Source organism: Streptomyces sp. NPDC052016, assembly GCF_044548445.1.
Taxonomy (GTDB): domain Bacteria; phylum Actinomycetota; class Actinomycetes; order Streptomycetales; family Streptomycetaceae; genus Streptomyces.
The window spans coordinates 1-56,217 of sequence record NZ_JBIUBX010000025.1; the positions used below are offsets into that span (position 1 = coordinate 1).

Genomic DNA, 56,217 nt, shown 5'->3' on the forward strand with positions numbered 1-56,217 from the left:
ACGCCCGGTTACATTCCGAACCCGGAAGCTAAGCCTTACAGCGCCGATGGTACTGCAGGGGGGACCCTGTGGGAGAGTAGGACGCCGCCGAACAAATATTGAGAAATCCCCCGTGCCATTCGGCACGGGGGATTTCTGCGTTTAGGGTCGTGGACATGGACTACGACCTGGTCATCTTCGACAACGACGGTGTGCTCGTCGACAGCGAGCCCATTTCCAATCGACTGCTCGCCGGCTATCTGACCGAGGTGGGTCATCCGACGACGTACGAGGACTCCATCCGGGATTACATGGGGTCTGCCATGCACCGGATCCACGAGCTGGTGCTGGAGCGGACCGGGCAGCGCTTGCCGGAGGACTTCGACGACGTTTTCCACGCGCGCGTGTTCGCCGCGTTCGAGGCGGAGTTGGTGGCGGTGGCCGGGGCGGCGGGGGTGCTGGAGAAGCTGGCCGCGGACGGGGTGCCGTACTGTGTGGCCTCCTCCGGGAGCCATGAGCGCATTCGGGTGGGGCATCGGACGACCGGACTCGACCGGTGGTTCGACGACGGGCGGATCTTCAGTTCCCAGGATGTCGGACGGGGAAAGCCGGCTCCGGACCTGTTCCTGTACGCGGCCGAGCGGATGGGGGTCGAGCCGGAGCGGTGTGTCGTGGTGGAGGACTCGCCGTTGGGGGTGCAGGCGGCTGTCGCGGCGGGCATGGACGTGTTCGGGTTCACCGCCATGACGCCGGCGGAGAAGCTGGCCGGGGCCACGCGGCTCTTCGCCGACATGGGGGAGCTGGCCGACTTGCTCGTGTGACACCGGAAGTTGACGCACATTCATCTTTGGCTGGATCTACCCAGCGGTAGCTCGGGGCCCTACGCTCGCGGCCATGACGCAAGCGCTGCGGCACGGTAGGGCCTCCTTGGCGTTCGGCTTCTTCGCGCAGGGTGTCGCCTTTGCTCTGCTCGTGACCCGGATCCCGGCCATCCAGGACCGGTACGGGGTTTCCGACGCGCTGCTGCCGGTCTTCCTCGCCGCCGTGCCCATTCTGGCCGGTGTCGGCAGTGTGGCCACCGAGCGGCTCGTGAAGCGGATACCCTCCGGCCGGCTGCTGCGCTGGTCCCAGCCGGTCGTGCTGCTGGCGCTGGTCGGGGTCGGGGCGGGCGGGCGGATGGTCGAGCTGGGGATCGCACTCGCGGTCTTCGGGCTGGCGGTGGGCGTGTTGGACGCCTCGATGAACATGCTCGGGGTGAGCCTGCAGCGGGCGTACGGGCGGAGCATCATGCTCGGTTTCCACGCCGCGTACAGCCTGGGTGGGATCGTCGGGGCCTCGCTGGCGTGGGCGGGGGCGCACTGGCATCTCGCGCTGTGGGTGTCGTACCTGCCGGTGGTGGCGGTGTTGTTGCCGGCCGTGCTGGTGGGGAGCCGGTGGTATGCCGACGGGGGCGGCGGGGAGGCCGCCGACCAGGGCGGGACGGCGGACGGTGGGGGTGTCGTCTTCAAGGCCCTGCTGCCGCTGTGTCTGGTGATGACCTTCGCGTACATCGGGGACTCGACCGTGTCCAACTGGAGCGCGAAGTATCTCCAGGACGTGTTGGGGAGTTCCGAGCAGCTGGCGACCGTGCCGTACAACGTGTACATGGTGACCACCTTGCTCGGGCGGGCCATCGGGGACTTCGGGGTTCGGCGGTTCGGGGCGGTGGGCGTCGTGCGGGCGGGGTCGCTGGTGGCGGCGCTGGGGTTCGGTGTGGTGGCCGTTGCTCCCGGTGCCTGGGTGGGGATGGGTGGGTTCACCTTGCTGGGGCTGGGGTTGTGCGTGGTGGTGCCGCAGACGTTCGCCGCGGCCGGGAGATTGTTCCCGGGGGCGTCCGATGCTGCGGTCGCACGGCTCAATGTCTTCAACTATGTGGGCTTTTTGATCGGTTCCCCGTTGGTGGGGGCGTTGGGCGACGCGTGGAGTTATCGGGGAGCGATGGTGGTGCCGATGGTGTTGGTGCTGGTGACGTTGGTGTACGCCAAGTCGTTCGCGCCTCAACCGGACCGATACGGTGGCGGGCATGAGCGGCCGCGCACAGCTGATGTGGGACGAGGCAGTAACGGGCTATGACTTCGGTCCGAGCCATCCGATGGATCCGGTCCGGCTGGATCTGACCCGGAGGCTCGTCCGTGCCCTGGAGCTGGACCGTGAGGTGGACGTGGTGTCCGCCAAGCCGGCCGGGGAGTCGACGCTGCGGCTCGTGCACCGGGAGGACTACATCGAGGCGGTGAAGGCGGCCTCCGCGGATCCCGGGGCGGCGGACCCGTCGTACGGGCTGGGAACGATGGACGATCCGGCCTTCGCCGGGATGCACGAGGTGTCCTCGCTCATCGCCGGGCTGTCCGTGGGGGCGGCGGAGGCGGTGTGGCGCGGGGAGGCCCTGCACGCGGTGAACTTCGCCGGCGGGTTGCATCACGCGATGCCCGGAGGCGCGTCGGGGTTCTGCATCTACAACGACGCGTCGCTGGCCATCGCCCGGTTGTTGGAGCTGGGGGCCGAGCGGGTCGCGTACGTGGACGTCGACGTGCATCACGGGGACGGGGTGCAGGCGGCGTTCTGGGAGGACCCCCGGGTGCTGACGATCTCGCTACATGAGCATCCTCGGACGTTGTTCCCGCAGACGGGGTGGCCGGAGGAGACGGGTGCGGGGGACGCCGAGGGGGCGGCGGTGAACGTCGCCCTGCCGGCGGGGACCGGGGATGCGGGGTGGTTGCGGGCGTTCCACTCCGTGGTGCCGGAACTCATCGCCGATTTCCGGCCGGACGTGTTGGTGACCCAGCACGGGGCGGACACGCACTTCGAGGATCCTCTCGCCCATCTCGCGGTGTCGCTCGACGCGCAGCGGGCCGTGCAGGTGGCTTGCCACGACCTGGCGCACGAGTACGCCGGTGGCCGGTGGGTCGCCCTGGGCGGGGGCGGGTACGCGGTCGTGGACGTCGTGCCCCGGTCGTGGGCGCATCTGGTGGGGGTGGCGGCGGGGAGGCCCGTCGCGCCGGAGACGGTGATTCCCGAGGGGTGGCGGCAGGAGGTGTTCGCCCGTACGCGGCAGTTGGGGCCGGGACGGATGACCGACGGGCGGTGGCCCGTGGAGTGGGCGGAGTGGGAAGCGGGGTACGACCCCGCCGATCGGTTGGACCAAGCGGTGCTGGCCACTCGGCGGGCCGTGTTCCCGCTGCGGGGGATGCTGGCGTAGGCGGCGGATCGGGGGCGGTCAGGGGCTCGTCCCCGCCGCCCCTCACACGCCGGACGGGCTCCTCGCGCGGGCCTTAGGCCAACCGGGCCCTCTTCCCCCGTTCGCCGGACGCCCCAGGCCCGCGTCCCTCACCATCACCCCGTGTGGAGTACCGCGGCCCTTCGGGCGCATCTGCTGGCTGCCGGGTTGGCCGGGGTGGTGGCGACCTCCAGGGAGGAGAGTCTCCGGAGTTATCGGCTCTTCGCCGCTCGGGATCCTCGGGTGTTGATCGGCGTCGATCCCCAAGGAGTCTGGGGGGTGCGGGAACTGGTCGGGCTGATGGCGGCCAAGTGTGGGGTTTCGGCCGACCCGGAGCACGTTTCCGGGCATGATGTGATCGATCCGGAGCGGACCCTGGCCGCGCTCGACGCCTTCGCGGAGCGGCTGGCCGCGGTCGCCCGGCGTGGTGCGACGGTGCTCCTGGGCACCGGGCATCCCCATCGGCTGCTCGGGTTCTACGCCGGGCTTGCGGACGCTTTGTCGGCGGCGGGATGTAGAGTCCTCACCCCCGCGCAGGGTCGCTGTGTCGACATAACGACCCGGTTCGGACTACGCACGCACAACCTTGACTACGTACGGGGTGTCGCGTTGGTGCGGGAAGCCGGGGTCGGGCGCCCCGGTTGTGCGACCGGCGTGCACACTCATTCGCCGCTCCCGGTTCGACTGGCGCTGGCGACCGCCGCGGAGGCCGGCGGACCGCTGCCGGAGCTGGTGATCGGGGATCACGGGTGGGTCTGCGGGGCAGGTCAGCTGGGGTTCGAGGCGATCGGGCTGGCGGACACCGACGACCCCGCGCTCTTCGTGGGGGAGGCCGAGGGGTCGGTGTCCCTCGTCGTTCCACTTGATGACGCTGTGCGGTCTGGTTACTACCGGCCGCTTACCCGCTACGTACTCAATCGGGCGTGTCTGTCACAGTAGGCCGCCGATGGGTGCACCTCTTCCCCACTCGCATCACCCGCCCCTACATTGGGGAGTGAGCACGCAGCGACGAAGAGTCACCGGAAGGGGAAGCCGGTGGCCGTCGAGTCGAGTGCGGAAGGTTCAGGTGTGTCATGGCTGCTGACCAGAGGCCTCTGAGCGAGGTTCAGTTCCTTACCGTGGCGGAAGTCGCCTCGGTGATGCGAGTGTCGAAGATGACCGTGTACCGGCTGGTGCACAGCGGTCATCTGCCCGCGATCCGGGTGGGGCGCTCCTTCCGTGTCCCGGAGAACGCGGTTCACGAATACCTCCGCGAGAGCTACGTGGGGGTGGAAACCGCCTGACGGCGAAGGCGTGTCTTCCGGATCGGCCCGACTCGGAGCCGTGGCTCCCGGGTGGTCCGGAAGGCCCGACCATGGGCCGGGGGGATCCGTTACAGGGCACTTCGGGGTCCCTCCGCCTCCTCGATTACGACCTCAGCGCTCGGGCGGGTAGGCTAGCCCCTCGTAGGTCGTATGGGCCCATGGCGCCCAGCACCGAGTGATGAGAAGTGAGCGAGGGTAGTCGTGGGCTCTGTTATCAAGAAGCGGCGCAAGCGGATGGCCAAGAAGAAGCACCGCAAGCTGCTGAAGCGCACGCGCGTCCAGCGTCGTAACAAGAAGTAAGCGAAGCAACTTCGCGCGACGCGAACCGCGAAAGCGTGGTGTGGCCCCCCATCGTGTGTCGATGGGGGGCCACACGTGTGTCCGGGGTGCGTGCGGAGGGCTGAACGCTGTGCGTAGGGCCGGACGGGTGAGGTGGCTGATCCGGTCGTACGACCGGCCCGTTTCGTCACTTGGCGCATCGGGTGGTCATCACAGCGCAACACCGACCCGCTAAGTTGGCCCGCAGACGGGGAACGCGGCAGGGTAACGAGCAGGTGCATCGGCCGAGCGGTACCAGGGCGGAAGGAAGGCGCTGATCTTGGGCAAGGTTGTGCTCGTGACCGGAGTGGCCCGTCAGTTGGGTGGCCGGTTCGTACGACGGATCCAGCGCGACCCGGACGTCGACCGGGTGATCGCGGTGGATGCCGTGCGGCCCGAGCATCATCTCGGCGGGGCGGACTTCATCCAGGCGGACATCCGGCAGCCCACCATCGCGCGAGTGCTCGCCGAGACCGGTGCCGACACCGTCGTCCACCTGGACGTGACGGCCACCGCGCTGGGCAGCGGCAGCCGGACCACGGTCAAGGAGACCAACGTCATCGGGACCATGCAGCTGCTCGGCGCCTGCCAGAAGTCGCCCCGTGTGAAGCGGCTGGTGGTCAAGTCCAGTACGAACGTCTACGGGTCCGCGCCGCGTGATCCCGCCGTCTTCACCGAGACCACCCCGGCCAAGTCGCTGCCCAGCGGTGGCTTCGCCAAGGACACGGTGGAAGTCGAGGGGTACGTGCGCGGGTTCGCCCGGCGGCGGCCCGATGTCGCCGTCTGCGTGCTGCGGTTCGCCAACATCCTCGGGCCCACCGCCGAGACCCCGCTCGCCTCGTACTTCTCGCTGCCGGTGCTGCCGACCGTCCTCGGCTACGACCCCCGGCTGCAGTTCGTGCACGAGGACGACGTGATCGAGGTGCTGCGCATCGGCTCGCACGAGCCGGCGCGGGGCACGCTCAACAGCGGCACCTTCAACATCGCGGGGGACGGTGTGCTGCTGCTGTCGCAGTGTTCGCGGCGGCTGGGGCGGCCCACCGTGCCGCTCCTGCTGCCGGCGGTCACGTGGGCGGGCTCCCTGGTGCGTACGCTGGGCATGACGGACTTCTCGCCCGAGCAGATCCGGCTGCTCACTCACGGCCGGGTGGTGGCGACGGACCAGATGCGCGAGACGCTGGGATTCACTCCGCGGTACACCACCGCGGAGACCTTCGCGGACTTCGCACGCAGCCAGGGGCCGGGTCTCCTGCCCCCCGAGGCCCTTGCCGGGGCCGTCGACCGGATCGCCGCGCTGCCCGTCGCGGGCGGCGGCCACCCCCCGACGCAGAGCGCCAACTGAGGAGCGCATCAACGATGGCGGACGCCAAGGTCATTCCGTTCGACGACGACCGGTCCCGTGGGAGCGCCGCGCAGCGGCCGCCGCGGCGGCGCAGTGCGGGGAGCCGGCGCAAGAACGGCGAGCCGGCGCCGGTCCGTGAGATCGGCGAGGTCGGCGAGGTCGGCGAGGTCGGTGAGGTTCAGCCCCTGCCCACCAGGGCGGTCCCGCAGGATGATGATCCCGTGACCGGTACGGGGGAGGAACAGCCACCGCGGCAGCCGCGGGAGGACGCCGGCGGCCCGGAGCGGCGCATCGCGGGCGGTCTGGCCTTCCTGCGCCGCCGTCTGACGGGCGACTACGAGGTCGACGACTTCGGCTACGACGAGGAGCTCACCGACCAGGTCCTGATGTCCCTGCTGCGGCCGGTGTACGAGAAGTACTTCCGCGTCGAGGTGAAGGGCGTCGAGAACATCCCGGCCGAGGGCGGCGCGCTGATCGTCGCCAACCACTCCGGGACGCTGCCGCTGGACGGCCTGATGATGCAGGTCGCCGTCCACGACCACCATCCGGCGGGCCGCCATCTGCGGCTGCTGGCCGCCGATCTCGTCTTCGTCCTGCCCGTCGTCAACGAGCTGGCCCGCAAGCTCGGGCACACCCTCGCCTGCGCCGAGGACGCCGAACGGCTCCTGGGCCAGGGGGAACTGGTCGGGGTGATGCCGGAGGGCTTCAAGGGCATCGGGAAGCCCTTCGGCGAGCGCTACAAGCTCCAGCGGTTCGGGCGGGGCGGTTTCGTCTCCACGGCCTTGCGCCAGGGCGCCCCGATCATCCCGTGCTCGATCGTCGGGGCGGAGGAGATCTACCCGATGATCGGCAACGCCAAGACGCTCGCCCGGGTCCTGGGCTTCCCGTACTTCCCGATCACGCCGACGTTCCCGTGGCTCGGTCCGCTCGGCGCGATTCCGCTTCCGACGAAGTGGACGATCCAGTTCGGCGAGCCGATCCCGACGGACGGCTATCCGCCGGAGGCGGCGGAAGACCCGATGCTGATGTTCAACCTGACGGACCAGGTCCGCGAGCAGATCCAGCACACGCTGTACAAACTGCTGGTGCAGCGGCGGTCGGTGTTCTTCTGACGGGGGCGTGGCTTTCCGGCCTGCGTATGGCAGTGGGGGCTCGCATGCGTAACGCAGTGGGGGCGCCCTTCGGTGAAGGGCGCCCCCACTGCCGTACAGGGACTCGCTAGTCCGCGTCCTCGCTGTCGATGTCCAGGCCGGGCAGGAGGCCGGGGAGGAGGGGCGGGAGGGTGACGTCCGGGTCGGCGGTGGCGGGCCCGCTCGCGGACGGGGAGGCGGTGTCCGCGCCCTGGCTCGGGTCGAGCAGACCGCCGGTGTTGCCGCCGAGCAGGCCGTCGTCGGTGCCGGTGGAGGACGAGTTGCTCGGGCTGCCGCTGTGGCCGCCGGGGCGGTCGGTGCCGACCGAGCCGCCGCCGGAGGCGGTGGAGCGGTCGGTGCCCGCGGTGCCGGTGGACGACGCCGGACCGGAGCTGCGCCCGCTGCCGCCGCTTCCGCCGCCCTGGGCCGGGGGCTGGGGGAGGAGGGACTGCAGCGGGGCGACTTCCTCGTCTATGGCGTCGAAGACCGACGAGACCTCTCGACTGACGTCGCCGAGCTGGACGGGGAGCTTGTCGCGCAGGGTGCCCCAGACCTCGCGTTGCGACCGCGAGAAGGCGGACAGGGTCTGGATGGGGCCCAGGGAGTCCGGGTCCCGCTCGTACGCCTCGTGCAGCAGCCGGTGGCCTTCGGTGGCGTCGTGGCGCACGCCGGACAGGGCGCGGCGGATGTCGCCCAGGGACTCGTGGTCGAGCTGGGCTCCACCGCGGCCGCGCTCCATGAGCCGGCGGGCCTCGCCGAGCCGGGTGGAGGCCTGGTCGAGGTACACCTCACCGCGCTCGTTGTCGCCCTCGGCGAGGTAGTTGAGCTTGAAGTCCTCGATGCCGCGCTTGAGTCCGTAGAGCGAGTCGCCGGGCAGGGCGTCGGAGCTCGCCGCGGCGACGCCGCCGAAGGCACCCGCCGCCACGCCGACGCTGAGGCCGCCCGCGGTGAGGCCCTTGGCGAGCCGTGAGCGCGGTCGGAACTTCCCCAGCGGTGTGGCCCGGTGGGCGCCCCGGGCGCGACTGGACCGTGCGCCTTCGCTCCCTCTCTGACCGGGGACCGAAGGGTCCGTCGCCCCGCCCGGGGTGCCCGCCTGCAGCATGGCCTCCATCGCGGCGACCAACTGGGCGCGCTGGACGACCTTGACCTCGGGATCGAGCTCCGGCTTGGGCAGCTCGGCGAGACTCGTCGCGAGGGCCAGGAGGCGGCCCCGCTCGGTCTGGTCCGCAGCGGCCGGGGCCGGTGCCGATCCTTCGGACTGCTCGGCCGCCGTGCCCTGGTCGGACTGCTCCTCCAGGGCCTGGGCGAAGGCGTTCGCCCGCCGGTGCGCCGATACGTTCGCGATCACTGGCGGCACCTCCTCTCGTCATGACGGTCGACTCCCCGGGGGTCCTGGGGGTTGCACGCCCTCGACCGGTTCCACACGATCGAGTGATCGGGGAGGGTGAGGACGTGACCACAGGGAGCCTGTATCCCGCACAACGACTGGCACGGCACTTGGGTTACGGACTGCCGGTGATCGGACCGGAAAGTCAACGGACTTTCACTGAACGTGAGTTGGCGTCGCCGACCGTAGGCGCGATCAGCGCGCGTCGTCCGGGAGGAGGCGGGCGAGGGTGCGGACGGCGCGGTACTGGAGGGTCTTGATGGCGCCCTCGTTCTTGCCCATCACGCGCGCGGTCTCGGCGACGGAGAGGCCCTGGAGGAAGCGGAGGGTGACGCACTCCTGCTGCTGGGGGTTGAGACGTCGTACGGCGTCCAGGAGCGCGGCGTTGGAGAGGGACTCGAGGACGGAGTCCTCGGGGGAGCGCTCGACCTCGTTGGCGTCGAGCATCTCGCCGGTGGTGACCTCGAGGCGGAAGCGGCTGGACTTGAAGTGGTCGGCGACGAGGTTGCGTGCGATGGTGACGAGCCAGGCGCCGAAGTCCCGGCCCTGCCAGGTGAAGGTGCCGATCCGGCGCAGGGCGCGCAGGAACGTCTCACTGGTGAGGTCCTCGGCGGTCGCCTTGCCGCCGACGCGGTAATAGATGTAGCGGTAGACCGTGTCGCTGTACTGGTCGTAGAGGCGTCCGAAGGCGTCGGCCTCGCCGGACTGGGCCCGTTCGACGAGGTCCATCATCCGGGCGCTGTCGCTGTCGGCGGCCGGCCGCCGGGCGGTGGCGGCACCGGCCGTACGTCCTCTTCTGCCGACCGCGGCGCTGCCGTCGGCCAGTGCATAGCACGGGCCCGCCGGAGCGGCGGCGAAGGCGGGGACGGCGTACGCGGTGGGGACGAAGCCGCGCAACAGGTCCTGGACCGTAGCGACCGTTGCGCGCAGCGTAGCCAGGCCCGAGGCGTCAACCCCGACGTGTGGGTACACGGGACTCCCAGAGGCAGAGCTTCCATCACGTGCAGTGCGGGACCATTCACCCGTCGTAGCGACGGAGGGGTACCGGTTTGCGTCTGAGGAGAATAACGCTTCGTGCAGGCGCTGCTACACCGAGTTGCTCAAATCGTCGATTACGTCGCTTCTCTGGCCGATTGACGCTCAAGCAAGTCGCTGGGAGTGACCGATTGGTGATCGAAACGGTCCGAGTTTCCGGTCGGTCCGGGGCGTGTTGTGGCGGTGCGCGGACAAGAGGAGTGGAGGGGGCGCTGCGGGGGTACGACGGTGGGTTGTCCGTTCGCCGCCGGGCCGCGCTACCGGCGGCGGCGGTGCAGGGCGATCGCCGCCGCCGTGCCGCCGGCCACCGCGCCCACCCCGGCCGCCGCCGGAATGCCGACCTTCGCCGCCTTGCGGCCCGTGCGGTAGTCGCGCAGCCGCCAGTCCATCTCGCGGGCGTGCCTGCGGAGCTTGGCGTCGGGGTTGATGGCGTAGGGATGGCCGACCAGGGAGAGCATCGGGATGTCGTTGTGGCTGTCGCTGTACGCGGCGCAGCGGGAGAGGTCCAGGCCCTCCGCCACCGCGAGGGCGCGCACCGCCTCCGCCTTCGCCGGACCGTGCAGCGGTTCGCCCACGAGCTTGCCCGTGTAGACGCCGTCCACCGACTCCGCGACCGTGCCGAGGGCGCCCGTCAGGCCGAGGCGGCGGGCGATCACCTGGGCGATCTCCACCGGCGCGGCGGTGACCAGCCACACCTTCTGGCCGGCGTCCAGGTGGGCCTGGGCCAGCGCCCGGGTGCCGGGCCAGATCCGCTCGGCCATGTACTCGTCGTAGATCTCCTCGCCGATCGACCGCAGCTCGGAGACCCGGTGCCCCTTGACGATCGACAGGGCCGAGTCGCGGGCCTCCTGCATGTGCTCCGGGTCCTCGACGCCGGCCAGCCGGAACCACGTCTGCTGCCAGGCGAACCGGACGAGGTCGCGGGTCTCGAAGAACTTCCGCTTGTACAGGCCCCGGCCGAAGTGGAACAGGGCGGCGCCCTGCATCACGGTGTTGTCGAGGTCGAAGAAGGCGGCGGCACGGTCGTCGCCGTGCACGGGGAACTGCGGTTCCTGTGCGGAGACGTCCTTGCGGGCGGCCTCCGCCGAGGCCTCGCCTGCCAACACGCTCCGCGCCGTGGCGGAGCGCCTACGGGGGGTGAGCCATCCAAGAGCGGCCATGGCGTGAGCATAGCCAGTCTGTTCGGTGGTTCCGGAGTCACGAGGTTCGAACGCCGTGAACTCTCCGCGACCGTGTCGTTAAAGAGGTGGTGCCGCCGGGCCGCCGCGCGCACGTCGACGCGCGCCCCGGCCGCTTCGCGCGAGCCGCGGGAGAATGGCTCACATGAGTCCCCTCTTTCGCCGTAAGGGCCCCTCCGCCCAGGAACGGGTCGTGACGTTGATCGGCAAGCCCGGCTGCCACCTGTGTGATGAGGCACAGATCGTCATCGAGAAGGTGTGCGGCGATCTCGGCGTCCCGTGGGAGAAGCGGGACATCACCGAGGACCCCCAACTCCACGACCAGTACTGGGAACAGATCCCCGTGGTGCTCGTCGACGGGAAGCAGCACACGTTCTGGCGCGTGAACGAGGAACGGCTGCGCAGGGAACTGTCGGGGAGCTGACAGGGAACTGACCGAGCAGTCCAAGTGTTCCGAAAAGTCGCTTAGGATCGACGGTGACCAGGTCTCGGGGGCGGGATTCGTGAGGAGAGTGTGCGGTTTTGCCCCCGATAAAGAAGGAGCGCAGGCGTGTATGCGCCGGTTCCCCGCGGACGCGCCGGGGGCGCGTGACCCCGGTCACGTTGGCCGGGCAAATCGGACACCATCTTTGTGCACGCGTTCACAAAGACATAGCCTGCTTTCGACGGGGCGGTCTGGGGACGTACGACCGCCTGCAGCCCCGCTCTACCCGCAGGAGCACCGTGGCAACTGGCCGAACTCACCGACCGGCGACCCGTAGCCGAGGGATTCCCGAGGCCACCGTCGCCCGGCTTCCGCTGTACCTCCGAGCCCTGACCGCACTGTCGGAGCGCTCGGTACCCACGGTCTCCTCCGAGGAGCTCGCGGCCGCGGCGGGAGTCAACTCCGCGAAGCTGCGCAAGGACTTCTCCTACCTGGGCTCCTACGGGACCCGGGGTGTGGGGTACGACGTCGAGTATCTCGTCTACCAGATCTCCCGCGAGCTGGGCCTGACCCAGGACTGGCCGGTAGTGATCGTCGGTATCGGTAACCTCGGCGCGGCGCTGGCCAACTACGGCGGGTTCGCCTCCCGCGGCTTCCGGGTCGCGGCCCTCATCGACGCCGACCCCGCGATGGCCGGGAAGCCGGTCGCCGGGATCCCCGTCCAGCACACCGACGACCTGGAGAAGATCATCCAGGACAACGGCGTGTCGATCGGCGTCATCGCGACGCCCGCCGGCGCGGCCCAGCAGGTCTGCGACCGGCTCGTCGCCGCCGGAGTCACCTCCATCCTGAACTTCGCGCCGACCGTGCTGTCCGTCCCGGATGGCGTCGACGTGCGCAAGGTCGACCTCTCCATCGAGCTGCAGATCCTCGCCTTCCACGAGCAGCGCAAGGCCGGTGAGGAGGCCGCGGGCGAGGCGGCGGCGACCGCCGTCCCGGCCGCCGCCGCGACCCGCGAGCGGGCCACCGACCAGGGACCTGACGGGGACGTTCCCGCCGTGATGCCGGCATGAGTCTGCTCGTCGTCGGGCTGAGCCACCGCAGCGCCCCGGTCAGCGTCCTGGAGCGGGCCTCGCTGTCCGCGGACGCCCAGTTCAAGCTGCTCCATGACACGGTCGCCGCCGAGCCGGCCACCGAGGCCGCCGTGCTCGCCACCTGCAACCGCATCGAGCTGTACGCCGACGTGGACAAGTTCCACGCCGGTGTCGCCGAGCTGTCCACCCTGCTCGCCCAGCACAGCGGGGTCGGGCTGGAGGAGCTCACCCCCTATCTCTACGTGCACTACGAGGACCGTGCCGTCCACCACCTGTTCTCGGTGGCCTGCGGCCTGGACTCGATGGTCGTCGGCGAGGGGCAGATCCTCGGGCAGATCAAGGACTCCCTGGCCCGCGCCCAGGAGCTGCACACCGCCGGACGGCTGCTGAACGACCTGTTCCAGCAGTCCCTCAGGGTCGGCAAGCGGGCCCACTCCGAGACCGGCATCGACCGTGCCGGCCAGTCCCTGGTGACCTTCGGCCTGGAGCAGCTTGCCGCCGGCGGGGACGTCACCGCGTGGGCCCGCGGCAAGCGCGCCCTCGTCATCGGCGCCGGCTCCATGTCCTCGCTGGCCGCGGCGACGCTCGCGCGCGCCGGTGTCGCCGAGGTGGTCGTCGCCAACCGCACCTTCGACCGCGCCGAGCGGCTCGCCCGGATCCTCGTCGAGGCCGAGGACACGGACGTGACGGCCCGCGCGGTACCGATGGAGTCGGTGCCCCAGGAGCTGGCCCGTGCCGACGTCGCCGTCTCCTGCACGGGGGCGACGGGACTCGTCCTCACCGCGGAGGCGGTCGCGACCGCGGTCGAGGGCCGTACCGGAGCACCGGCCGCCGTCACCGAGGACGCCCCGGACACCGAGCCGGCCCGGGCGGACGTACGGCCGCTGCCGCCGACCTCCGTCGGGACCGACGAAGGATGTCCGCTGGACCTGGCGGCCGTGCAGCAGCCCGGCTTCTCCGTGATGGGGGAGGCCGCCGTGGCCGGCATGGACGCGGCCACGCTGGAACAGCACGCCGCCTGGGTGGCCGGCGCCGGCGTCGACCGCCGCGAGGCCGCCCGCCGGCCCGAGGCCGACGCCGAGCTGATCACCGCGCTCGCCGCGACCGCCGCCACCGTCGGCCGCATCCCCGAACTGCGCAGGCCCGAACCGGTCGCCGTGCCCGCACGGCCCGAGCCGGTGCTCTTCCTGCTGGACCTGGCGATGCCCCGGGACGTCGACGCGGCCGCGCACCGGCTCGCCGGGGTGCGCCTGGTGGACATCGAGTCGCTGGCCGAGGCCTCCGCGGACGCGCCGATGGCGGCCGACGTCGACCAGGTGCGGCGGATCGTGTCCGACGAGGTCGCCGCGTTCGGCGCCGCCCAGCGCGCCGCGCACATCACGCCGACCGTGGTGGCCCTGCGCGCCATGGCCGCCGACGTCGTGGCGAGCGAGATCGCCCGGCTCGACGGACGGCTGCCCGGCCTGGACGACAAGCACCGCGCGGAGATCACGCAGACCGTGCGGCGCGTCGTCGACAAGCTGCTGCACGCGCCGACCGTCCGGGTCAAGCAGCTCGCGGCGGAGCCCGGCGGCGCCGGGTACGCGGACGCGCTGCGCACCCTGTTCGACCTCGACCAGGAGACGGTGGCCTCCGTCTCCCGCGCCGAGGACAGCACCGAGAAGAACCGAGGGCCACGATGACCAAGAAGGCACTGAGGCTGGGGACCAGGCGGAGCAAGCTCGCCATGGCCCAGTCCGGGCAGGTGGCGGAAGCCGTGAGCCAGGTGACCGGACGGCCCGTCGAGCTCGTCGAGATCACCACGTACGGCGACGTCTCCCGCGAGCACCTCGCGCAGATCGGCGGCACGGGCGTGTTCGTCACCGCGCTGCGGGACGCGCTGCTCAGGGGCGAGGTCGACTTCGCGGTTCACTCGTTGAAGGACCTGCCGACCACGCAGCCCGAGGACCTGGTCCTGGCCGCCATACCGGTGCGCGAGGACCCGCGCGACGTGATCGTCGCCCGGGACGCGCTGAAGTTCACCGACCTGCCCCGCGGGGCGCGCATCGGTACGGGCGCGCCGCGTCGCATGGCACAGCTGAACGCGTACGCGCGCAGCCACGGGCTGGACATCGAGACCGTCCCGATCCGCGGCAACGTGGACACGCGGATCGGGTTCGTGCGCGACGGTGAGCTGGATGCGGTGGTCCTGGCCGCGGCCGGACTGAACCGCATCGGTCGCAGTGAGGAAGTGACCGACTTCCTGTCGGTCGACACGGTTTTGCCCGCCCCCGGCCAGGGGGCCCTGGCGATCGAGTGCTCCGCGGGCGACGCGGACCTCATCGCGGCGCTCGGTGAGCTCGACGACCCGTTCACGCGGGCCGCCGTGACCGCCGAACGGTCACTGCTCGCCGCCCTGGAAGCCGGCTGCAGCGCCCCTGTGGGCGCGCTGGCCGACTTGCTGGCCGACGGGCAGATTGTCAAGGAAATGCGCCTGCGCGGCGTCGTCGGCACGGTCGACGGCACCCGCATGGTGCAGCTGTCCACCACCGGTCCCGTGCCCGAGACGCACGACGGGGCAACGGCGCTCGGTCGCGAACTCGCGGCCCAGATGCTCGCCCAGGGCGCGGCCGGTCTGATGGGGGAGCGAGCACATTGAGCCCCACCACCCTTCCCACCGGCCTTGAACACGGGCACGTCACCTTCCTGGGTGCCGGACCCGGGGATCCGGGACTGCTGACTCTGCGCGCCGTGGAGGCGCTGGCGAACGCGGACGTCCTCGTCGCCGAGCACGACGTGCTCGACGTCGTCCGGACGCACGCCAGGCCAGGCGTCGCCGTGGTGCACGCGGATCCCTCGTCGGACCCGCTTCCGGGCACGGTCACGCCTCACCCGACGCTCGTTGACGGCGCGTCAACAACCGCTGGGCTCCCCGCTGTGCGGGATGCCGCACATCTTGTCATGGAGGCCGCGCGGGGCGGCAGGCGGGTCGTCCGTGCGGTGTCCGGGGACCCGGGACTTGATACGTACGCGGCGGAGGAAATGCTCGCGTGCGCGGCGGCCGGTGTGCCGTTCGAGGTCGTTCCCGGGGTTGCGGCCGCCGTCGGCGTACCCGCGTACGCCGGTGTGCCGCTGCGGGACGCGCGCGGCGCGGACGTCCGGTTCGTGGACGCCCGGACCGCCTCGGACCGGTGCTGGACCGAGGTGGGCGCGTCCGACGGGACCGTCGTCGTCTCCACGACGCTGGACTCCGTCGCGGCCGCCGCCGGCGAGCTCGTGGCCGCCGGGCGCAAGCCCGACACTCCGATGACGGTCACCGTGGCCGGTACGACGACCCGGCAGCGGACCTGGAGCGCCACGCTCGGGACCATCGCGCAGACGCTGAAGCAGGCGAAGGTGCTGCCGTCGCCCGAGGGCGGCCGGCCGGTGATAGCCGTGGTCGGTGAGCGTTCCGCCCCCGCCCAGCGCGACCAGCTGGCGTGGTTCGAGTCCAAGCCGCTGTTCGGCTGGAAGGTGCTCGTGCCGCGTACGAAGGAGCAGGCGGCGTCGCTCTCCGACCAACTGCGGTCCTACGGCGCCGTACCGCACGAGGTGCCGACGATCGCCGTCGAGCCGCCGCGGACGCCCCAGCAGATGGAGCGGGCGGTCAAGGGGCTCGTGACGGGACGCTACGAGTGGATCGCCTTCACGTCGGTGAACGCCGTGAAGGCCGTGCGCGAGAAGTTCGAGGAGTACGGGCTCGACGCCCGGGCCTTCGCCGGGATCAAGGTCGCGGCGGTGGGCGAGCAGACCGCCAAGGCGCTGGTCGCGTTCGGTGTGAAGCCGGATCTGGTGCCCAGCGGGGAGCAGTCGGCCGCCGGGTTGCTGGAGGACTGGCCTCCGTACGACCCGGTGTTCGACCCGATCGACCGGGTGTTCCTGCCCAGGGCCGACATCGCCACGGAGACGCTGGTCGCCGGGCTCATCGAGCTCGGGTGGGAGGTCGACGACGTCACCGCCTACCGGACCGTGCGGGCCTCGCCGCCGCCGGCGGAGACGCGGGAGGCCATCAAGGGCGGCGGCTTCGACGCCGTGCTGTTCACGTCGTCGTCGACCGTGCGGAACCTGGTGGGTATCGCGGGGAAGCCGCACAACGTGACGGTCATCGCGTGTATCGGGCCCGCCACGGCCAAGACCGCGGAGGAGCACGGGCTGCGGGTCGACGTGATGGCTCCGGAGCCGTCCGTGCACAAGCTCGCGGAGGCGCTGGCCGACTTCGGTCTGCGGCGTCGGGCCGCCGCCCTGGAGGCGGGGGACCCGGTGACGCGGCCGAGCGAGCGGAGGCCGGGGGCTCGGCGGAGGCGGGCTACGTGATGGTGTGAGGTCTGGGCTGCGGGTCTGTGAGCCCTGGGCTCTGTGGTTCTGTGAGCTCGGGGCCCGGGGTTCGGGGCTCTGGGTCCGTGAGCTCCGGGCTGCGGGCAGGGGCGGGGCTGGGCAGGGGTTCGTGGCCCGGGGCTGACGGGGGTTTCGTGCCGGGCCGCGGCTTCGTGGTGCCGGCTTCTCAGAGCACCGTGTGGCCGTAGCGGAGCAGGTTCGCCGGGTCGTACTTCGCCTTGTCCTGGCGTAGGCGTGCGTAGACCTCCGGGGTCCAGGCGCGGGCTCGGTCCTCCTCGTCGCCCGGGGTGCCGTGGACGTTGACCAGGGTGTGGCCTGTGCCGTAGGGGGCCATCGCGGTGTAGAGGGCGGTGGTCGCCCGTTCGACCGCCTGGGCTGCCGGCGGGGCGGGCAGGACGCCGACCGAGGCCAGGAAGTACCGCGCGTCGCGTGAGCAGACGGCGTCCTCGACGGGGGCCGGGCGGGAGAGCGCGGCCCCCATGTGGCGTAGCTCGACCATGAGGAGCGGGTAGTCGGGCGCCGCTTCCGGGCCGGCCTGGTCGACGAAGGCGCTCAGGGCGTCCGGGGGAAGGTCGCGCAGCAGGAGGCAGGCTTCGCGGGCCGGGAGAGGGTCCTGGGGCTCCATGTGGATGCGGTCCAGGTCGGTGTGGTCCATGACCTCGACCGTGTCGACCGCGACCGGGGCCGCCCTGCGGAGCGGGGCGATCAGGGCCTGGCCCTCCGCCGGGTCGCCCGGCCAGGCGACGGCCACGCGGGCCCAGAAGCCGCCGCGCAGCGGTTCGGGGATCTGCGGGAGGGGCGGGAACCGGAGGACGGTGAACGCGCTGCACATCTCGTCCGGGACCGTGCGCGTCCACTCGGCCCAGGCGTGCAGCAGGGGCCCGGTGTGCTCGCCGGAGCAGAAGATGCCGCCGCCGAGGAGGCGGGGCAGGGGGAGAAGCTCGGTGACGAGGGACGTCACCACGCCCACGTTGCCCTTGCCGCCGCGCAGCGCCCAGAAGAGTTCGGGCTCGTGGTCGGGGGTGGGGTCCCGGGTTGTCTCGTGCAGGGTGCCGTCCGGGGTGACGACCTGGAGGGAACGGACGAGGTCGGCCGAGTAGCCGTAGGCGCGGCCCAGCACGGGCAGTCCGCCGCCCAGGACGTAGCCGACCACGCCCGTGTCCGTCGAGGTGCCGCTGAGGCCGGCGAGTCCGTGCGGGGCGCCCGCGGCCATGACGTGGCTCCACTTCGCGCCCGCGGCGACCGTCGCGGTGCGCTGCCCGGGGTCGACGTGTACGTCCGTCATGCGGGCGGTGCTGATGAGCAGGCCGTGGTCGATCGGGAAGTTGGCGCCGTGGCCGGTGGCCTGGACGGCGACCGGGGTGCGGGTGGCTGTCGCCCAGCGCAGTGCGGCCACGACGTCGTCGGTGCCGGTCGCTCCCACGACCACGTCGGGGGTGTGCAGGGCGGCCAGGTTGAAGCCGGTGACCTCCTCGGCGTAGCCGTCTTCGCCGGGGCGTAGGACGGGGCCGCAGATGTCCGAGAGGGCGAACAGGGCGGGGGTGGGGTGGGTGGCGGTCATGGCGTTCTCCCCGTGTCGGGGTCTTCTTCCAGGATGGCCCTGGGGGGCTGGGGGCGCCTGGGGGGTGCCGGCGGCGGGGGTGGGGCGCCCCGAGCAGGGCTCTGGGGTGTCTCGCTCGTCGCCGGTGGGCGGGTCGGGGTCGTGGCGGTGCGGCGAGCCCGTCGCCGGTTGGGCGTACGGCCGCCTGTTGGAATTGGTGGCCCTTGGCCGTGCAGCGCTACGCGACGGGCTGCGCCGCACCGCCACGACCCGCTCCCGCCCGCGGGCGGGCGCGGGAGCGTTCGGGCTGCGCGCCGGCGCCATGACCCGTTCCGGTGCGTTGGCGGGTGCGGGTGGGTTCGGCCACGATCCGCTCCCCGCCGCGGGCGGCTGCGGGAGCGTGCCGGGTGCGCTGCGGTCCCGTGGGTCGGTCCGGTGCGTCGCGGGCGGCTGCGGGAGCGTCTGGGGTGCGCGCCAGGGCCGATGCTGCTCCCGGTGGGAGGGATGGGGCGCCGACGGGGCGTCGGTAAAGGGGGTGTCGGGGCGGGCGTAGCTTAGGTGCATGACGAAGTACGGATCGTTTCCCGGTACGCGTCCGCGGCGGCTGCGCACCACCCCCGTGATGCGGCGCATGGTCGCCGAGACCCGGTTGCATCCGGCCGACTTCATCCTGCCCGCCTTCGTGCGGGAGGGCGTGAGCGAGCCGGTGCCGATCCAGGCGATGCCCGGGGTCGTGCAGCACACCCGGGACAGCCTGAAGAAGGCCGCGCTGGAGGCGGTGGAGGCCGGGGTGTCCGGGATCATGCTGTTCGGGGTGCCGGAGGAGGCCAAGAAGGACGCCGCCGGGACCGCGGGGACCGATCCGGACGGGATTCTGCAGGTTGCCCTGCGGGACGTGAGGGCGGAGGTGGGGGACGACCTGTTGGTCATGTCCGACCTGTGCCTGGACGAGTTCACCGATCACGGGCACTGCGGCGTACTGGACGCCGAAGGGCGCGTCGACAACGACGCCACCCTGGAGCGGTACGCCGAGATGGCGCAGGTGCAGGCCGACGCGGGTGCCCATGTGGTGGGGCCCAGCGGGATGATGGACGGGCAGATCGGGGTCGTCCGCGATGCCCTCGACCAGATCGGTCGGGAGGACGTCTCGATCCTCGCTTACACGGCCAAGTACTCCTCCGCCTTCTACGGGCCCTTCCGGGAGGCCGTGGGGTCCTCGCTGAAGGGCGACCGCAAGACCTACCAGCAGGACCCGGCCAACGTGCGGGAGTCGATGCGGGAGCTCGCTCTCGATCTCGAGGAGGGGGCCGACATGGTGATGGTGAAGCCGGCCGGCCCCTACCTCGACATCCTGGCGCGGGTCGCCGACGCCGTGGACGTGCCGGTCGCCGCCTACCAGATCTCCGGCGAGTACTCGATGATCGAGGCCGCCGCCGAGAAGGGCTGGGTCGACCGGGACCGGGCGATCCTGGAGACGCTGACCGGCATCAAGCGGGCCGGGGCGCGGAACATCCTGACCTACTGGGCCACCGAAGCGGCCCGGAAGATCCGGTAGTCACCAGGCGAGGGCGTCCTCCGAGGACCGCTGCCAGTACGTCACCGTCAGGGAACTGTCGTAGTACACGCCCTCGGCCGGCAGTGACGGGGTCGCGGAGGCGCCGCCGTCGCTGTTCGGCGTGCTGCCCTGGAAGGCGACCGTCAGCTTCTTCGCCGTCGTGCCGCCGTCGCCGCTGCCGTCGGCGGCCGCGAGCAGGACGCCCGCGTAGCCGGACTCACCGGGTGCGAGGGTCGTCACCGCCTGCGGCTGCGTCTCCTTCGCGGCCTGCGGCACCCACTGCATCTCGTCGAATCGCAGGACCGGGTAGTAGGTCAGGTCGCAGGTCTTGCTGCCGGTGTTGGTGACCGTGATCAGCATGTGGTTCAGGGGGCGCGGGACCGGCTGGGCGGTCACCTTCGTGTTCGAGCCGTTGCACAGGACGCGGGTCTCGGGGGCGGGGGCGGAGGTCTTCGGGGCGTTGTCCTCCTGTGCGCCGTCCTGGCGCGGGGTGGCGGTGGCCTGCCCGGCGGGCGTGTCGTCGGCGGGGGTCGTGGCGCCCGTGGTCGGCTTGTCGGGGGTCGTGGTCGCCGTCGACGACGCCGGGGCCGAGGCGCCCTCGTCCTTCGTGCCCGTTCCGTCCTCGCACGCCGTGAGCGAGAGGGCGGCGAGGGCGGCGATCGCGGGGGCGAACAGACGGCTGGTGCGACGCATGCGCATGATGCTGGTCCTCTTCCGAAAACAGGTGGTGGACGCACGCTGCTCGACCGGTCGGCGGGAGCGGCGTGCTTGGATGGCCACAGCTTGTGGGGAGATCCGTCCCGGCCGCCACGGTCAACGGGCGATCAGGGACGCTGGAATGGCCGCAACGCTCTGAACAGGGGAAACGTCCCGTCCCTGGAACGCCGGGTTGGGACACGGGGACTGGACACGGGGGTGTGGAACGGTGACTTCGACAGAGTTCGCGTCACTGCTGCGGGAGCTGAAGGAGCGGTCCGGGCTCAGCTACGGGACGCTCGCGAAACGGCTCCACATGAGTACGTCGACGCTGCACCGCTACTGCAACGGGGACGCCGTCCCCGCGGACTACGCGCCCGTGGAGCGGCTCGCCCGGCTCTGCAAGGCGACGCCCGGGGAACTCGTCGAGCTGCATCGGCGGTGGGTGCTGGCGGACGCGGTGCGGAGGAGGGGGACGGGAGGCGACGGCGATCGCCCCGGCGACGACCGGGGTGGGGCGGGGAGCGACGGCTCTCGAGCCGGCGACGGTCAGGGCGTGCGCGCCGGGGACGGTGACGGCGACACGCGGGAGGTGTCCGGGGCTGCGCCCGCGGCGGCGGATACGGGGAGTGTGTCTTCGGGGGCGGAGGTGGTGCGGGCCGGCGGTGTGTCCCGTCGGGTGCGGCGGCCGCTTCTTCTCGCGGGGGTCGCCGCGGCCACCGCCCTGGGGGCCGTCGCTCTCGCCCTGTCCGTGCCCGGTGGCGCCTCGGAGGGTGACGGCGGGCGTGCGGGTGGGGCGGCGTCCGTGCAGGGGAAGCCGGAGGTGGCGGCGAGCGCTTCGCCGTCCGCCTCGCCGTCGCGCTCCTCCGCGGCCCCCTCGGGCTCCGCCTCGCCGTCGACCGCCGCCGGGGGCCGTCCCGAGGCGGCCCCCGATCCGGCCGACGACGCCCCTCCCCTCACCGTCGCCACCCGGCCCTACGCCTGGGAGGGACCCTGCGGGCAGCGGTACCTGATCGACGACGAGCCGGGGCGGGTGGCGCCGCCGCCGCTCGAGCAGGACGCGCCCGCCTGGGTCGCCGCGCACGGCGCCGTGTCCTCGGGGCAGCAGTACCTGGAGCTGACCGTGCAGGGCACCGGGGACGAGACCGTGGTCGTGGAGAGTCTGAAGGTCCGTACGGTCGGGAAGCGGTCGCCGCTCGCCTGGAACGACTTCGCCATGGGCTACCCGGGCGTCGGCTGCGGGGGCGATGTGCCGAAGCACCGCTTCACCGTCGCGCTCGACGCGGCGCGGCCGGCCCTGGTGCCGGAGGCGGGGCAGGACCACTTCCCGTTCAAGGTGAGCGAGTCCGACCCGGAGGTCTACTACGTCAGCGCCGACGCCTCCGCGTACGACGTGCGCTGGGTGCTGGAGCTGTCGTGGTCCAGCGGGTCGCGGCGGGGCACGCTGACCATCGACGACGACGGCGAGCCCTTCCGTACCAGCGGCAACAACGGGCGGCCCGCCTACGAGTTCCCGCTCGGCGGCTCCGCGTGGGAGCGGGCCGGAGCCTCGCCGACGCCGTAGGGACCCGAGCTGTGGGCTCCTGTGGCCGGGCCCTCGTCGCGCAGGCCCTCGCCGTCCTGGCACGCCGTGAGGGCGAGGGCGGCCGCGCAGGTCAGGGCTGCGGCGAGCAGGCGGGTGCGGGGGCGGAGGCGTCGGGTGCGGTGGTGCGTGCGGTCGGTGGTGGGGGTGGCGTGCTGGGGCATGGGGGTCAGCCTGGGGCGTGCGGCCGACCGGGGCCAGACTCTGCGGGGAAGTCGGGACGCCGCGGCGGTCCCATCGTGTGTGACCTGCGGAAACGGCGTGCGCGTGGGACGGTGGCCGGGACGGTTCCTCGTCCCCGTGTCGCCGGGTGAGCGTATGGGGTCGCCGCGCGGGTCATCGGTCCGGAGGGCAAAGGACCGGCGCCGAAGGGTCGTGTGGACATCCACATGTCGGAAAACTTCTTGTAAATGGCACCTATCTCTCTAGGGTGCGGGGCATGACTCTTCGCAGTGCACCCGCTCCCGCATCCGCCTCCGTGCCGCCGCTCGCCCTGCGGGCCCGGGCCACCGGCGGCTCCCCGGTCCGGGACATCCTCGCCGTCACCGCCCGCCCCGAGGTGATCAACTTCGCGGGCGGGCTGCCCGCGCCCGAGCTGTTCGACCGGGAGGGCGTCGCCGCCGCCTTCCGGCACGTGCTGGAGAAGACGCCCGGCCGGGCCCTGCAGTACGCCACCACGGAAGGCGAACCCGCGCTGCGCGAGCTCCTGGCGCGTCGGACGGCCGCGCGGGGTCTGCCGACCGACGCCGACGACCTCCTCGTCACCACCGGGTCGCAGCAGGCGTTGTCCCTCCTCGCCACGGCTCTTCTCGACCCCGGTGACACCGTCCTCGTCGAGGACCCGTGCTACCTGGCCGCCCTCCAGGTCTTCGGCCTCGCGGGCGCCCGGGTCGTGGCCGTGCCGGGCGATGCGGACGGCCCGGACCCGGAGGCGCTGGCCGACCTGGTGGTGCGGGAGCGGCCGAAGCTGCTCTACACCGTCCCCACCTTCCAGAACCCGACCGGCCGCACCCTGCCCGCCGAGCGCCGCGCCGCCCTCGCCTCCGTCGCCGCCCGCCACGGCCTGTGGATCGTCGAGGACGACCCCTACGGCGAGCTGCGCTACGAGGGCGAGCGCGTCCCCTGGATCGCGGCCCACCCCGACGCCGGAGACCGCACCGTCCTCCTCGGCTCCTTCTCCAAGGTGATGGCTCCCGGTCTGCGGCTGGGCTGGCTGCGCGCCCCGGCCGAGCTGCGGCGGGCCTGCGCGGTCGCCAAGCAGGCGGCCGACCTGCACACCCCGACCGTCAACCAGCTCGCCGCGGCACGGTACCTGGCGGTGTCCGACCTCGACGCGCACGTGGCCCGCGTCGCCGCCGTCTACCGTGAACGGCGCGACGCCATGCTCGCCGGCCTGCCCCGGGCCCTCCCCGAGGGCTCGGTCTGGAACCGGCCCGAGGGCGGCATGTTCCTCTGGGCCCGGTTGCCGGAGACGCACGACACCGGCGCCCTGCTGCCCCGGGTGGTCCAGGAGGACGTGGCCTACGTCCCCGGAGCTCCCTTCCACGCCGGCCCGCCCGACCGGTCGACCCTGCGGCTGTGCTTCGTGACGCAGACGCCGGAGGAGATCGGGGAGGGGCTGCGGAGGCTGGGAAGAGGGCTCCGCGGGGCCGTCTAGCGGGGGCGGGTCAGTCCCACCAGAAGTACCAGGTGCGCTCGCCGACCAGCTCCTTCGCGTACGCGCGCAGGCTGCCCGCGCCCTGCGTGATGTTGTCCGGGCAGAACGCGAAGTGCTCGGCCGCCACGGCCTCCGCCTCCTCCGTGGTGGTGGGCGGGGCGGCCACGGAGACCGCGAGGAGGTCGAAGCCGAGCGCGACGACGCGTATGCCGAAGCGGTCCTCCCACGAGCGCAGGACCGCGCACAGACGGGCCACGTCGTTCTCGTGGTTGAGCGGGCCGGACCAGCCGATGGCGGCCGGGATGTCCGCCGAACGGCGCGCCGGGACGAGGGCCAGATGCGGCCTCTCGGGCCAGGAACGGGTGCCGTCGGTCAGCGAGTCGGCGACCTGCGCGGCACAGGCCGCCGGGTCGATGGTCAGGGACGGGGAGGGGGCAGGACCGGGCCAGTCGGGGCCGAAGGTCGCGAGCATCTCGGCGACCTCGTCGTCCCGGTCCCCTTCGTCCTCCTCCTCGTCGGCCTCCCAGAACTCCGCCAGGACGTCCTCGGCGTCGTGGTCGCCCGGGTAGGACGCCTCGCCGGGCATCAGGTCCCAGGTCTCCGGTCCGCCCCGGCCGCCCAGATCGACGAGCACCGGCAGCAGCCCGGCACGGCCGGCCGGTCCGCCGAGCGCGGTCCAGTTGCCGGGTGCCGCGCCCTTCTCGGCGTGCCACAGCACCGGTCCGTCCGAGGAGTCCTCCGGCACGGCCTCGATCAGCCGCCCCGGCGGCAGTTGGAGCCCGAGGGAACGCCCGCTGGGGTCGGACGCCAGCCTGGGCAGCGGGTTGGGAAGAGTCGCCATGCCCGTGACTGTAGGGCGCGGCACTGACAGTGGGGCCTACGCGCTCCACGACCTGGTCGGAAAGGGCGTCGCGCTCGGTGACGGCCCGTCAACGAACCGTCTGCGCCCCTCGGCCGCAGCGCTTCGCGCGTCGGCGCTTCCAGAAGTGCGTCAGCCAGATGCCCAGGCCGACCAGGGGGAGGACGACGAGGGCCGGCAGGACCACCCCGACCGCTCCGGCCAGCAGCATGCCGATCAGTGCCTCGCCGATCGTGGGATCGTCCGCGCCGCCCAACTGCCGCTCCTCGCACTCGTGTTCTCCTGCCCTCGTAGGGGTGGGACGCGTGAGTGCGAGGAGTCGGTTGCGGTCCGGTGGGGCGGGTCAGAGCTTCTCGGGCGTCCGGATGCCCAGCAGGGCCATGCCCTGGTGGAGCGTACGGGCCGTCAGGCCGACGAGGAACAGACGGTTCTCGACCTGCTCCGGGGTGTCCGCCTTCAGGACCGGGCACTGGTCGTAGAACGCGGTCAGGTGCGAGGCGAGCTGGTACAGGTACGCCGCGAGCTTGTGCGGCTCGTAGGACGCGGCGACCTCCAGGACCGTCTCGCCGAACTGGTCCAGGTGCAGGCCCAGCGCCCGCTCCGCCGGGGCGAGTTCCAGCTCCGGGTGCGCGGCCGGGCGGGCCTCGCCGGCCTTGCGCAGGATCGACTGGATACGGGCGTAGGCGTACTGGAGGTAGACGGACGTGTCGCCGTTCAGCGAGACCATCTGGTCCAGGTCGAACTTGTAGTCCCGAACGGCCGAGGTCGACAGGTCGGCGTACTTCACCGCGCCGATGCCGACGTACTGCCCGTTCTCGACGATCTCCTGCTCGCTCAGGCCCACCTTCTCGGCCTTCTCCCGGACGACGGCCGTGGCCCGCTCGACGGCCTCGTCGAGGAGGTCGACCAGCTTGACCGTCTCGCCCTCACGGGTCTTGAACGGCTTGCCGTCCTTGCCGAGGACCGTGCCGAAGGCGAGCTGGAAGGCCTTGACGTCGTCGTTGAGCCAGCCCGCCCTGCGCGCGGTCTCGAAGACCATCTTGAAGTGCAGGGACTGGCGGGCGTCCACCACGTAGAGGAGCGTGTTCGCCTTGAGGTTGAAGACGCGGTCGCGGATCGCGGAGAGGTCGGTGGCCGCGTAGCCGTAGCCGCCGTCCGACTTCTGGACGATCAGCGGGACCGGGTTGCCGTCCGGGCCCTTGATGTCCTCGAAGAAGACGCACAGGGCGCCCTCGGAACGGACCGCGACGCCCGACTCCTCCAGGAGGCGGCAGGTCTCCGCCAGCATGTCGTTGTAACCGGACTCGCCGACGATGTCGGGATCGCGGATCTCCATGTCCAGCTTCTCGAAGACGGAGAAGAAGTAGATCTTCGACTCGTCGACGAACTTCTGCCAGATGGCGAGCGTGTGCGGGTCGCCGGCCTGGAGGTCGACGACACGGAGCCGGGCCCGGGTCTTGAACTCCTCGTCCGCGTCGAACTTCTTCCGGGCCGCCTTGTAGAGCCGGTCCAGGTTCGACATCGCCGCCTGGCCGGACTGCTGGAGGTCCTCGCCCCCCTTGTGGTCCAGCTCGTGCGGGTGCTCGTCCAGGTACTGGATGAGCATGCCGAACTGGGTGCCCCAGTCGCCGATGTGGTGGCGGCGGACGACCGTCTCGCCGGTGAACTCCAGGAGCTGGACCACCGCGTCGCCGATGACGGCGGACCGCAGGTGGCCGACGTGCATCTCCTTCGCCACGTTCGGCTGGGCGTAGTCGATGACCGTCGTGCCCGGGGCGTCCGCGAACGGAACGCCCAGCCGGCCGGTGTCCGCGTACCGCGCCGCGAGGTTCTCGGTGATCGCCCTGTCGGTGATCGTCACGTTCAGGAAGCCGGGCCCGGAGACCTCGATGTCCTGGATCAGGTCACCGGTGACCACCTGGGAGACGACCTGCGTCGCCAGCTCCCGCGGGTTGGCCTTGGCCTTCTTCGCCAGCGCCAGGATCCCGTTGGCCTGGAAGTCCGCCCGGTCGCTGCGTCGCAGCAGCGGGTCCGCGTCGGCGGCCTCCGGCAGGGCTGCCGAGAGGGCGGACGCGAGGCGCTGGTGGACGGAAGCACTGAGGGACGTGACCGAGGCCATAGGAGTGGGTGCCGTTCTCCTCGTGGGGATGGATAGACACGGCCAGTATCCCATGGGGGGTAAAGCGGTTTTCCCGGGCGCGGGGCGGTCTGGGAGAATGGGGCGGTCGGAACCTTCCGGCGTCGCTTTCACTCAGACGTCTCAGACAAGCCTTCAGAACAAGAGGACGTGCCGAACGTGGCTCAGAGCACCGAGACCACCGACTGGGTCTCCCGTTTCGCGGATGAGGTCATCGAGGAGTCGGAGCGCCGGGCCCCGGGCAAACCGGTCGTCGTCGCGTCCGGCCTCTCCCCCTCCGGCCCCATCCACCTCGGCAACCTGCGCGAGGTCATGACGCCCCACCTGGTCGCCGACGAGATCCGCCGGCGCGGATACCAGGTCCGGCACCTGATCTCCTGGGACGACTACGACCGCTACCGCAAGGTGCCGGCGGGCATCGCGGGCGTGGACGAGTCCTGGGCCGAGCACATCGGCAAGCCGCTCACCTCCGTCCCGGCCCCCGAGGGCTCCGCCCACCCGAACTGGGCCGAGCACTTCAAGGCCGCGATGATCGAGTCGCTCGCCGAGCTCGGCGTCGAGTTCGACGGGATCAGCCAGACCGCCCAGTACACCTCCGGCGTCTACCGCGAGCAGATCCTGCACGCCATGAAGCACCGGGGCGACATCGACGCCATCCTCGACCAGTACCGGACCAAGAAGGCCCCGGCGAAGAAGCAGCAGCAGAAGCCCGTCGACGAGGCCGAGCTGGAGGCCGCCGAGGGGTCGGGCGCGGCGAGCGAGGACGACGGCTCCTCCGGCTCCGCCGGGTACTTCCCGTACAAGCCGTACTGCGGCAACTGCGAGAAGGACCTCACCACCGTCACCTCCTACGACGACGACAGCACGGAGCTGACGTACGCCTGCGACGCCTGCGGCTTCTCCGAGACCGTCCGGCTGAACGAGTTCAACCGCGGCAAGCTGGTCTGGAAGGTCGACTGGCCGATGCGGTGGGCGTACGAGGGCGTCGTGTTCGAGCCGAGCGGCGTCGACCACTCGTCGCCGGGCTCCAGCTTCCAGGTCGGCGGCCAGATCGTCGGGATCTTCGGCGGCAAGCAGCCGATCGGGCCGATGTACGCCTTCGTCGGCATCAGCGGCATGGCCAAGATGTCCTCGTCCCGGGGCGGAGTGCCCACTCCCGCCGATGCCCTGAAGATCATGGAGCCGCAGATCCTGCGGTGGCTCTACGCCCGCCGCAGGCCGAACCAGTCCTTCAAGATCGCCTTCGACCAGGAGATCCAGCGGCTCTACGACGAGTGGGACAAGCTCGACGGCAAGGTCGCCGACGGAACCGCCCTCCCGGCCGACGTGGCCGCCCACTCGCGCGCGGTGCGCACCGCCGCCGGTGAGCTGCCGCGCACGGCCCGGCCGCTGCCGTACCGGACGCTGGCCTCCGTCGCCGACATCACCGCCGGGCACCAGGACCAGGCCCTGCGGATCCTCTCCGACCTCGACCCCGACACCCCGCTCGGCTCGCTCGACGAGGCCCGGCCGCGCTACGACAAGGCCGAGGCGTGGATCAACACCCACGTGCCCGCCGACCAGCGGACCATCGTGCGCGACGAGCCCGACGTCGAACTGCTGAAGTCCCTCGACGAGGCCTCCCAGCAGTCGCTGCGCCTGCTGCTCGACGGCCTGGAGTCGCACTGGTCGCTGGACGGCCTGACGCACCTCGTCTACGGCGTGCCGAAGGTCCAGGCCGGCTTCTCGGCGGACGCCACCCCCAAGGAGCTGCCGGCGGAGATCAAGACCGCTCAGCGGACCTTCTTCGCGCTGCTGTACCACCTGCTGGTGGGACGGGACACCGGGCCGCGGCTGCCCACGCTGCTGCTGGCCGTGGGGCAGGAGCGGGTGCGGACCCTGCTCGGGGAGTAGAGCACCGGCACACGTGACGAGAAGAGGCCCCCTCGCAGGAGGGGGCCTCTTCCCGTCACGCGTCGCGTTTCTACGCGATGTGGTCTTCCTCCAACTCGGCCGTGTGCCGCGCCTGGAAGCGCTCCACCAGGGTCTTCAGCGTGCTCGGGCTCAGCGCCGTCCCGTAGGTCGCCTGGATGTTGTCACCGAGGACGCGCGGCGTGGGGTAGCTGCCGTCGATCGACTGACGGAACACCTGGTAGTACGCCTCCTCGTCCGGCTCGGGGGTGCCGCCGCCCTCGCCGAGCTCACGGGTGCGGTTCGGGCCCACCGGGATGGGGAACGTGCCGGTCTCCTCCGGAGCGGGCTCCTCGCCGGGAGCGGGAGGCTCCTCCTCGTACTGCTCCAGGTACTGGTCGGCCTGCTGCTGCTCCTCGTACCACTGCTGGTACTGGGACTCGGGGTCGTACTCGGGGTCGTAACCGCCGTGGTACTCGACCTGCTGCGGGTGCCGGGCGTGCAGCCACAGGTTCACATCCGGGTCGCCTTCATAGGCGGGCTGCCCGGCGTCGGGACCCGGGGGCGGGTTCAGGCGCTGCTCGCCGGGAGGTGCCGCCGCGCCCACCCGTGCCGCCCCGGCGGCACGACTTCCCGCGGCCGCGTCGGGCGCGGCCGTCAGCTGCTGCTGGGGTGCCGGCAGCTCCTGCGGCGGGGCCGGGGGAAGGAGGGCTGGTTCTATGCCCGCCGCGGCCAGGCCGGCCGGAGCCGTCTCGGCCAGTGGCACGCCGTACCTGGCCAGGCGCAGCGGCATCAGGGACTCCACCGGCGCCTTGCGGCGCCAGGCGCGGCCGAAGCGGGAGCGGAGGCGGGCCTGGTAGACGAGACGTTCCTGCTCCAGCTTGATGACCTGCTCGTAGGAGCGCAGCTCCCACAGCTTCATGCGCCGCCACAGCAGGAACGTGGGGACCGGGGAGAGGAGCCAGCGGGTGAGCCGGACGCCCTCCATGTGCTTGTCCGCCGTGATGTCGGCGATGCGGCCGATGGCGTGGCGGGCGGCTTCCACCGACACGACGAACAGGATCGGGATCACCGCGTGCATACCGACGCCCAGCGGGTCCGGCCAGGCAGCGGCGCCGTTGAACGCGATCGTCGCCGCCGTCAGCAGCCAGGCCGTCTGGCGCAGCAGCGGGAAGGGGATGCGGATCCACGTCAGGAGCAGATCCAGCGCCAGCAGGACGCAGATGCCCGCGTCGATGCCGATCGGGAAGACGTACGAGAAGTTCCCGAAGCCCTTCTTGACGGCCAGCTCGCGGACTGCCGCGTACGAACCGGCGAAGCCGATACCGGCGATGATCACGGCGCCGAACACGACCACACCGATGAGAACGCGGTGCATCCGGGTCAGCTGTATAGGCGCGGCCACCCGCACTCCCCTCCGCTTGCGTGTTGTTGCGCGCAACAGGGTGACACACGTGCGCGGCGCACGTGTTGCCGGTACGTCAGCTCTTCTTGGACGACGACGCGGACGGCGACACGGAAGGAGAGGCGGAGGAACGCGCGGCGGAGGACGCCGACGGGGAGCCCTTGGCCGGCTTGCTCGCGGACGGGGACGGCGAGTTCGCGGCCGAACCCCCAGCCGAACCCTCGCCGTTGGCGGAGCGGACCGACGCCACCGCCTCCTTGGCCGCCTTCTCCGCGGCCTTCGTCAGGGTGGCCGCGTCGGGCGCCTTCTCGCCGGCGAGACCGGCGCCGTTGTAGTCGAGCGTCACGACCACGTTCTCGACGCGCGCCACGACCGTCTGCTGCTTGAAGGCGCCTTCCTTCTTCTTCAGGTCGTAGCGCACGGTCGTCGCCTGGTCGCCCGTCCCGGCGAGCGCCTGCGTCTTCGCGTTCGTCGCGCCCGCCACCGACTGCGCACCCTTGACCTGCTTGGCGTAGTACTCCTGCGCCTGCTGGTCGCCGGAGCTCGCCGCGTCCGACTCGAAGCGCAGCAGCGAGACGTTCAGCCAGCGGAACTGCGAGCCCTTCACGCCGTTGTTGTCCAGGCTGGACCACGAGCAGGACGCCCGGGCGGCGGTGTCGCTCGACGCGCCCTCCTTGCCCGTCGTCCCCTTCGGCACCAGCTCGGTCAGCGTCTTCTTCGACAGCACCGCGCACGCCTCCGGCAGCGACGCGTAGGCCGCCGCCTGCACCGTCGGCTCGGCGCTCACCGTGGTGCCGGCCTGGGTGTCCGCGGTGGCCTTCTGCGCGTCGCCGTCGGAGTTCGAGTCCGAGGAGCAGCCTGCGGCGATCAGCATCACGGGGAGGGCGGCTGCTGCGGCGAGGAGACGGTTCAGGCCTCCGGCACGCTTCGTTCGCTGGTCGTCTCGCTGGGCTCGTCGCTGCATGGTTCCTTCACTCATGACGCTCGTGGTTCCTGCGGTCGGATCGGGTCCGAGGGGTCACGGTACGCGGTGAGGAACCCGTGCGACCGCGCTTCGAAGGCTTTGCGGACGGGCGGCCGACGGGCGTGAAGTCGCCTCAGCCCCCTAGGGAATCGGCGAGCTGAGCCGCCAGTTTCCGGGCCCTGTCCTGCATTTCCTTGCTGTCCGGGACGACGCCGACGGTCGTCGGCTGCTCCTCGTACTGGATGGTCACGATGACGTTGGACGTGCGGAACGCCACAGTCACCACGCGCTGTTTCACCGTCGAACCGGAGCTGGAGAGCGCGTCGTCGACGAACGCCTCGTCGCCCAGGTCGTCCAGGAGACGGGACTGGAGGTCGGCCGGGGTGGCGGAGGCGGAGGCCGACGGGGAGGTGGACGCGGACGCGGCCGGGGAGGTGGGCGCGGACGCCGAGGCGGACGCGCTCCCGGAGGCGGAGGGGGCGGCCTGGCTGGTCGTCCCGCCGCTCGACCCCGAGGCCGTGGGCTGCGGGATCGCCGCTGCCGTCACCTTCTTGACGAACAGCGCCTCCGCCTGGCTGTCGGCGCTGACCGCGTTGTCGTACGACACCACGCGCTCGAAGTCGACGAAGAGGCGGTCGGTGGCGTCCGCCGACGTCGCCTTCCAGCGGCAGCCCGCCTTGCGGTCGGTGTCGTACGTCAGGGTCGCCTCGCCCGCGTAGGCGGTCGTGCGCTGGGCCTCGTCCGCGATCTGGCGGATGCCGGGGAGGAGGGAGTCGAGGGTGGAGCGGCTGACGGCGCCGCAGGCCTGGGGGAGGGTGTCGTACCGGCCCGGCTCGGCGGCGGCGGTCGCCGTGCCGGCCTCACCGGGGTTGGAGTCGTCCGTCGGGCCGCCGTCGTCCGAGCTGCCGGTGCAGCCGGCCAGCAGCACCGCGAGGAGTGCGGCGACGCCGGTTACGTACGCCTTCCGCTGCACGGTCGGCTCCTCTCGACGGTCACGACGTGGGTGGGCTGGTGGTGCAGGGGCGGGTCTCCCCGCTGGATATTTCGCTTGCCGGGCGAAGGCGGCCCCTGCAGACAATGTGTATCGCACGCACCACCGTGGATGCCGGTCCGTCGTCCTGTTCGTCGGCCTTGGCGCCGGTTTTTGCGATTCCATACTTCTGTTGTGTTTCCGGGGGAATGAGGACGATATGTCGTACGTGGAGATGCCGGGCGCGAAGGTTCCCATCCGTATGTGGACCGACCCCGCGACGGTCGAGGAGGGCGCGCTGCAGCAGCTGCGCAACGTCGCCACCCTGCCGTGGATCAAGGGGCTGGCCGTGATGCCGGACGTGCACTACGGCAAGGGCGCGACGGTCGGCTCGGTCATCGCGATGCAGGGTGCGGTGTGCCCGGCGGCGGTGGGCGTCGACATCGGCTGCGGGATGTCGGCGGTCAGGACGTCGCTGACGGCGAACGACCTCCCGGGGGACCTGTCGCGACTGCGGTCGAAGATCGAGCAGGCGATTCCGGTGGGGCGGGGGATGCACGACGAGCCCGTGGATCCGGGCCGGCTGCACGGCTTCCCCTCGGCGGGGTGGGACGACTTCTGGGGGCGGTTCGGCGGCGTCGCCGAAGCGGTCCGATTCCGTCACGAGCGCGCCGAGAAGCAGATGGGGACGCTCGGAAGTGGCAACCATTTCGTCGAAGTCTGTCTCGACACGACCGGTGTCGTCTGGCTGATGCTGCACTCCGGTTCCCGGAACATCGGCAAGGAGCTCGCAGAATTCCACATCGGCGTGGCGCAGGGGCTGCCGCACAACCAGGGCCTCGTCGACCGCGACCTCGCCGTCTTCGTGGCGGACACCCCGCAGATGGCGGCGTACCGCAACGACCTGTTCTGGGCGCAGGAGTACGCGAAGTACAACCGCACGATCATGATGGCGCTCCTGAAGGACGTGGTCCGCAAGGAGTTCAAGAAGGCCAAGCCGACCTTCGAGCCGGAGATCAGCGCGCACCACAACTACGTGGCCGAGGAGCGCTACGACGGTATGGACCTGCTCGTCACCCGCAAGGGCGCGATCCGGGCCGGTTCCGGCGAGTACGGAATCATCCCCGGGTCCATGGGCACGGGCTCGTACATCGTGAAGGGCCTCGGCAACGAGAAGTCCTTCAACTCGGCCTCGCACGGCGCCGGCCGGCGCATGAGCCGCAACGCGGCCAAGCGCCGCTTCTCGACGAAGGACCTGGAGGAGCAGACGCGCGGCGTGGAGTGCCGCAAGGACTCCGGCGTCGTGGACGAGATCCCGGGCGCGTACAAGCCGATCGAGCAGGTCATCGACCAGCAGCGGGACCTGGTGGAGGTCGTGGCGAAGCTGAAGCAGGTCGTCTGCGTGAAGGGGTGACCTCAGCCGGACGGCTCCAGGAGGCTCGCGCGCAGGGCCGCCGCGAGTGACGCCGCGTCCATGCCGAGGGCCTGGTCGACGTAGCCCTCGGTCGAGCCGTAGCGGGAGCCGAGGGCTTTCAGGTAGAGGCGCATCACCGCTGCGGGGGCGCGGCCGAAGGCCGGCCAGGTGGGGGAGCGGCCCTCGTTGCGCTCCCGCCAGTCGGCCAGCAGGCGGGGGGTGGCCCGTTCGGTCAGGGTGAAGTCCTCGATGATCACCTCGTCGTCGACGTCGAGGAGGGCCAGCACCAGAGCGGTCAGCTGGCCCGTGCGGTCCTTGCCCGAAGCGCAGTGGTAGACCAGGGGTGCCTTGGCGTCCGCGATGATCTCCAGGGCCTGGCGGATCTCCTTCGTGCCGTCCTCGGCGACCTCCATGTAGCGCTCGGCGAGGTACGGGCCCGGGTCCACGTCGGCGGTCTGGGCGGCCTGGTCGTACGCGCGGTGCTCGATGCTCAGGTTGTGGTACGCGAAGGAGGGGTGGGCCGCGACACGGCCCCGGCTCCGCGCCTCCCAGGGATGGCGCAGGTCGATCACCGTGCGGATGCCCAGGGCGAGGAAGCGGTCCCAGTCGGGGGTGCCGGGGACCAGCTTGCCCAGGGAGTCCGCGCGGTACAGGAGCCCGGGACGGACGCGGTGACGGCCGTCCCGGGTCGGATATCCGCCCAGGTCGCGGAAGTTGTGCAGGCGCTCGAAAGGTATGTGTCGGTCCACACCCTTCAGGATCGCCCTGACACCGGATCAGTTCCCGTCGTGCCGGACGGAGTACGCGGGGTTCTCGCCCTTCACAGTTCCCGGTGGACCTTCGTGTTCGACGCCTGGGCGCGCGGGCGCAGGATCAGCAGGTCGACGTTGACGTGGCTGGGGCGGGTCACCGCCCAGGTGATCGTGTCCGCGACGTCGTCGGCGGTGAGGGGCTCGGCCACGCCCTCGTAGACCTTCGCGGCCTTTTCCCGGTCGCCGCCGAAGCGGGTCAGGGCGAACTCGTCGGTCCGGACCATGCCGGGGGCGATCTCGATCACGCGGACCGGCCGGCCGACGATCTCCAGGCGCAGCGTCTCGGCGAGGACGTGGGCGCCGTGCTTGGCGGCGACGTAGCCCGCGCCGCCCTCGTAGGTGCCGTGGCCGGCGGTGGAGGAGACGACCACGACCGTGCCGTCGCCGCTCGCGTCGAGCTTGGGGAGCAGGGCCTGGGTGAGGTTGAGGGTGCCGATGACGTTCGTCTCGTACATCGTGCGCCAGTCGTCCGGGTCGCCGGTGGCGACCGGGTCGGCGCCGAGCGCGCCGCCCGCGTTGTTGACGAGGACCCCGATCGTCCGGAACGCCGTCGCGAACTCGTCGACCGCCGCGCGGTCGGTGACGTCCAGCTGGTACGCCGTCGCGGAGCCGCCCGCCGCGGCGATCTCCTCCGCCAGCGCCTCGATGCGGTCCTTGCGGCGGGCGGTGAGGACCACGCGGTAGCCGGCTGCGGCGAGCTGCCGGGCGGTGGCGGCGCCGATGCCGCTGCTCGCACCGGTGACGACGGCGATGCGGGAGGCGGCGGACGGTGCGGCGGGGGCCATGGGGGCTGCTCCTCGGGTTCGGGTTCGGTTCCTCGGGCGGGGTCGGAAACCTGCTCGGTCAGGATAGGTCGGCCGGGGAGACGGGCGTCCGGTGATCTCGCTCCGCGGTCGGTCCGCGGTGGCCCGGTGGGAGAATGGGTGGGTGATCCCCTGTTCAGGAGGTGGACCGATGGGACAGGCGCGTGAGGTCATGGACCGGCTCACGGAGGCGCTCACCACCAAGCCCGACCTGAAGGTCATCGCGGAGCTGTTCGCCGAGGACGCGGTCGCCGTCACTCCCGAGGCCGGGGAGCTCCACGGGCGCGACGAGATCGTCGAGTACTGGCGTCAGATGACGGAGTCCGTGCCCGAGGCGACGTGGGAGCCGGTGCACTCGTTCGAGATCGGTACGACGGCCGTCGACGAGGGGTACTTCCGCGGCCGCAACACCGGGCCCCTGCGGATGCCGGACGGGCGCACGCTGCCCGCGACGCAGAAGGAGCTCAGGGTGCGCGGGGTGGACCTGGCGACGGTGGTGGACGGGCGGATCGTCAGCTACCGGCTCTACTTCGACCAGTTGGAGTTCCTGGAGCAGCTGGGTCTGCTGCCCGACCTGGCGACCGCCTGAACGGATCCGTCAGGCCCCGCCCCGCGGCGCCCACATGATCACCGCCATGCCCGCGAGGCTGATCAGCGCGCCCGCCACGTCCCACCGGTCGGGGCGGTAGCCGTCGGCGACCATGCCCCAGGCCAGGGAACCGGCGACGAAGACACCGCCGTAGGCCGCCAGGATGCGGCCGAAGTGCGCGTCCGGCTGGAGGGTGGCGACGAAGCCGTACGCGCCGAGCGCCATGACGCCCGCGCCGATCCACAGCCAGCCGCGGTGCTCGCGCACGCCCTGCCAGACCAGCCACGCGCCGCCGATCTCGAAGAGGGCGGCGACGGCGAAGAGGGCGGCGGAGCGGAGTACGAGCATGGCAGCAGCTTCGCACGCCTGTGCCGTCCGATGACCGGCGGCAGGTGCCGGTGCCGGACACGGGGGCACACGTACTTCTTCCGACCCGTCCCGACGCGTGCCTCCACCGGTCGGTCCGGTCGGGTCGTGGCGCGTCGTACGATCTGCGGACGGCGCAGACGAAGGGGTGGTGCGGGCGATGTCCGGGAACGTGCGGTCGCGGTTGCTGGGCGAGCTGTCCACCGTCTCCCGCCGGTACGTGGCCGCCTTCGCGCTGTTCAACCAGGCCGTCGCCGACCGTCTCGGGCTGCACCCCACCGACCTCCAGTGCCTGAACCTGCTCTCGCTGGAGCGGGCGCCGGTGACGACGGGCCGGGTCGCCGAGCTGACGGGGCTGACCACCGGGTCGGCGACGCGGCTGGTGGACCGGCTGGAGAAGGCGGGGTACGTCGTGCGGGAGCGGGACGCGGCCGACCGGCGGCGGGTGCTGGTGGCGACGGTGCCCGATCGGATCGCCGAGTTCGGGCGGACGTGGGAGCGGCTGGGCGGTGACTGGAGCCCGCTCTTCGAGGACCTGGACGACGCCGAACTCGCGGTGATCGTGCGGCACATGAGGCGGACGGTGGAGTTCGGCGGGGAGCAGGTCGCGCGGCTGCGGGGAGGCACGGTCTAGGGCATGGGCGCCATCCAGGACACCGGCACGGACACGATCACGGACACCGGCATACGGGCGGGCCGGTCGGACGCGGCTCCCGCGCCCCCGGGGCGTGGCCTGCCGCGCCACTGGCCCTTGTTGCTGGCCGGAGCGGCCGTGCTGCCCGGCGCGCTGCTGGTGCTGGTCGGGCGGTCGCTGGAGGAGCCGGCCGTCGAGGCGTGGCGGACGGTGTGTCTCGCGGTGACCGTGCAGGCGCTGCCGTTCCTGCTGCTCGGTACGGCCCTGTCCGGGGCGATCAACGCGTTCGTGCCGGCGCGGGTGTTCAACCGGCTGCTGCCGAAGCGGCCCGCGCTCGCGGTGCCCGTCGCCGGTGCGGCGGGGGTCGTGCTGCCGGGCTGTGAGTGCGCGTCGGTGCCCGTGGCGAACAGTCTGATCGGCAGGGGGGTGACGCCGGCCGCCGCGTTCGCGTTCCTGCTGTCGGCGCCCGCGGTGAACCCGATCGTGCTGACCGCCACCGCGATCGCGTTCCCGGGCAGTCCGGAGATGGTGCTGGCGCGGCTGCTCGCCTCGCTGGTCACCGCGGCCGTGATGGGCTGGCTGTGGCTCTGGCTGGGGCGGGCGGAGTGGCTGAAGCCGGCCGTGCGGCACTCCGGGCACCGGCCGGGGCACAGCCGGTGGACGGAGTTCCGGCAGGGCTTCCAGCACGACTTCCTGCACGCGGGGGGTTTCCTGGTGGTCGGGGCGATGGCCGCGGCGACATTCAACGTGGCGGTTCCGCGCTCCGTCGTGGAGACGTTCTCCGACTCGCCGTGGCTGTCGGTGCTGTTCCTGGCGGTTCTGGCGATCGTGCTCGCGGTGTGCTCGGAGGCCGACGCGTTCGTGGCGGCCTCGCTGAGCGGCTTCTCGCCGGTCGCGCGGCTGACGTTCATGGTGGTGGGGCCGATGGTCGACCTGAAGCTGATCGCCTTGCAGGCGGGCACGTTCGGCCGGGCCTTCGCGGTCCGTTTCTCCGCCGCCACGGCCGTGGTCGCGGTCGTGTGCAGCGTGGTGGTGGGAGGGGTGCTGCTGTGAGGGGAGCCGCGGTGAGGCGGTTCGCGCAGGCCGTGCTGCTGGCGCTGATCGGGCTCGGCCTGTTGCAGACCTCGCTCTTCACGGAGCTGTACCTGAGGTACGTCAAGGAGGGCATGCGGCCGCTGCTGATCGCGTCGGGGGCGTTGCTGCTCCTGCTGGGGACGGCGGAGGCGTGGTCCGCGTGGCGGGGGGTGCGGCGGGGACGCGCCGGCCACGGCGACGGCCACGGTCAGGAGAACGTTCCAGGTCACGGCCATGGTCAGGAGACCGTCCCAGGTCACGGCCATGGTCAGGACACCGTCCCAGGCCATGGCCATGGTCAGGAGACCGTCCCAGGTCACGGCCATGGCCGGGAGGACGGCTGGGACCTCTCCGAGGACCGGGAGCACGGCCAGGGCCACGGTCACGACCACTCGGGTGTGCCACGCGTCGCCTGGCTGCTGTTCCTGCCCGCGCTGAGCCTGCTCTTCTACGCCCCGCCCGCGCTGGGCTCGTTCACCGCCGCCCGGGAGGCGCCCAAGGTGGTCGCCGTCGTCGAGGAGGACGGCTTTGAACCGCTGCCCGCGACCTCGCCGCTGCCGATCACGCTCACCGACTTCACCCAGCGCGTGCAGCAGGACCCCGGCCGGGCCATCAAGGGGCGCACCGTCCGCATGACCGGCTTCGTCACGCCCGCCGACGGGGGCGACGGCTGGTACCTGACGCGCATTCTGCTGTCGTGCTGCGCGGCGGACGCGCAGTCGGTGAAGGTGCGGGTGTACGGGGTGGAGGCTCCGGCCGCCGACACCTGGGTGACGGTGACGGGCACCTGGCACCCGGGCGGCACCCTGGGGACGGAGTCCGCGCCGGTCGCGCTGGACGCCCGAGGCGTCGAGAAGGTGGAGCGGCCGACGAACGGGTACACGGACGCCCTGCCGATCGGCTCGTGAACCGCAGGCCCCGGCCCGGGGCCGGTCAGGCCCCGGTGCTCCCCGTGCTCTGCGCGGTCTCCGTGCTCTACGCGGTCTCCGTGCTCTACGCGTTCCCCGCGCTCTACGCGTTCCCCGTGCTCTACGCGTTCCCCGCGCTCTGCGCGGTCTCCGTGTCGTAGCGCTCGCGGGCCGCGTGGACCTCGTCGAAGTGGATCTCCGCCCAGTCCTTCACCGCGACCAGGAGCAGGGCGAGGCTGCTGCCGAGCGGGGTGAGGGCGTAGTCGACGCGGACGGGGACGGAGGGGGTCACCGTGCGGGTGAGGATGCCGTCGCGCTCCAGGGTGCGCAGGGTCTGGGTGAGCATCTTGGGGCTGACGCCGGCGATCTTGCGGGACAGGTCGCTGTACCGCAGGGGGCCGGGTGCGAGCGCGGCCACGACCAGGCTGACCCACTTGTCGCTGATGCGGTCCAGGAGCTGGTTGGTCGGGCAGGCCTTCAGGAAGGCGTCGTAGTCGGCGCGGGCCTTCTCGCGCCGCTGGGCCGCGGTCATGGTCGCCATGGCTCTCCTCCGGGTGAGGTAGGCACCTTCAGGTAACTACTTCCTGCTGGATAGTAGCTCTTCCTAGGGTTGCTGCATCAAGTCGGAAAGCCTTCAGAAACCCGGATCACAGGGGGAGTTGTCATGCGTGCAGCAGTCGTGCGGTCGTTCGGCGGGCCCGAGGTCGTGGAGGTCGTGGAGACGGAGGTGCCGGAGCCGGGAGCCCGGCAGGTGCGGATCAAGGTCGCGGCGGCCGGGCTGAACCCGGTGGACGCCGGAGTGCGTTCCGGTGTCTTCGGGGGTGCGGGCAAGCGGATCGGGCTCGGCTGGGACGTCGCCGGGACCGTGGACGCGACCGGCGTGGCCACCGCGTGGAACGTCGGGGACGAGGTCGTGGCGCTCGACCACGGCATGGTCAAGCCGCTCGGGACGCACGCGGAGTACGTCGTCGTGGACACGGACGCGGTGGCGAAGGCGCCGGCCTCGGTGGACGCGGTGCATGCGGCGACGCTGCCGCTGAACGCCCTGACCGCCGTGCAGGCGCTGGACCTGCTCGACCTGCGGCCGGGCGCCTCGCTGCTGGTCACCGGCGCGGCGGGAGCGGTCGGGGCGTACGCCGTGCGGCTCGCCGCACTGCGGGGGTTCGCGGTGACGGGGCTGGCCCGGGAGGGGGACGAGGAGTTCGTACGGTCCTCGGGCGCCGTCGGCTTCGTCGCGGGGGAGGCCGGGCCGGGCGCGTTCGACGCCGTGCTGGACGCGGCGGTGCTGGGGGAGCGGGCGCTGGCGTGGGTGAGGGACGGGGGTGCCTACGCAGGGGTGATTCCGCAGGCCCAGCCCTCCTCCGTGCGGGGTGTGCGGACGGAGGCGGTCGAGGTGCGGGCGGACGGGGCGCAGTTGGGGAAGCTGGTGAGGCTGGTGGACGACGGGGAGCTGACCCTGCGGGTGGCCGAGACGTTCCCGCTGGAGGAGGCGGCGAAGGCGCATGCCCGGCTGGCGGAGGGCGGGGTCCGGGGGCGGCTGGTGATCGTGCCCTAGGGCGGGCGGTCGAGGGGTTGCCCGCGTGGTGCCCCGCGCCCCTCAGGGGGCGCGGTGGCGGGCGTACGTCGCGGGGGGCACGCCCACGGTGGTGGTGAAGTCCCTCACCAGGTGGGCCTGGTCCGCGTATCCCAGGTCCGCCGCGAGGGCCGCCCAGTCGACGTCCGCCGAGGTCTCCGCCCGTTCCAGTGCCTCGTGGATGCGGTAGCGCAGGATCACCCACTTCGGGCCGACCCCGACGTACGCGGCGAACAGGCGTTGCAGCAGGCGTACCGAGACGCCCTCCGCTCGCGCGAAGTCCGCGACCCGGCGGATCGTGCGGTCGGTGCGGATGCGGTCGACCAGGGTCATGGCCCGGTCGGCCTGGGGGTCGGGGTGGGGGCCGAGGCCGAGGAGACAGGTGTCCAGGGCGGCCACGCGGGCGTCCTCGTCGTCGGGGGAGAGGACGGGCGTCGGGTCGGTGCCGGCGAGGCGGATCCGGCGGCCCGTCCACCGCGTCACCGGGTGCCCCGGGAAGAAGGGGCGGAAGCCGCCGGGGCGGAACTGGATGCCGCAGACCCGGCCCCTGCCCTCCAGTTTCTGTGTGAAGAGGCCGAGGCCGATCCCGGCCAGCTCGGCGAAGGGATCCTGGCCCTCGTACCGCTGGAAGACGATGTTGACCGAGGGGTGCGGGACCACGTGGGAGGCGTAGGGCTCGTCCAGGTCCCAGTCGATCAGCCAGTAGTGCTCCAGGTAGGGGCGCAGGGGCGGGGCCGGTTCGCGGCGCCGGAAGCGGACGCGCGTGAAGAGCCCGGCGGCGTCGACGATGCCTCGGGTGTCCCGGCGTGGGGCGGCCATGGGGGGATCGTAGGGCGGGGCACTGACAGGCGGGGGTGCTCGGGAATAGGGGGCACGGGGTGGCCGTTCAGGGGTATGGTTGAACGGTCAACAACTTTGGAGGTTGAGCGACCATGCAGTTCGGGATCTTCACGGTGGGCGATGTCACGCCGGACCCGACGACGGGCCGTACGCCGACCGAGCGCGAGCGGATCAAGGCCATGGTCGCCATCGCGCTGAAGGCCGAGGAGGTCGGCCTGGACGTCTTCGCGACCGGTGAGCACCACAACCCGCCGTTCGTGCCGTCGTCCCCGACCACGATGCTCGGCTACATAGCCGCGCGGACGGAGAAACTGATCCTCTCCACCTCGACCACCCTCATCACCACCAACGACCCGGTGAAGATCGCTGAGGACTACGCGATGCTCCAGCACCTGGCCGACGGGCGCGTCGACCTGATGATGGGACGCGGCAACACCGGGCCGGTCTACCCGTGGTTCGGGCAGGACATCCGGCAGGGCATCAACCTCGCCATCGAGAACTACGCCCTGCTGCACCGGCTGTGGCGTGAGGACGTCGTCGACTGGGAGGGCACGTTCCGCACGCCGCTGCAGGGCTTCACCTCGACCCCGCGTCCGCTGGACGACGTGCCGCCGTTCGTCTGGCACGGCTCCATCCGGTCGCCCGAGATCGCCGAGCAGGCCGCGTTCTACGGCGACGGCTTCTTCCACAACAACATCTTCTGGCCGGCCGACCACACCAAGCGCATGGTCGAGCTGTACCGGGCCCGGTACGCCCACTACGGGCACGGCACGCCCGAGCAGGCGATCGTCGGCCTGGGCGGCCAGGTCTTCATGCGGAAGAACTCGCAGGACGCCGTCCGTGAGTTCCGGCCGTACTTCGACAACGCGCCCGTCTACGGGCACGGGCCGTCGCTGGAGGACTTCACCGACCAGACCCCGCTCACCGTGGGTTCGCCGCAGCAGGTGATCGAGAAGACGCTGTCCTTCCGCGAGTACGCGGGCGACTACCAGCGCCAGCTCTTCCTGATGGACCACGCCGGGCTGCCGCTGAAGACCGTGCTGGAGCAGCTCGACATGCTCGGCGAGGAGGTCGTGCCCGTGCTGCGCGAGGAGTTCGCCAAGGGGCGCCCGGCCGACGTGCCGGACGCGCCGACCCACCAGTCCCTGCTCACCGCCGCGAAGACCGCGAAGGAGGAGACCGCCGCATGAAGCTCGTCGTCGTCTCGGCGGGACTGAGCGTCCCGTCGTCCACCCGCCTGCTGGCCGACCGGCTGGCCACCGCCGTCGGCCGGCAGACCCCGGTGGACGTCGAGGTCGTCGAACTGCGCGACCTCGCCGTCGAGATCGCCCACCACTTCACCAACGGCTTCCCCGGCAAGGCGCTGGCGGCCGCGCTGGACTCGGTGACGGCGGCGGACGGGCTGGTCGTCGTCACGCCGGTGTTCTCGGCGTCGTACAGCGGACTGTTCAAGTCCTTCTTCGACGTGCTGGAGAAGGACGCGCTGGCGGGCAAGCCCGTGCTGATCGCCGCCACCGGCGGCTCCGCCCGGCACTCGCTCGTCCTGGACCACGCCCTGCGGCCGCTCTTCGCCTACCTGCGGGCCGTCGTCGTCCCGACCGCGGTCTACGCCGCCTCCGAGGACTGGGGCGCGGAGGGGCTGCCGGAGCGCATCGAGCGGGCGGCGGGGGAGCTGGCCGCGCTGATGAAGGGGCTCTCCGTGACCAAGCCGGTGAAGGACGAGCTCCAGGTGGTCCCCTTCGCGGAGCAGCTGGCGGCGCTCTCCCGCCGGTGACCTCCCCGGTGTCCTCCTGAACGCCGGGCGGGGAGACTCCCCGCCCGGCGCTTCTGGCGGGCGAGGGGCGCGGCAGCACACGCCTGTCCGGCACCCGGGCCGCAGAGCCGGCCCGTCCGACGCCTTCGCGGGCGAGGGGCCGGCGGCACCGGCCGGTCCGGCTGCGGCGCCTTCTGGCGAGGGCCGGTGAAAACAGCCCGTCCGGCGTTCGAGAACGAGGCCCGTTCAGGGCCGGAGCGGTGGATCCGGGCGCGGCAGCCCCCGGGGACGCCCGGGGGGACGCCCACCACAACGGTGAGAGCCCAGTAAGAAGCCCGACCGCAGGTCGATCCGACCCGCCCGACCGCCGGAGGCCTTGGCAGACTGGACCGCGTGCCGCAGACCGTGCTCCTCGCCGAAGACGACCGCGCCATCCGTCACGCCCTGGAACGGGCCCTGACCCTGGAGGGCTACCGGGTCACGGCGGTCGCCGACGGCGTCGAGGCGCTGGCGCACGCTCACAAGGCGCCGCCGGACGTGCTCGTCCTCGACGTGATGATGCCCGGCATCGACGGCCTCCAGGTCTGCCGCGTGCTGCGCGCCGAGGGCGACCGCACGCCGATCCTGATGCTGACGGCGCTCGTGGAGACCGCCGACCGGATCGCCGGCCTGGACGCGGGCGCCGACGACTACGTCGTGAAGCCCTTCGACGTGGAGGAGGTCTTCGCCCGGCTGCGGGCGCTGCTGCGCCGCACCAGCCCGGCGGCCCCCGTCGACGTACCGAAGCCGGCGCCGGCCCCCGCCCGGTACGTGGAGGCCGCGGGACTGCGGATGGACCCGCAGGCGCGGCGGGCCTGGCGCGGGGAGCGGGAGCTGGAGCTGACCCGCACCGAGTTCGAACTGCTGGAGCTGCTCGTGCGCAACGCGGGCATCGTCCTCGACCACGCCACGATCTACGACCGCATCTGGGGCTACGACTTCGGCCCGGGCTCCAAGAACCTCGCCGTCTACGTCGGCTATCTGCGCCGCAAGCTCGACGCTCCCGGCGCCCCGCAGCTGATCCACACCGTGCGGGGCGTGGGTTACGTGCTGCGGGAAGACTGAGGGGCGGGCTCCGGTGGGCGGCCGTCCCGGGCGGGCGGGACCGGCGGGCGGCCGGGTGAGGCGCTGGGCGTCGTGGCGGCGCCCGAAGCTGGCCTCGCTGCGCACGACCTTCGCGGTGTCCTTCGCCGCCGTGACCGCCGCCGTCACCGTCCTCGTCGGCGTCCTGTCGTACTCGGCCGCGGCCCGGCTGGTGCGGGTGGACCAGGAGTCGGTGTTCGACGAGGTCGTCCAGGACCTGCGCGACGAGGTGCGCGACAAGGCGATGGACCCCGAGGACTTCTCCTCCGCCGCGCCGGGCCACGACATCGTGCGGCCCGCCCGCACGGACGTGCAGGTGCTCGGGCCGGACGGGGCGGTCGTCGACCCCGGCAACCCGGGGCTGCCGGTCGTGACCGCGGACCGGGAGATCGCGGCCGCGGCGACGGCCGGGGCGCTCACCGTGCACAAGGACGTCGACGTCGGCGACGACGTCTACCGCGTCGCGACGGTCGCGCTGGGCGGCGGGCGGGGCGCGGTGCAGGTCGCGCAGGAGTTCAGCGACACGGAGGACCTGCTGCGGGCGCTGCAGCAACGGACGCTGGTGCTGATGCTCGCGGTCGTGACGGCCGCGGGTCTGTTCGGCTGGTGGCTGGCCCGGCGCATCACCCACCGCCTGGTCATCCTCACCACCGCCGCGGAGGACGTCGCCCGCACCCGCCGCCTCGGCGTCCAGGTCCCCGTCACCGGGTACGACGAGGTCGGCCGGCTCGGCCGCGCCTTCGACCGCATGCTGGGCCGCCTCGCCCAGTCCGAGGAGGACCAGCGCCGCCTGGTCCAGGACGCGGGCCACGAACTGCGCACCCCGCTGACCTCGCTCCGTACGAACATCTCGCTGCTGCGCCGGATCGACGAGCTGCCCCCCGAGACGCGGGACGAGCTCGTCGCCGACCTCGGCCAGGAGGCCCGCGAACTCACCGACCTGGTCAACGAGTTGGTCGACCTCGCGGCCGGCCAGTCCGACACCGAGCCCCCGCGGCGCGTCGACCTCGCCGACCTCGCCGAGGACGTCGCCGGCCTCGCCCGCCGCCGCACCGGCCGGCGGGTCCTGGTCCGCGCGAGCGGCGACACCACCAGCGACGGCCGGCCGGGCATGCTCCAGCGGGCGCTGTCCAACCTCGTCGAGAACGCCGCCAAGTTCGACCGCGGGGGCAGGGAGCCCATCGAGATCAACGTCTCCGGCCCCGTCCCCCACGCCCGACCGCGCCCGAGCGGCGAGACCCCCGTCGGCACGGTCCGCGTCGAGGTCCTCGACCGCGGCCCCGGCATCACCGAGTCCGACCTCACCCGCGTCTTCGACCGCTTCTACCGCGCAGCGGACGCCCGGTCCCTGCCGGGCTCGGGCCTGGGCCTGTCGATCGTGCGGGAGGTGGCCCTGGCGCACGGGGGCGCGCCGTTCGCCTTCCACCGCGAGGGCGGGGGATCGGTGATCGGGTTCACGGTGGGCGGGGGACTGGAGGACTGAGCGGCCGGGGAGCCAGAGGTGAGCGGATCGGGTCCGTCGGCCGGGAGCGGGGTGAGGCCTCCGGGCGGCGCGGTGATCCGCCGACCGGAAGGGCGGCCCGTGCGGGCCGTCGACGAGGGAGGGAGTCGACGCGTGCTGAACGACCAGGAGGCCGCCGCGCTGGCGGCGATCGACGAGGAGGCCGTCGGGCGGACGCTGCTGGAGCTGATCGCGATACCCAGCGTCACGGGAAGCCCCGCCGAGTCGGAGATACAGCACCACCTCGCCGGACGGCTGGAGCGGCTCGGCCTGGACGTCGATCTGTGGGGCATGGACCTGCCCGCCCTGTTCGCGCACCCCGCCTTCCCGGGCACGGAGGCCCCGCGCGAGGAGGCCTGGGGGCTCGTGGGGCACACGCCGGACGGCGGAGACGGACCGACGCTGATCCTCCAGGGGCACGTGGACGTCGTACCGCCCGGGGACCTCGCGGCCTGGGACGGCGACCCGTTCGTGCCCCGGGTGCGCGGCGACGTCGTCCACGGGCGCGGGGCCTGCGACATGAAGGCCGGGCTCGCCGCGCACCTGGCCGCGCTGGCGGCGATCCGGGCGGCCGGGGTACGGCTGCGCGGCAGGGTCGCCGTGCACTTCGTGGTCGGGGAGGAGGACGGCGGGCTCGGCGCCTTCGGCACGCTCCAGCGCGGCCACGGCGGTGACGCGTGCCTGATCGCCGAGCCGACGGCCGGGACGGTGATCACCGCGAACGCGGGCGCGCTCACCTTCCGGATCGCCGTTCCCGGCAAGGCCGCGCACGCCAGTTCGCGGGAGGCCGGGGTCAGCGCGATCGACGCCTACCTGCCGGTGCACCGGGCGCTGGCCCGGCTCGAGGGCGAGCGCAACCGGGCGCCCGATCCGCTGCTCGCCGAGTACCCGATCCCGTACTCCCTGTCCGTGGGCACCCTGCGCTCCGGGGACTGGGCGAGCAGCGTGCCGGACCTGCTCGTCGCGGAGGGGCGGCTCGGCGTGCGGCTCGGGGAGGATCCGGCCGAGGCGCGGGCGCAACTGGAGCGGTGCGTGGCGCAGGCGTGCGTGGCCGATCCCTGGCTGCGGGAGCATCCCGCGGCCGTGACCTGGCCGGGCGGCCAGTTCGCCAGCGGGCGGCTGCCGGCGGGGCATCCGCTGCGGGACGCCGTGGCGGACGCGTACGCCGACGCGACCGGTGCCCCGCGCCCGAGGGAGCGCGGGGCGACGTACGGCAGCGACCTGCGGCTGTACGCCGCCGCCGGGATCCCGGCCCTGCAGTTCGGGCCGGGCGACATCGCGGTGGCGCACAGCGCGCGAGAGCACGTGTCGGTCCGGGAGGTGGTGGACGCGGCGCGTGCGGTGGTGCTGACGGTGCTGCGGACGGTCGGCACGAAGTGAGCGACGATCTGCGGCCGGGCCCGGTCTCCACGGCGGACCCCGCGATCGAGGCGAGGGAAGCCGAGGAGACGGGGGCCAGAGAGGCGAGGGAGGCGAATGGGGTGAGCCCCATGACCACCACGATCGCGGTGACCGGACACACCGACCTCACCGAGGAGAGCGTCCCGCTCGTGCGCGCCGCCCTCGACGCCCTGCTCGGCCGGTACGCCCGCGACGGCGGCGGTGACCTGGTCGGCGTCTCCTGTCTCGCCGCGGGCGCCGACTCCCTCTTCGCCGAGGCCGTCCTGGCCGCCGGCGGCCGCCTGGTCGCCGTCATCCCCTCCCGCGACTACCGCCGCACCAAGGTCGAACCCGCCCGGGTCCCGCTCTTCGACCGGCTCGTCGCGTCCGCGGCCGAGGTTCTGGTCCTCCCCCGCGACCGGGCCGACCGCGACGCCTACGACGCCGCCAACGCCGTCCTCGTCGAACGCGCCGACCGCCTCGTCGCCGTCTGGAACGGCGAACCCCCGAGCGGCCGGGGCGGCGGCACGGCGGACGCGGTGCGGGACGCGCGGGCGGCGGGGGTGCCGGTCGAGGTGGTGTGGCCGGAGGGGGCGGGGAGGGGCAGCGGAAGCTGACGTTCTCGCGCGAGGTTCTCCCGACACCCCGGGCCTTCCCGGATCCGGCGACCAGCGGTGGCGCACGCGATGCCGGACCCACTCATCGCTCGCACATATATGGGAATACTGCGGAATGTACGGCCATATGGGGTACCGGTCCTACGGGCCCTGCGGGCCGTAGGAGTCATCAGCCGTAGGAGTCATCAGCCGAACGAGTCACACGAGTCATGAGCCATACGGAGCCATGCGGGCTGTACGGAGAGAGCGAGATGGGCGGCGGATCGGACACCGTCGTCGGTGAGGCGCTCACCGCGCGTGTCACCGTCGACGAACAAGGCACCGTGACCGGCTGGAACGACGGAGCGCAGCGGCTCCTCGGATACGCGGCGGAGCAGACCGTCGGCCGACCGGCGGCGACCCTGCTGGCCGAGCCGCCGGTGGCGGGCGACCTCCCACCCCTGGCCCGGCTGCCGAGATGGCACGGCACGCTGGCCGTCCGGCACCGTGACGGCCGCCGCCTGGAGACCAGGGTCCTGGCGCACCACAGGACGCCGGACCACGGGGCGCGCGACTGGCTCCTGGTCTCCGCCGTCGGGGGACAGCGACCCCGCCCCGACGACGAGGCGCTCGCGAGGCGGGGTTTCCTCGACTCCCCGTGCTGCGCGACCTCGGTGTACGACACGGACCTGCGCTTCCGCCGGTCCAACCGGCGCGGGCAGGGCGTACTGGGCCTGAGCGACGACGACCTGCGCGGGCTGCGGCTGTCGGACGTCCTCGCCCCGCCGGTCGCGGAGAAGGTCGAGCGGGGGATGCGGCGGGCGCTGGAGACGGGCGAGCCGCAGTACCTGGAGAACCACGCCCGTGGTCCCGGTGAGGCCCGTGAGCACGCCTGGTCGGTCCAGGTCTACCGCTTGCAGGACCCGGAGGGCCGTGTCCTGGGCGTGGCCTCCACCGGGCACGACAGGACGGAGGAGTACTGCGCCCGCAAGCGGCTCCAGCTGATCGCCGAGGCCGGCGGGCGCATCGGCAGCACCCTCGACGTGACCCGGACGGCGCAGGAACTGGCGGACGTGCTGGTGCCGGAGCTCGCCGACTTCATCAGCGTCGATCTGCTGACGTCGTTCTTCGAGGAGGGGGACGGGCCGGTCGCGGAGCAGGCGGGCGGCCCGCTGGTGCTGCGGCGCGTCGCGCACCAGTCCGTGCTCCCGGACATCCCCGAGGCGGCGGTGGAGCCCGGTGGGGAGGGCGAGTACCCGGCGGGCTCCCCGCCGGCCGAGAGCATCCGCTCGGGACGGGCCCAGCGTTACCTGGTGACGGATCCGGCGGTCGCCGACTGGGTCGCCCGGGATCCGCTGCGGGCCTCCCGTGTCCGTGACTTCGGCTTCCACTCGGTGATGACCGTGCCCCTGTCGGCGCGCGGCGTCACCCTGGGCGTCGCCGTCTTCGTCCGCCACCGGCACCCCGACGCCTTCCAGCGGGACGACCTCGTCCTGGCCGAGGAGCTGGCGGCGCGGGCGGCGGTCTGCATCGACAACGCCCGGCGCTACACCCGCGAACGCGGTACGGCGGTCACCCTGCAGCGCAGCCTGCTGCCGCGGCGGATGCCCGAGCAGTCCGCGGTCGAGGCCGCCTTCCGCTACCTTCCGGCCGGCGCCCGGGCGGGGGTGGGCGGGGACTGGTTCGACGTGATCCCGCTGTCCGGGGCCAGGGTGGCACTGGTCGTCGGGGACGTGGTCGGCCACGGTGTCCACGCCTCCGCGACGATGGGCCGGCTGCGCACGGCCGTACGCACCCTCGCCGACATCGACCTGCCGCCCGACGAACTGCTCACCCACCTCGACGACCTGGTGGGCCGGCTCGCCACCGAGGCGGAGGGCACGGAGGACGAGCCCGGGAACGACGGGTCCGGAGCCGGGGCCACGTGCCTGTACGCGGTCTACGACCCGGTCTCCCGCCGCTGCACGTCGGCCAGGGCCGGGCACCCGCTCCCGGCCGTGGTCAGCCCCGACGGCACCGTGGAACTGCTCGACCTGCCGGCCGGACCCCCGCTGGGCCTGGGCGGACTCCCCTTCGAGTCGGTCGAGACCGAGCTGCCCGAGGGCAGTCTCCTCGTCCTCTACACCGACGGCCTGGTCGCGTCCCGGGACAACGACCTCGACGACGGCGTGGCCCGTCTGTGCCGGGCGCTGACCACCCCGGCGGCCTCCGTCGACGCCCTGTGCGACACCGTCCTCGCCAGGGTGCTCCCGCACCGGCCCGTCGACGACGTGGCCCTGCTCGTCGCCCGCACCCGCGCGCTCGACGCCTCCCAGGTCGCCGTCTGGGACGTGGTCCCCGCTCCCGCCGCCGTCGCCGAGACCCGGAAGAACGTGGCGGCCCGGCTGGAGGCCTGGGGCCTGACGGAGGCCGCCTTCGTCACCGAGCTGATCGTCAGCGAACTCGTCACCAACGCCATCCGCCACGCCGAGCCGCCCATCCAGCTGCGCCTCATCCGCGACCGCACCCTCATCTGCGAGGTCTCCGACGCCAGCGGCACGGCCCCCCACATGCGCCGCGCCCGCACCTACGACGAGGGCGGCCGAGGCCTCCTCCTGGTCGCCCAGCTCACCCAGCGCTGGGGGACCCGCCCCTGCGCCAGGGGCAAGACGATCTGGGCGGAACAGAGCGTGGAGGGCGCGGCGGAGGGGCTGTGGCTCACCTGAGGACGGACGGGCCGACGGGGCGGCGGGTGCCTGGGCGGGCCCTGGGCCGCACCTCGGTCCGTGCCCGCCACCTGGTCAGTCCCGTCGCAGCGTCGCCTCACCGCGTTCCAGGGAGTCGAAGGCGTACCGAAGTGTGCCGTCCGTCGACGGTGTGAGGGTGATGGCCACTTCGTCGGCACAGTTCAGGGTGCCTTTCGTGATCCGCTCCTCCACCTCGGTGCCCTGGTCGGTCTGCGAGACGAGCACCCAGGTGCCGCCGCAGTCCAGCGTCGGGTAGTCGACCGTGGCCACGGTCTCCCCGACCTTGCCGCCCTTGTAGACCGCCTTGACGGGATAGGTGTTGCTCGCGCCCTGCGTCACCGTGCCCCGCCAGGTGCCCTCGTAGCGGAACGAGGACGGCGCGGACCCGGAACCGTCGGCGATGCCCGAGGCCGTCGGCGAATCCTTGCCTCCCGACGAGGAGGATCCGTCGTTCACCAGGTTCACGGCCACCAGGCCCCCGACGACGAGAGCCGCGACCAGCAGGACCGCATTGCGGCCGGACCTGCCCGTTCTGCCCGGTCTGACCGGAGGGCCGCCGGGCGTGGTGGCCGCGTTGCCCCACGGATGGGCGGGGTGCGGGTGGTGCGGGTGGTGCGGTGGTCCGGCCGCCGGACGCAGGGGCCCGGGCTGCGGCGTTCCGGCCGGGGGAAAGGCGAGGTGGGGCTGGGGCGTGCCGGCGGGAGGAGACGTGAGGGGCCGCGGTGGGCCGGGTGCCGGGTGGCCGGGGCGGGGGGTGGCGGTCTGGGTGGCCCAGTACGCCTCCGGTTGCCCGGCGGCCCCGTCCACCGTGGTGGGAGGCGGGGTCTCCAGCTGCAGCAGCCGTGCGGCGTGCCGCCCGAGGTGGTCCAGCAGTTCCGGCGGAAGCCAGGGGCGGGAGCGGCCGTACCCGGCGGCCTCGGCCGCCTCGGCGATGCGCGCGGGAGTGGGGCGCAGCGCCGGGTCCTTGGCGAGACAGTTCTCCACCAGGTCGCGGAGCGAGCCGGTGATGCCGTCGAGGACGGGCGGCTCACTCACGACGGCCACCATGCCCGCCGCGGGTCCCTGGCCGGTGCCGGCGAACGGCGATCGTCCGGTCGCGGCGAACGTGAGCACGGCCCCCAGGCAGAAGACGTCGCTCGCCCCGGTGACGGGCACGCCGTTCACCTGCTCGGGGGAGAGGAATCCGGGGGTGCCCACCACCATGCCCGTACGGGTGAGCCCCTCGCCGTCGGCCGCGCGCGCGATCCCGAAGTCGATCACCCGTGGCCCGTCCAGGCCGACCAGCACGTTGGACGGTTTCAGGTCCCGGTGCACCAGTCCGCAGCCGTGAATGGTCTCCAGCGCCCGCGCCAGTCCGAAGGCGAGCGCCCACACCGATTCCTCCGGCAGGGACCCGTGCCGCTCCACCGCCTCGTGCAGCGTCAGCGCGGGAACATAGGCCGTCGCCACCCAGGGCACGGCGGCCTCCGTGTCCGCCGCCACCACGGCGGCGGTCCATTCGCCCACCACTCTGCGGGCGGCCTCGACCTCCCGCCGGAACCTCTGCCGGAACTCGGGGTCCACCGCGAGTTCGCCGTGCACCAGCTTGACCGCCACGGTGCGGCCCTGCGCCGAACGCCCCAGGTAGACCCGGCCCATGCCGCCGGACCCCAGACGACCCAGCAGCCGGTACTGCCCCACGGTCTGCGGATCGCCGGGCCTGAGCTCGTCCATGCCAACCCCCCGTCACTGGAGCCGCCCCTCCCGCACCGGTGTGGGCGACCGCCCGTCCACGCGGCACGGGGGCACGTCGCTCCCGCCAGTTCAGACGACGATTGTGTCAATTCTCCGGCAGCGGGGGGACCGTTACGGACGCGCCGATGTGAAGGTGCAGTGCCTGCCGGTGCGCGGCGGACGGGTACGGCTTGACCGACCCGAAGAACGGGCGCGCGTGCTCGGCGCGGGGGAGCGTCAGGGCGCGAGCCTTCCGCCGTGTGCCCCGGCCGCCTGGCGGCCCCACCCGGCACATGACGAGGGCGGAGCCCGAAAGCCCCGCCCGAATCCGTGAATTCCCCCGAAGTGCCAGGTCAGGGCCACACCAGGCAATACGGCTGATGCCCCGCCTCGTGCAGCCGGTGCGAGAAGTCCTGCCACTCGTGCAGCGAGTGGGACGGGCGGGGTGCTGACCGGGCGTTTCTCGGTGGAATGGCCGTTGACCTGCCGAAACTCCTCCCGGTGGTTCTCACCGGTCAACGCCGTTTCCCGGGCTCATGTGCCCTGGATGTGCCCTCGGGGCACGTGCCGGGGCAGGCATTCATGCCCAGATTTCGCGCCTAGGGGGCCTTGATGAGCCGGCAGAAGGCTGTGATGTCCCTGCCGATCGGTGGGAGCTGCCCCGCCGTGTGGCTGGAGCCGGCGTCTGTCTGGCCGCCGGGCCTGTGCAGGGGTTTTAGGGTCGAGTCGGCATGGGCCGGACGGCATGGACGAAGGTGAGGCGGAGCGCGTGATCCGGGTAGTGGTGGTGGACGACGAGGCACTGGTCCGTTCCGGCTTCGAACTCATTCTGGGTGCGGCCGAGGACATCGAGGTCGTTGCGACCGCCGGCGGGGGCGGTGCCGTGGAGACCGTGCGCCGGGAGCGGCCCGACGTGGTCCTGCTGGACATCCGGATGCCGGACGTCGACGGGCTCACCGTCCTGCGCGAGCTGCGCGCGATGCCGGATCCGCCGGTGGTGGCGATGCTGACGACGTTCGACGCCGACGAGTACATCCTGACCGCGCTGCACTCCGGCGCTGCCGGTTTCCTCCTCAAGGACACCGAGCCTGAGCAGCTCGCCCACCTGGTGCGCACCCTTGCCGCGGGCGGCATCGTGCTGTCCCCCAAGGCGTCGCGGACACTGCTGCGCAACCACCCCGGCAGCGGGGCGGCCGTCGACGAGGAGGCGGCCCGCGTCCGGCTGCTCACCGCACGGGAACGCGATGTCCTTGTCCTGGTGGCGGAGGGCCTGTCGAACGCGGACATCGGGGCGCGCATCCACTTGAGCGCCGGTACGGTCAAGGACCACGTCAGCGCGATCCTCACGAAACTGCGGGTGACGAGCCGGGTGCAGGCCGCGCTGCTGGCGCAGCGGGCCGGGCTGCTCGACGAGCGCCCGCAGTGGCAGGCCGGACGATGAGCCGCGCCGCAGCTGCTTGGAAGCGGGTTCCCACTCCAGTCGTCGACGTCCTTCTGGTGGCGGTGGCGGCCGTGGACGTATGGCTGAACATGTGGGAGCACACGGGCCTCGGGGTCTCGCTGGCCGCGGTCGGTTGCGCCGCGTTGGCGTTCCGGCGCCGGTTCCCGCTCGCCGTGTTCCTGCTTACCCTGCCCATCGCGCTGATGCAGGATGTCGCCGTCGCTGTGCTCGTGGCGCTGTTCACCCTGGCCGAGTGCTCCCGCAACCGCCGTCTCCTCGCGGTGTGCGTCGCCCTGGCCGCCGTCGCGGGCAGTACCCCGTGGCCCTTGGCCGAGGCCGACCGGACCATGACGCTGGTCTTCTTCGTGTACGGCCTGGCGACCTCTGCCGCCCCGGTCCTCTTCGGCCAGCTTCTCCAGGCACAACGGGACCTGGCGCGGCGGCTGGACGAGATCGAGGAGGCCAGGGAACACGAGCGGGCCCTGCACGCCCAGGCCGTGCTCGCCCGTGAACGCGCCCAGCTGGCCCGAGAGATGCACGACGTGGTCTCCCACCAGGTCAGCCTGATCGCCGTACGGGCCGGAGCCCTCCAGGTTGCCACCAAGGACGCGGACGCCAAGGAGGCCGCCCGCACGATCCGTTCGCTGAGCGTCACCACACTCGACGAACTGCGCACCATGGTCACGCTGTTGCGCGCCTCCGGCGGTCGCGCCACCGAGCTGACGCCTCAGCCCACTCTCGCCGACCTGCACCAACTGGTGGAATCAAGCGGCACTCACGCGGAGCTGACCGGTGAACTCCCGCCCGCCGTGGGCACCCCCGCCCAACGAGCCATCTACCGCACGGTCCAGGAGGCGCTGACCAACGTACGCAAGCACGCCCCGGGCGCCGCGGCCCGCGTCGAACTGTGGCAGGACGGCGACGACGTCGGAGTGACTGTCACCAACACCGCGCCCACCCGTCCCTCCCTGGCCCTGCCCGGTTCGCAGCAGGGCCTGATCGGCCTGCGGGAACGGGCCGACATCCTGCACGGGACCCTGGAGTCGGGCCCGACGGCCGAAGGCGGCTACCGGGTGCGGCTGCGGATCCCGCTCGGGGCGGACTGACCGACCGGAACTTCCTGCTGTTCTGGTGGGTCATCGCGCGGTGGCCAGGAGTTGGGTGGCTGCCAGCCGCGCGTACAGCCGGTCCTGGGTCGCCAGTTCCTCATGGGTACCCACCGAGCGGACCCGGCCGGATTCCATGACGACGATCCGGTCGGCGCCGGTCACCGTCGACAGGCGGTGGGCCACCACCAGCACGGTGGTCTCACGGGCCACCTCCGCTACGACGTCCCGCAGCGCGAGCTCGTTGACGGCGTCGAGCTGCGAGGTCGCCTCGTCCAGGAGCAGCAGCCGGGGCCCCCGCAGCAGGGCGCGGGCGATGGCGATGCGCTGCCGCTCGCCGCCCGACAGCTTCGAGCCGCGGTGTCCGACCGGGGTGTCCAGGCCGTGGGGCAGGCGCCCGACGAGGGTGTCGAGCTTCGTCCGGGCCAGGACGTCGCGGATGTCGTCGTCCGTCGCGCCGGGCGCGGCGAAGACCAGGTTCTCCCTGAGTGTGCCGGCCAGCACCGGGGCGTCCTGTTCCACGTACCCGATGGCGGACCGCAGCTCGGCCAGGGACCAGTCCCGCACGTCTTTTCCGTCGACCAGGATTCGGCCGCCGGTGGCCTCGTAGAACCGCTCGATGAGCGCGAACACCGTCGACTTGCCCGCGCCCGAGGGGCCGACGAAGGCCGTCATCCCGGTGCGCGGCACCTCGAAGCTCACCTGCCGATGGGTGTACGGCAGGTCCGGACGGTAGCGGAAGGACACGTCCTCAAAGCGGACCGACGCCGGACCCGACACCGTTGCCACCTGCCTGGGCAGGGTGCCCGTCCGGCGGCCGGTCGGCTCTGTCGACAGGTGTTCCACCTGCGCGATCCGGGAGATCGCGGCGGCCCCCTCCTGATAGCGGGACACGGCGTCGACCAGCCTGGACACCGGCTCGATCAGGTAGAAGAGGTACAGCAGGAAGGCGATGAGGGTGGACACGGGGATCTCCCCGGACGCAACCCGCGCCCCGCCGACCCCGAGCACCGCCAGGAACGCCAGCTGGACGGCGAGTTCGTCCGCCGAGCCCGCCACCGCCTCCCACTTCGCGCTCTTCACACCGTGCCGCCACGCCCGCCGCGCCGCCGCCTCCACCCGGGCGGTCTCCCGCTCCTCGGCACCGGACGCCTTCACAGTGCGGAACGCCCCGAGGGACCGCTCCAGCGCGACGGAGATCTCCCCGACCGCCTCCTGCGCCCGCTCGGTGGCGCCGGCGATGTGTGGCATCACCAGCGCGGCGGCCCCGCCGACCAGCACGACCACACCGAGCGTCACACCCAGCAGTACGACGTCCAGGAACGCCATCATCACGATCGCCGCCACGAAGGCCACCGCGCCGGTGGCCGCGGAGACGACCGCCTGGGTGCTGACCGCCCGCAGCAACGTCGTGTCCGAGGTGACCCGGGACATCAGATCACCCGGCGGGACCCGCTCCCACTCCGCGATCCGCAACCGCAGCAACCGCCCCACCAGGGTGCGCCGCGCGGCCAGGACCACCGACTCCGCCGTCCGCTCCAGCACGTACGCGCCGAACGCCTCGACCGCCGTGCCCAGGAGGACCAGGACGGTGAGCGCGATCAGTATTCCGGTGATGGTCTCACCGGAGGCGAGCCGGTCCACCAGTGTCTTCGTGGCCAGCGGCTGCAGCAGCCCCCCGGCGGCCCCGACGAGGGCGCACAGCAGGCCGAGGGCGACGGCCCACCGGTGCGGCCGGACGTACGCGTACAGCGCCTTGATCGTTTCTCGGGTGGACAGGGGAGTTTCATCCGTCGTCGGGGCGGATGCGGTGT

At 72.3% G+C, this 56,217-nt stretch carries 52 protein-coding genes and 1 rRNA gene (1 of these 53 only partly in view); 34 read left to right on the forward strand and 19 right to left on the reverse strand.

Going from position 1 to position 56,217, the window contains the following annotated elements; all coding sequences use genetic code 11:
- From rrf to ACIHAR_RS28215, 9 genes are all read left to right on the forward strand, one after another.
- A 5S ribosomal RNA gene (rrf, locus tag ACIHAR_RS28175) occupies positions 1-93 on the forward strand; the annotation flags it as partial.
- Positions 94-155: 62 nt separating this feature from the next.
- Positions 156-800 (forward strand): HAD family hydrolase, encoded by a 645-nt coding sequence (locus tag ACIHAR_RS28180; RefSeq protein ID WP_365472394.1) that lies wholly within the window; start codon positions 156-158, stop codon positions 798-800.
- Positions 801-873: 73 nt separating this feature from the next.
- Positions 874-2,091: an MFS transporter gene (locus tag ACIHAR_RS28185; RefSeq protein ID WP_365472397.1), complete on the forward strand. Its 1,218-nt coding sequence runs from the start codon at positions 874-876 to the stop codon at positions 2,089-2,091.
- Complete coding sequence (locus tag ACIHAR_RS28190) at positions 2,042-3,214, forward strand: acetoin utilization protein AcuC (RefSeq protein ID WP_365472400.1); 1,173 nt, start codon at positions 2,042-2,044, stop codon at positions 3,212-3,214. Before ACIHAR_RS28185 ends, ACIHAR_RS28190 begins: the two co-directional genes overlap by 50 nt.
- A gap of 141 nt (positions 3,215-3,355) precedes the next feature.
- Positions 3,356-4,171 carry a phosphatase gene (locus tag ACIHAR_RS28195; RefSeq protein ID WP_400022468.1) on the forward strand — a complete coding sequence of 272 codons (816 nt, stop codon included), beginning with the start codon at positions 3,356-3,358 and terminating at the stop codon, positions 4,169-4,171.
- 134 nt (positions 4,172-4,305) lie between these two features.
- Positions 4,306-4,515 carry a helix-turn-helix domain-containing protein gene (locus ACIHAR_RS28200; RefSeq protein ID WP_162655568.1) on the forward strand — a complete coding sequence of 70 codons (210 nt, stop codon included), beginning with the start codon at positions 4,306-4,308 and terminating at the stop codon, positions 4,513-4,515.
- Between the two features lie 222 nt (positions 4,516-4,737).
- Entirely contained in the window at positions 4,738-4,836 is a 99-nt protein-coding gene (locus tag ACIHAR_RS28205; RefSeq protein ID WP_003948845.1) for a 30S ribosomal protein bS22, read from the forward strand.
- Between the two features lie 298 nt (positions 4,837-5,134).
- Complete coding sequence (locus ACIHAR_RS28210) at positions 5,135-6,196, forward strand: NAD-dependent epimerase/dehydratase family protein (RefSeq protein WP_365472406.1); 1,062 nt, start codon at positions 5,135-5,137, stop codon at positions 6,194-6,196.
- A 14-nt stretch (positions 6,197-6,210) separates the two neighbouring features.
- The gene (locus tag ACIHAR_RS28215; protein ID WP_400022469.1) at positions 6,211-7,308 is read left to right on the forward strand and encodes a lysophospholipid acyltransferase family protein; all 1,098 of its coding nucleotides are present in this window, start codon (positions 6,211-6,213) and stop codon (positions 7,306-7,308) included.
- A gap of 106 nt (positions 7,309-7,414) precedes the next feature.
- On the opposite strand, the gene ACIHAR_RS28220 is transcribed toward ACIHAR_RS28215, so the two are convergent.
- The 3 genes from ACIHAR_RS28220 to ACIHAR_RS28230 form a co-directional block, all read right to left on the reverse strand.
- Positions 7,415-8,674 carry a DUF5667 domain-containing protein gene (locus tag ACIHAR_RS28220; protein WP_400022470.1) on the reverse strand — a complete coding sequence of 420 codons (1,260 nt, stop codon included), beginning with the start codon at positions 8,672-8,674 and terminating at the stop codon, positions 7,415-7,417.
- A gap of 234 nt (positions 8,675-8,908) precedes the next feature.
- On the reverse strand, positions 8,909-9,685 hold the full coding sequence (locus ACIHAR_RS28225) for an ECF subfamily RNA polymerase sigma factor, BldN family (RefSeq protein WP_365472415.1): 777 nt from the start codon (positions 9,683-9,685) through the stop codon (positions 8,909-8,911).
- A gap of 320 nt (positions 9,686-10,005) precedes the next feature.
- Complete coding sequence (locus ACIHAR_RS28230) at positions 10,006-10,908, reverse strand: HAD-IB family hydrolase (RefSeq protein WP_365472418.1); 903 nt, start codon at positions 10,906-10,908, stop codon at positions 10,006-10,008.
- Between the two features lie 154 nt (positions 10,909-11,062).
- Between ACIHAR_RS28230 and ACIHAR_RS28235 the strand changes: the two genes are divergently transcribed.
- The 5 genes from ACIHAR_RS28235 to ACIHAR_RS28255 all read left to right on the forward strand — a co-directional run bounded on the left by ACIHAR_RS28235 (position 11,063) and on the right by ACIHAR_RS28255 (position 16,776).
- On the forward strand, positions 11,063-11,350 hold the full coding sequence (locus ACIHAR_RS28235) for a glutaredoxin family protein (protein ID WP_365472421.1): 288 nt from the start codon (positions 11,063-11,065) through the stop codon (positions 11,348-11,350).
- Between the two features lie 299 nt (positions 11,351-11,649).
- Entirely contained in the window at positions 11,650-12,423 is a 774-nt protein-coding gene (locus ACIHAR_RS28240; RefSeq protein WP_400022471.1) for a redox-sensing transcriptional repressor Rex, read from the forward strand.
- Positions 12,420-14,126 carry a glutamyl-tRNA reductase gene (locus tag ACIHAR_RS28245; protein WP_400022472.1) on the forward strand — a complete coding sequence of 569 codons (1,707 nt, stop codon included), beginning with the start codon at positions 12,420-12,422 and terminating at the stop codon, positions 14,124-14,126. The genes ACIHAR_RS28240 and ACIHAR_RS28245 overlap by 4 nt, the downstream gene beginning before the upstream one ends.
- Positions 14,123-15,082 (forward strand): hydroxymethylbilane synthase, encoded by a 960-nt coding sequence (hemC, locus tag ACIHAR_RS28250; protein WP_365472428.1) that lies wholly within the window; start codon positions 14,123-14,125, stop codon positions 15,080-15,082. The genes ACIHAR_RS28245 and hemC overlap by 4 nt, the downstream gene beginning before the upstream one ends.
- Positions 15,079-16,776, forward strand: a complete 1,698-nt coding sequence (locus tag ACIHAR_RS28255; protein WP_400022473.1) for a uroporphyrinogen-III synthase — start codon at positions 15,079-15,081, stop codon at positions 16,774-16,776. Before hemC ends, ACIHAR_RS28255 begins: the two co-directional genes overlap by 4 nt.
- A 187-nt stretch (positions 16,777-16,963) precedes the next feature.
- Here ACIHAR_RS28255 and ACIHAR_RS28260 read toward each other — a convergent pair whose 3' ends face one another.
- The gene (locus ACIHAR_RS28260) at positions 16,964-18,358 is read right to left on the reverse strand and encodes an FAD-binding oxidoreductase (RefSeq protein ID WP_400022474.1); all 1,395 of its coding nucleotides are present in this window, start codon (positions 18,356-18,358) and stop codon (positions 16,964-16,966) included.
- Between the two features lie 541 nt (positions 18,359-18,899).
- On the opposite strand from ACIHAR_RS28260, the gene hemB reads away from it, so the two are divergent.
- On the forward strand, positions 18,900-19,892 hold the full coding sequence (gene hemB, locus ACIHAR_RS28265) for a porphobilinogen synthase (RefSeq protein WP_365460593.1): 993 nt from the start codon (positions 18,900-18,902) through the stop codon (positions 19,890-19,892).
- Here the strand turns inward: hemB and ACIHAR_RS28270 are convergent, their stop codons facing one another.
- The gene (locus ACIHAR_RS28270; RefSeq protein ID WP_365460595.1) at positions 19,893-20,591 is read right to left on the reverse strand and encodes a DUF4232 domain-containing protein; all 699 of its coding nucleotides are present in this window, start codon (positions 20,589-20,591) and stop codon (positions 19,893-19,895) included. It lies immediately after the preceding gene.
- A 226-nt stretch (positions 20,592-20,817) separates the two neighbouring features.
- Here ACIHAR_RS28270 and ACIHAR_RS28275 point away from each other — a divergent pair, with 226 nt between their 5' ends.
- Complete coding sequence (locus ACIHAR_RS28275; RefSeq protein ID WP_400022475.1) at positions 20,818-22,152, forward strand: helix-turn-helix domain-containing protein; 1,335 nt, start codon at positions 20,818-20,820, stop codon at positions 22,150-22,152.
- Here ACIHAR_RS28275 and ACIHAR_RS28280 read toward each other — a convergent pair.
- Entirely contained in the window at positions 22,092-22,334 is a 243-nt protein-coding gene (locus tag ACIHAR_RS28280; RefSeq protein WP_365460599.1) for a hypothetical protein, read from the reverse strand. The genes ACIHAR_RS28275 and ACIHAR_RS28280 overlap by 61 nt on opposite strands.
- A 275-nt stretch (positions 22,335-22,609) precedes the next feature.
- Here ACIHAR_RS28280 and ACIHAR_RS28285 point away from each other — a divergent pair, with 275 nt between their 5' ends.
- Positions 22,610-23,827, forward strand: a complete 1,218-nt coding sequence (locus ACIHAR_RS28285) for a PLP-dependent aminotransferase family protein (RefSeq protein ID WP_400022476.1) — start codon at positions 22,610-22,612, stop codon at positions 23,825-23,827.
- 10 nt (positions 23,828-23,837) lie between these two features.
- On the opposite strand, the gene ACIHAR_RS28290 is transcribed toward ACIHAR_RS28285, so the two are convergent.
- From ACIHAR_RS28290 to argS, 3 genes are all read right to left on the reverse strand, one after another.
- Positions 23,838-24,668 carry a DUF4253 domain-containing protein gene (locus ACIHAR_RS28290; protein ID WP_400022477.1) on the reverse strand — a complete coding sequence of 277 codons (831 nt, stop codon included), beginning with the start codon at positions 24,666-24,668 and terminating at the stop codon, positions 23,838-23,840.
- An 88-nt stretch (positions 24,669-24,756) separates the two neighbouring features.
- The gene (locus ACIHAR_RS28295; RefSeq protein ID WP_365460604.1) at positions 24,757-24,942 is read right to left on the reverse strand and encodes a hypothetical protein; all 186 of its coding nucleotides are present in this window, start codon (positions 24,940-24,942) and stop codon (positions 24,757-24,759) included.
- 87 nt (positions 24,943-25,029) lie between these two features.
- Positions 25,030-26,805 carry an arginine--tRNA ligase gene (gene argS, locus ACIHAR_RS28300; RefSeq protein WP_365460606.1) on the reverse strand — a complete coding sequence of 592 codons (1,776 nt, stop codon included), beginning with the start codon at positions 26,803-26,805 and terminating at the stop codon, positions 25,030-25,032.
- A gap of 168 nt (positions 26,806-26,973) precedes the next feature.
- Between argS and lysS the strand changes: the two genes are divergently transcribed.
- Positions 26,974-28,716 carry a lysine--tRNA ligase gene (gene lysS / locus ACIHAR_RS28305; protein WP_365460607.1) on the forward strand — a complete coding sequence of 581 codons (1,743 nt, stop codon included), beginning with the start codon at positions 26,974-26,976 and terminating at the stop codon, positions 28,714-28,716.
- Positions 28,717-28,786: 70 nt separating this feature from the next.
- Here lysS and ACIHAR_RS28310 read toward each other — a convergent pair whose 3' ends face one another.
- The 3 genes from ACIHAR_RS28310 to ACIHAR_RS28320 all read right to left on the reverse strand — a co-directional run bounded on the left by ACIHAR_RS28310 (position 28,787) and on the right by ACIHAR_RS28320 (position 32,055).
- The gene (locus tag ACIHAR_RS28310; RefSeq protein WP_365460609.1) at positions 28,787-30,118 is read right to left on the reverse strand and encodes a DUF2637 domain-containing protein; all 1,332 of its coding nucleotides are present in this window, start codon (positions 30,116-30,118) and stop codon (positions 28,787-28,789) included.
- Positions 30,119-30,194: 76 nt separating this feature from the next.
- The gene (locus ACIHAR_RS28315) at positions 30,195-31,097 is read right to left on the reverse strand and encodes a DUF3558 family protein (protein ID WP_400022478.1); all 903 of its coding nucleotides are present in this window, start codon (positions 31,095-31,097) and stop codon (positions 30,195-30,197) included.
- A gap of 118 nt (positions 31,098-31,215) precedes the next feature.
- On the reverse strand, positions 31,216-32,055 hold the full coding sequence (locus ACIHAR_RS28320; RefSeq protein ID WP_400022479.1) for a DUF3558 domain-containing protein: 840 nt from the start codon (positions 32,053-32,055) through the stop codon (positions 31,216-31,218).
- 217 nt (positions 32,056-32,272) lie between these two features.
- Between ACIHAR_RS28320 and ACIHAR_RS28325 the strand changes: the two genes are divergently transcribed.
- Positions 32,273-33,466, forward strand: a complete 1,194-nt coding sequence (locus ACIHAR_RS28325) for an RtcB family protein (RefSeq protein WP_365460612.1) — start codon at positions 32,273-32,275, stop codon at positions 33,464-33,466.
- A gap of 2 nt (positions 33,467-33,468) precedes the next feature.
- Here ACIHAR_RS28325 and ACIHAR_RS28330 read toward each other — a convergent pair whose 3' ends face one another.
- The gene (locus ACIHAR_RS28330) at positions 33,469-34,215 is read right to left on the reverse strand and encodes a tyrosine-protein phosphatase (RefSeq protein ID WP_365460614.1); all 747 of its coding nucleotides are present in this window, start codon (positions 34,213-34,215) and stop codon (positions 33,469-33,471) included.
- Between the two features lie 71 nt (positions 34,216-34,286).
- Positions 34,287-35,063, reverse strand: a complete 777-nt coding sequence (locus ACIHAR_RS28335) for an SDR family NAD(P)-dependent oxidoreductase (RefSeq protein WP_400022480.1) — start codon at positions 35,061-35,063, stop codon at positions 34,287-34,289.
- Between the two features lie 169 nt (positions 35,064-35,232).
- Here ACIHAR_RS28335 and ACIHAR_RS28340 point away from each other — a divergent pair, with 169 nt between their 5' ends.
- Positions 35,233-35,670 carry an ester cyclase gene (locus tag ACIHAR_RS28340; RefSeq protein WP_400022481.1) on the forward strand — a complete coding sequence of 146 codons (438 nt, stop codon included), beginning with the start codon at positions 35,233-35,235 and terminating at the stop codon, positions 35,668-35,670.
- A 9-nt stretch (positions 35,671-35,679) separates the two neighbouring features.
- On the opposite strand, the gene ACIHAR_RS28345 is transcribed toward ACIHAR_RS28340, so the two are convergent.
- Positions 35,680-36,018: a YnfA family protein gene (locus ACIHAR_RS28345; protein ID WP_400022482.1), complete on the reverse strand. Its 339-nt coding sequence runs from the start codon at positions 36,016-36,018 to the stop codon at positions 35,680-35,682.
- A gap of 178 nt (positions 36,019-36,196) precedes the next feature.
- Here ACIHAR_RS28345 and ACIHAR_RS28350 point away from each other — a divergent pair, with 178 nt between their 5' ends.
- From ACIHAR_RS28350 to ACIHAR_RS28365, 4 genes are read left to right on the forward strand one after another with little or no spacing between them, the layout of a single operon-like run.
- Complete coding sequence (locus ACIHAR_RS28350) at positions 36,197-36,670, forward strand: MarR family transcriptional regulator (RefSeq protein ID WP_365460621.1); 474 nt, start codon at positions 36,197-36,199, stop codon at positions 36,668-36,670.
- Positions 36,671-36,673: 3 nt separating this feature from the next.
- Positions 36,674-37,723: a permease gene (locus ACIHAR_RS28355; protein WP_365460623.1), complete on the forward strand. Its 1,050-nt coding sequence runs from the start codon at positions 36,674-36,676 to the stop codon at positions 37,721-37,723.
- Positions 37,724-37,734: 11 nt separating this feature from the next.
- Positions 37,735-38,652, forward strand: a complete 918-nt coding sequence (locus ACIHAR_RS28360) for a TIGR03943 family putative permease subunit (protein ID WP_365460625.1) — start codon at positions 37,735-37,737, stop codon at positions 38,650-38,652.
- On the forward strand, positions 38,649-38,813 hold the full coding sequence (locus ACIHAR_RS28365) for a hypothetical protein (RefSeq protein WP_400022483.1): 165 nt from the start codon (positions 38,649-38,651) through the stop codon (positions 38,811-38,813). Before ACIHAR_RS28360 ends, ACIHAR_RS28365 begins: the two co-directional genes overlap by 4 nt.
- Here ACIHAR_RS28365 and ACIHAR_RS28370 read toward each other — a convergent pair.
- Positions 38,774-39,193 (reverse strand): helix-turn-helix domain-containing protein, encoded by a 420-nt coding sequence (locus ACIHAR_RS28370; protein WP_365460627.1) that lies wholly within the window; start codon positions 39,191-39,193, stop codon positions 38,774-38,776. The genes ACIHAR_RS28365 and ACIHAR_RS28370 overlap by 40 nt on opposite strands.
- 123 nt (positions 39,194-39,316) lie before the next feature.
- On the opposite strand from ACIHAR_RS28370, the gene ACIHAR_RS28375 reads away from it, so the two are divergent.
- The gene (locus tag ACIHAR_RS28375) at positions 39,317-40,207 is read left to right on the forward strand and encodes an NADP-dependent oxidoreductase (RefSeq protein ID WP_365460629.1); all 891 of its coding nucleotides are present in this window, start codon (positions 39,317-39,319) and stop codon (positions 40,205-40,207) included.
- Between the two features lie 42 nt (positions 40,208-40,249).
- Here the strand turns inward: ACIHAR_RS28375 and ACIHAR_RS28380 are convergent, their stop codons facing one another.
- Entirely contained in the window at positions 40,250-41,044 is a 795-nt protein-coding gene (locus tag ACIHAR_RS28380; protein WP_400022484.1) for a DUF6597 domain-containing transcriptional factor, read from the reverse strand.
- Positions 41,045-41,157: 113 nt separating this feature from the next.
- On the opposite strand from ACIHAR_RS28380, the gene ACIHAR_RS28385 reads away from it, so the two are divergent.
- The 7 genes from ACIHAR_RS28385 (at position 41,158) to ACIHAR_RS28415 (ending at position 50,122) form a co-directional block, all read left to right on the forward strand.
- Complete coding sequence (locus ACIHAR_RS28385; RefSeq protein ID WP_365460633.1) at positions 41,158-42,255, forward strand: LLM class flavin-dependent oxidoreductase; 1,098 nt, start codon at positions 41,158-41,160, stop codon at positions 42,253-42,255.
- On the forward strand, positions 42,252-42,839 hold the full coding sequence (locus ACIHAR_RS28390) for an FMN reductase (RefSeq protein ID WP_365460635.1): 588 nt from the start codon (positions 42,252-42,254) through the stop codon (positions 42,837-42,839). The genes ACIHAR_RS28385 and ACIHAR_RS28390 overlap by 4 nt, the downstream gene beginning before the upstream one ends.
- Before the next feature lie 372 nt (positions 42,840-43,211).
- A complete protein-coding gene (locus ACIHAR_RS28395) occupies positions 43,212-43,922 on the forward strand; it encodes a response regulator transcription factor (protein ID WP_365460637.1) in 711 nt (236 codons plus the stop codon).
- A 55-nt stretch (positions 43,923-43,977) separates the two neighbouring features.
- The gene (locus ACIHAR_RS28400) at positions 43,978-45,423 is read left to right on the forward strand and encodes a HAMP domain-containing sensor histidine kinase (protein WP_365460913.1); all 1,446 of its coding nucleotides are present in this window, start codon (positions 43,978-43,980) and stop codon (positions 45,421-45,423) included.
- Positions 45,424-45,555: 132 nt separating this feature from the next.
- Positions 45,556-46,821 (forward strand): ArgE/DapE family deacylase, encoded by a 1,266-nt coding sequence (locus ACIHAR_RS28405; RefSeq protein ID WP_400022485.1) that lies wholly within the window; start codon positions 45,556-45,558, stop codon positions 46,819-46,821.
- A 110-nt stretch (positions 46,822-46,931) separates the two neighbouring features.
- A complete protein-coding gene (locus ACIHAR_RS28410; protein ID WP_365460641.1) occupies positions 46,932-47,438 on the forward strand; it encodes a hypothetical protein in 507 nt (168 codons plus the stop codon).
- Between the two features lie 209 nt (positions 47,439-47,647).
- A complete protein-coding gene (locus ACIHAR_RS28415; protein WP_400022486.1) occupies positions 47,648-50,122 on the forward strand; it encodes a SpoIIE family protein phosphatase in 2,475 nt (824 codons plus the stop codon).
- A gap of 75 nt (positions 50,123-50,197) precedes the next feature.
- On the opposite strand, the gene ACIHAR_RS28420 is transcribed toward ACIHAR_RS28415, so the two are convergent.
- Complete coding sequence (locus tag ACIHAR_RS28420; RefSeq protein ID WP_400022487.1) at positions 50,198-51,856, reverse strand: protein kinase; 1,659 nt, start codon at positions 51,854-51,856, stop codon at positions 50,198-50,200.
- Between the two features lie 745 nt (positions 51,857-52,601).
- Here ACIHAR_RS28420 and ACIHAR_RS28425 point away from each other — a divergent pair.
- Complete coding sequence (locus tag ACIHAR_RS28425; RefSeq protein ID WP_400022488.1) at positions 52,602-53,297, forward strand: response regulator; 696 nt, start codon at positions 52,602-52,604, stop codon at positions 53,295-53,297.
- Positions 53,294-54,403: a sensor histidine kinase gene (locus tag ACIHAR_RS28430; protein WP_400022489.1), complete on the forward strand. Its 1,110-nt coding sequence runs from the start codon at positions 53,294-53,296 to the stop codon at positions 54,401-54,403. Before ACIHAR_RS28425 ends, ACIHAR_RS28430 begins: the two co-directional genes overlap by 4 nt.
- A gap of 30 nt (positions 54,404-54,433) precedes the next feature.
- Here ACIHAR_RS28430 and ACIHAR_RS28435 read toward each other — a convergent pair whose 3' ends face one another.
- Positions 54,434-56,217 carry the 3' portion of an ABC transporter ATP-binding protein gene (locus ACIHAR_RS28435; RefSeq protein ID WP_400022490.1) on the reverse strand. 4 nt of this gene lie beyond the right edge of the window, so the window shows 1,784 of its 1,788 coding nt (coding positions 5-1,788); its start codon lies off the right edge, out of view — the gene reads right to left on this strand; it ends in the stop codon at positions 54,434-54,436.

Coding starts and splice junctions, on each gene's coding strand:
- ACIHAR_RS28290 (WP_400022477.1), bottom strand. CDS start 24,668: ATGGCGACTCTTCCCAACCCGCTGCCCAGGCTGGCGTCCGACCCCAGC.
- ACIHAR_RS28375 (WP_365460629.1), top strand. CDS start 39,317: ATGCGTGCAGCAGTCGTGCGGTCGTTCGGCGGGCCCGAGGTCGTGGAG.
- ACIHAR_RS28345 (WP_400022482.1), bottom strand. CDS start 36,018: ATGCTCGTACTCCGCTCCGCCGCCCTCTTCGCCGTCGCCGCCCTCTTC.
- ACIHAR_RS28340 (WP_400022481.1), top strand. CDS start 35,233: ATGGGACAGGCGCGTGAGGTCATGGACCGGCTCACGGAGGCGCTCACC.
- ACIHAR_RS28415 (WP_400022486.1), top strand. CDS start 47,648: ATGAGCCATACGGAGCCATGCGGGCTGTACGGAGAGAGCGAGATGGGC.
- hemC (WP_365472428.1), top strand. CDS start 14,123: ATGACCAAGAAGGCACTGAGGCTGGGGACCAGGCGGAGCAAGCTCGCC.
- ACIHAR_RS28370 (WP_365460627.1), bottom strand. CDS start 39,193: ATGGCGACCATGACCGCGGCCCAGCGGCGCGAGAAGGCCCGCGCCGAC.
- hemB (WP_365460593.1), top strand. CDS start 18,900: ATGACGAAGTACGGATCGTTTCCCGGTACGCGTCCGCGGCGGCTGCGC.
- ACIHAR_RS28420 (WP_400022487.1), bottom strand. CDS start 51,856: ATGGACGAGCTCAGGCCCGGCGATCCGCAGACCGTGGGGCAGTACCGG.
- ACIHAR_RS28230 (WP_365472418.1), bottom strand. CDS start 10,908: ATGGCCGCTCTTGGATGGCTCACCCCCCGTAGGCGCTCCGCCACGGCG.
- ACIHAR_RS28190 (WP_365472400.1), top strand. CDS start 2,042: ATGAGCGGCCGCGCACAGCTGATGTGGGACGAGGCAGTAACGGGCTAT.
- argS (WP_365460606.1), bottom strand. CDS start 26,805: ATGGCCTCGGTCACGTCCCTCAGTGCTTCCGTCCACCAGCGCCTCGCG.
- ACIHAR_RS28235 (WP_365472421.1), top strand. CDS start 11,063: ATGGCTCACATGAGTCCCCTCTTTCGCCGTAAGGGCCCCTCCGCCCAG.
- ACIHAR_RS28430 (WP_400022489.1), top strand. CDS start 53,294: ATGAGCCGCGCCGCAGCTGCTTGGAAGCGGGTTCCCACTCCAGTCGTC.
- ACIHAR_RS28260 (WP_400022474.1), bottom strand. CDS start 18,358: ATGACCGCCACCCACCCCACCCCCGCCCTGTTCGCCCTCTCGGACATC.
- ACIHAR_RS28285 (WP_400022476.1), top strand. CDS start 22,610: ATGACTCTTCGCAGTGCACCCGCTCCCGCATCCGCCTCCGTGCCGCCG.
- ACIHAR_RS28355 (WP_365460623.1), top strand. CDS start 36,674: ATGGGCGCCATCCAGGACACCGGCACGGACACGATCACGGACACCGGC.
- ACIHAR_RS28425 (WP_400022488.1), top strand. CDS start 52,602: ATGGACGAAGGTGAGGCGGAGCGCGTGATCCGGGTAGTGGTGGTGGAC.
- ACIHAR_RS28410 (WP_365460641.1), top strand. CDS start 46,932: ATGACCACCACGATCGCGGTGACCGGACACACCGACCTCACCGAGGAG.
- ACIHAR_RS28215 (WP_400022469.1), top strand. CDS start 6,211: ATGGCGGACGCCAAGGTCATTCCGTTCGACGACGACCGGTCCCGTGGG.
- ACIHAR_RS28280 (WP_365460599.1), bottom strand. CDS start 22,334: ATGCCCCAGCACGCCACCCCCACCACCGACCGCACGCACCACCGCACC.
- ACIHAR_RS28315 (WP_400022478.1), bottom strand. CDS start 31,097: ATGAGTGAAGGAACCATGCAGCGACGAGCCCAGCGAGACGACCAGCGA.
- ACIHAR_RS28335 (WP_400022480.1), bottom strand. CDS start 35,063: ATGGCCCCCGCCGCACCGTCCGCCGCCTCCCGCATCGCCGTCGTCACC.
- ACIHAR_RS28390 (WP_365460635.1), top strand. CDS start 42,252: ATGAAGCTCGTCGTCGTCTCGGCGGGACTGAGCGTCCCGTCGTCCACC.
- ACIHAR_RS28350 (WP_365460621.1), top strand. CDS start 36,197: ATGTCCGGGAACGTGCGGTCGCGGTTGCTGGGCGAGCTGTCCACCGTC.
- ACIHAR_RS28185 (WP_365472397.1), top strand. CDS start 874: ATGACGCAAGCGCTGCGGCACGGTAGGGCCTCCTTGGCGTTCGGCTTC.
- ACIHAR_RS28245 (WP_400022472.1), top strand. CDS start 12,420: ATGAGTCTGCTCGTCGTCGGGCTGAGCCACCGCAGCGCCCCGGTCAGC.
- ACIHAR_RS28325 (WP_365460612.1), top strand. CDS start 32,273: ATGTCGTACGTGGAGATGCCGGGCGCGAAGGTTCCCATCCGTATGTGG.
- ACIHAR_RS28385 (WP_365460633.1), top strand. CDS start 41,158: ATGCAGTTCGGGATCTTCACGGTGGGCGATGTCACGCCGGACCCGACG.
- ACIHAR_RS28270 (WP_365460595.1), bottom strand. CDS start 20,591: ATGCGCATGCGTCGCACCAGCCGTCTGTTCGCCCCCGCGATCGCCGCC.
- ACIHAR_RS28180 (WP_365472394.1), top strand. CDS start 156: ATGGACTACGACCTGGTCATCTTCGACAACGACGGTGTGCTCGTCGAC.
- ACIHAR_RS28200 (WP_162655568.1), top strand. CDS start 4,306: ATGGCTGCTGACCAGAGGCCTCTGAGCGAGGTTCAGTTCCTTACCGTG.
- ACIHAR_RS28380 (WP_400022484.1), bottom strand. CDS start 41,044: ATGGCCGCCCCACGCCGGGACACCCGAGGCATCGTCGACGCCGCCGGG.